General features: G+C 69.9%; 62 protein-coding genes (2 of these 62 only partly in view). 31 read left to right on the forward strand and 31 right to left on the reverse strand.

Features of this window, described 5'->3' with window-relative positions; translation table 11 throughout:
- Positions 1–347: the final stretch of a nicotinate phosphoribosyltransferase gene (gene pncB, locus T8T21_RS11685; protein WP_322337489.1), read on the forward strand. It extends 943 nt beyond the left edge of the window; 347 of the gene's 1,290 nt are visible here — the last part of the coding sequence; the start codon falls outside the window, past its left edge; it ends in the stop codon at positions 345–347.
- Between the two features lie 8 nt (positions 348–355).
- The gene (locus T8T21_RS11690; protein ID WP_085895107.1) at positions 356–595 is read left to right on the forward strand and encodes an Lrp/AsnC ligand binding domain-containing protein; all 240 of its coding nucleotides are present in this window, start codon (positions 356–358) and stop codon (positions 593–595) included.
- A gap of 72 nt (positions 596–667) precedes the next feature.
- Here the strand turns inward: T8T21_RS11690 and arfB are convergent, their stop codons facing one another.
- The 4 genes from arfB to T8T21_RS11710 form a co-directional block, all read right to left on the reverse strand.
- The gene (arfB, locus tag T8T21_RS11695) at positions 668–1,078 is read right to left on the reverse strand and encodes an alternative ribosome rescue aminoacyl-tRNA hydrolase ArfB (RefSeq protein ID WP_322335718.1); all 411 of its coding nucleotides are present in this window, start codon (positions 1,076–1,078) and stop codon (positions 668–670) included.
- A gap of 333 nt (positions 1,079–1,411) precedes the next feature.
- Positions 1,412–2,260, reverse strand: coding sequence for an esterase-like activity of phytase family protein (locus tag T8T21_RS11700; RefSeq protein ID WP_322335719.1), 849 nt, complete (start codon positions 2,258–2,260; stop codon positions 1,412–1,414).
- A gap of 4 nt (positions 2,261–2,264) precedes the next feature.
- Positions 2,265–3,182 carry a penicillin-insensitive murein endopeptidase gene (gene mepA, locus T8T21_RS11705; RefSeq protein WP_322335720.1) on the reverse strand — a complete coding sequence of 306 codons (918 nt, stop codon included), beginning with the start codon at positions 3,180–3,182 and terminating at the stop codon, positions 2,265–2,267.
- The gene (locus tag T8T21_RS11710; RefSeq protein WP_322335721.1) at positions 3,179–4,540 is read right to left on the reverse strand and encodes an MFS transporter; all 1,362 of its coding nucleotides are present in this window, start codon (positions 4,538–4,540) and stop codon (positions 3,179–3,181) included. Before T8T21_RS11710 ends, mepA begins: the two co-directional genes overlap by 4 nt.
- Positions 4,541–4,856: 316 nt before the next feature.
- Between T8T21_RS11710 and T8T21_RS11715 the strand changes: the two genes are divergently transcribed.
- Positions 4,857–4,988 (forward strand): hypothetical protein, encoded by a 132-nt coding sequence (locus T8T21_RS11715; RefSeq protein WP_021692379.1) that lies wholly within the window; start codon positions 4,857–4,859, stop codon positions 4,986–4,988.
- A gap of 46 nt (positions 4,989–5,034) precedes the next feature.
- Here the strand turns inward: T8T21_RS11715 and T8T21_RS11720 are convergent, their stop codons facing one another.
- Positions 5,035–5,607: an acyl-CoA thioesterase gene (locus tag T8T21_RS11720; RefSeq protein ID WP_183470124.1), complete on the reverse strand. Its 573-nt coding sequence runs from the start codon at positions 5,605–5,607 to the stop codon at positions 5,035–5,037.
- Positions 5,608–5,771: 164 nt separating this feature from the next.
- On the opposite strand from T8T21_RS11720, the gene T8T21_RS11725 reads away from it, so the two are divergent.
- On the forward strand, positions 5,772–6,059 hold the full coding sequence (locus tag T8T21_RS11725) for a YggT family protein (protein WP_322335722.1): 288 nt from the start codon (positions 5,772–5,774) through the stop codon (positions 6,057–6,059).
- A 101-nt stretch (positions 6,060–6,160) separates the two neighbouring features.
- Positions 6,161–8,209: a DNA helicase RecQ gene (recQ, locus tag T8T21_RS11730; protein ID WP_322335723.1), complete on the forward strand. Its 2,049-nt coding sequence runs from the start codon at positions 6,161–6,163 to the stop codon at positions 8,207–8,209.
- On the opposite strand, the gene T8T21_RS11735 is transcribed toward recQ, so the two are convergent.
- A complete protein-coding gene (locus T8T21_RS11735) occupies positions 8,176–8,628 on the reverse strand; it encodes a VOC family protein (protein ID WP_322335724.1) in 453 nt (150 codons plus the stop codon). The genes recQ and T8T21_RS11735 overlap by 34 nt on opposite strands.
- Before the next feature lie 107 nt (positions 8,629–8,735).
- Here T8T21_RS11735 and T8T21_RS11740 point away from each other — a divergent pair, with 107 nt between their 5' ends.
- Both T8T21_RS11740 and T8T21_RS11745 read left to right on the forward strand, forming a co-directional pair.
- On the forward strand, positions 8,736–9,308 hold the full coding sequence (locus T8T21_RS11740) for a putative glycolipid-binding domain-containing protein (RefSeq protein ID WP_322335725.1): 573 nt from the start codon (positions 8,736–8,738) through the stop codon (positions 9,306–9,308).
- 103 nt (positions 9,309–9,411) lie between these two features.
- Positions 9,412–9,870: a c-type cytochrome gene (locus T8T21_RS11745; protein ID WP_322335726.1), complete on the forward strand. Its 459-nt coding sequence runs from the start codon at positions 9,412–9,414 to the stop codon at positions 9,868–9,870.
- A gap of 4 nt (positions 9,871–9,874) precedes the next feature.
- On the opposite strand, the gene idi is transcribed toward T8T21_RS11745, so the two are convergent.
- The 4 genes from idi to T8T21_RS11765 form a co-directional block, all read right to left on the reverse strand.
- Complete coding sequence (gene idi, locus T8T21_RS11750; protein ID WP_322335727.1) at positions 9,875–10,399, reverse strand: isopentenyl-diphosphate Delta-isomerase; 525 nt, start codon at positions 10,397–10,399, stop codon at positions 9,875–9,877.
- 13 nt (positions 10,400–10,412) lie between these two features.
- Entirely contained in the window at positions 10,413–10,733 is a 321-nt protein-coding gene (locus T8T21_RS11755) for a hypothetical protein (RefSeq protein ID WP_322335728.1), read from the reverse strand.
- Between the two features lie 65 nt (positions 10,734–10,798).
- Positions 10,799–13,369, reverse strand: a complete 2,571-nt coding sequence (locus tag T8T21_RS11760) for an HWE histidine kinase domain-containing protein (RefSeq protein WP_322335729.1) — start codon at positions 13,367–13,369, stop codon at positions 10,799–10,801.
- A complete protein-coding gene (locus T8T21_RS11765; RefSeq protein ID WP_322335730.1) occupies positions 13,370–13,942 on the reverse strand; it encodes a biliverdin-producing heme oxygenase in 573 nt (190 codons plus the stop codon).
- A 162-nt stretch (positions 13,943–14,104) separates the two neighbouring features.
- Here T8T21_RS11765 and T8T21_RS11770 point away from each other — a divergent pair, with 162 nt between their 5' ends.
- The 7 genes from T8T21_RS11770 to T8T21_RS11800 are packed head-to-tail and all read left to right on the forward strand — an operon-like array spanning position 14,105 to position 22,967.
- Entirely contained in the window at positions 14,105–14,761 is a 657-nt protein-coding gene (locus T8T21_RS11770) for an ABC transporter ATP-binding protein (RefSeq protein ID WP_322335731.1), read from the forward strand.
- On the forward strand, positions 14,758–17,139 hold the full coding sequence (locus T8T21_RS11775; RefSeq protein WP_322335732.1) for an ABC transporter permease: 2,382 nt from the start codon (positions 14,758–14,760) through the stop codon (positions 17,137–17,139). Before T8T21_RS11770 ends, T8T21_RS11775 begins: the two co-directional genes overlap by 4 nt.
- On the forward strand, positions 17,129–18,163 hold the full coding sequence (locus T8T21_RS11780; protein ID WP_322335733.1) for a lipocalin-like domain-containing protein: 1,035 nt from the start codon (positions 17,129–17,131) through the stop codon (positions 18,161–18,163). Before T8T21_RS11775 ends, T8T21_RS11780 begins: the two co-directional genes overlap by 11 nt.
- Complete coding sequence (locus T8T21_RS11785) at positions 18,156–18,710, forward strand: pyridoxamine 5'-phosphate oxidase family protein (protein ID WP_322335734.1); 555 nt, start codon at positions 18,156–18,158, stop codon at positions 18,708–18,710. Before T8T21_RS11780 ends, T8T21_RS11785 begins: the two co-directional genes overlap by 8 nt.
- Before the next feature lie 42 nt (positions 18,711–18,752).
- Positions 18,753–20,906 (forward strand): selenide, water dikinase SelD, encoded by a 2,154-nt coding sequence (gene selD, locus T8T21_RS11790; RefSeq protein WP_322335735.1) that lies wholly within the window; start codon positions 18,753–18,755, stop codon positions 20,904–20,906.
- Between the two features lie 48 nt (positions 20,907–20,954).
- Positions 20,955–21,827, forward strand: a complete 873-nt coding sequence (gene trhO / locus T8T21_RS11795; protein WP_322335736.1) for an oxygen-dependent tRNA uridine(34) hydroxylase TrhO — start codon at positions 20,955–20,957, stop codon at positions 21,825–21,827.
- A gap of 42 nt (positions 21,828–21,869) precedes the next feature.
- Positions 21,870–22,967, forward strand: a complete 1,098-nt coding sequence (locus T8T21_RS11800) for an AbrB family transcriptional regulator (RefSeq protein WP_322335737.1) — start codon at positions 21,870–21,872, stop codon at positions 22,965–22,967.
- Here T8T21_RS11800 and T8T21_RS11805 read toward each other — a convergent pair.
- Complete coding sequence (locus tag T8T21_RS11805) at positions 22,931–23,578, reverse strand: carbonic anhydrase (RefSeq protein WP_183470093.1); 648 nt, start codon at positions 23,576–23,578, stop codon at positions 22,931–22,933. The two genes, T8T21_RS11800 and T8T21_RS11805, sit on opposite strands and share 37 nt — an antisense overlap.
- A 114-nt stretch (positions 23,579–23,692) precedes the next feature.
- On the opposite strand from T8T21_RS11805, the gene T8T21_RS11810 reads away from it, so the two are divergent.
- From T8T21_RS11810 to T8T21_RS11820, 3 genes are all read left to right on the forward strand, one after another.
- On the forward strand, positions 23,693–24,079 hold the full coding sequence (locus tag T8T21_RS11810; protein ID WP_183470091.1) for a hypothetical protein: 387 nt from the start codon (positions 23,693–23,695) through the stop codon (positions 24,077–24,079).
- 70 nt (positions 24,080–24,149) lie between these two features.
- Entirely contained in the window at positions 24,150–25,544 is a 1,395-nt protein-coding gene (locus T8T21_RS11815; RefSeq protein ID WP_322335738.1) for a leucyl aminopeptidase family protein, read from the forward strand.
- Positions 25,541–26,365 carry a C40 family peptidase gene (locus T8T21_RS11820; protein WP_322335739.1) on the forward strand — a complete coding sequence of 275 codons (825 nt, stop codon included), beginning with the start codon at positions 25,541–25,543 and terminating at the stop codon, positions 26,363–26,365. The genes T8T21_RS11815 and T8T21_RS11820 overlap by 4 nt, the downstream gene beginning before the upstream one ends.
- Before the next feature lie 4 nt (positions 26,366–26,369).
- Here T8T21_RS11820 and T8T21_RS11825 read toward each other — a convergent pair whose 3' ends face one another.
- Both T8T21_RS11825 and T8T21_RS11830 read right to left on the reverse strand, forming a co-directional pair.
- The gene (locus tag T8T21_RS11825) at positions 26,370–26,711 is read right to left on the reverse strand and encodes a DUF2794 domain-containing protein (RefSeq protein WP_183470085.1); all 342 of its coding nucleotides are present in this window, start codon (positions 26,709–26,711) and stop codon (positions 26,370–26,372) included.
- A 266-nt stretch (positions 26,712–26,977) separates the two neighbouring features.
- A complete protein-coding gene (locus T8T21_RS11830; protein ID WP_322335740.1) occupies positions 26,978–27,259 on the reverse strand; it encodes an I78 family peptidase inhibitor in 282 nt (93 codons plus the stop codon).
- Between the two features lie 128 nt (positions 27,260–27,387).
- Between T8T21_RS11830 and T8T21_RS11835 the strand changes: the two genes are divergently transcribed.
- Positions 27,388–28,518: an S-(hydroxymethyl)glutathione dehydrogenase/class III alcohol dehydrogenase gene (locus tag T8T21_RS11835; protein ID WP_322335741.1), complete on the forward strand. Its 1,131-nt coding sequence runs from the start codon at positions 27,388–27,390 to the stop codon at positions 28,516–28,518.
- A gap of 42 nt (positions 28,519–28,560) precedes the next feature.
- Here T8T21_RS11835 and T8T21_RS11840 read toward each other — a convergent pair whose 3' ends face one another.
- The gene (locus T8T21_RS11840) at positions 28,561–28,917 is read right to left on the reverse strand and encodes a DUF1428 domain-containing protein (protein ID WP_322335742.1); all 357 of its coding nucleotides are present in this window, start codon (positions 28,915–28,917) and stop codon (positions 28,561–28,563) included.
- Between the two features lie 171 nt (positions 28,918–29,088).
- Here T8T21_RS11840 and T8T21_RS11845 point away from each other — a divergent pair, with 171 nt between their 5' ends.
- Positions 29,089–29,820, forward strand: coding sequence for an NYN domain-containing protein (locus T8T21_RS11845; protein WP_322335743.1), 732 nt, complete (start codon positions 29,089–29,091; stop codon positions 29,818–29,820).
- Here T8T21_RS11845 and T8T21_RS11850 read toward each other — a convergent pair.
- Positions 29,817–30,434, reverse strand: coding sequence for a TetR/AcrR family transcriptional regulator (locus T8T21_RS11850; RefSeq protein ID WP_322335744.1), 618 nt, complete (start codon positions 30,432–30,434; stop codon positions 29,817–29,819). The two genes, T8T21_RS11845 and T8T21_RS11850, sit on opposite strands and share 4 nt — an antisense overlap.
- A gap of 118 nt (positions 30,435–30,552) precedes the next feature.
- Here T8T21_RS11850 and mbfA point away from each other — a divergent pair, with 118 nt between their 5' ends.
- From mbfA to T8T21_RS11880, 6 genes are read left to right on the forward strand one after another with little or no spacing between them, the layout of a single operon-like run.
- The gene (mbfA, locus tag T8T21_RS11855; protein WP_322335745.1) at positions 30,553–31,530 is read left to right on the forward strand and encodes an iron exporter MbfA; all 978 of its coding nucleotides are present in this window, start codon (positions 30,553–30,555) and stop codon (positions 31,528–31,530) included.
- Positions 31,531–31,589: 59 nt separating this feature from the next.
- On the forward strand, positions 31,590–32,297 hold the full coding sequence (locus T8T21_RS11860; RefSeq protein ID WP_322335746.1) for a nitroreductase family protein: 708 nt from the start codon (positions 31,590–31,592) through the stop codon (positions 32,295–32,297).
- Complete coding sequence (gene fghA / locus T8T21_RS11865) at positions 32,294–33,124, forward strand: S-formylglutathione hydrolase (protein ID WP_183470068.1); 831 nt, start codon at positions 32,294–32,296, stop codon at positions 33,122–33,124. Before T8T21_RS11860 ends, fghA begins: the two co-directional genes overlap by 4 nt.
- Positions 33,121–33,576 (forward strand): YaiI/YqxD family protein, encoded by a 456-nt coding sequence (locus T8T21_RS11870; protein ID WP_322335747.1) that lies wholly within the window; start codon positions 33,121–33,123, stop codon positions 33,574–33,576. The genes fghA and T8T21_RS11870 overlap by 4 nt, the downstream gene beginning before the upstream one ends.
- Positions 33,573–34,193 carry an HAD family hydrolase gene (locus T8T21_RS11875; protein ID WP_322335748.1) on the forward strand — a complete coding sequence of 207 codons (621 nt, stop codon included), beginning with the start codon at positions 33,573–33,575 and terminating at the stop codon, positions 34,191–34,193. The genes T8T21_RS11870 and T8T21_RS11875 overlap by 4 nt, the downstream gene beginning before the upstream one ends.
- Positions 34,190–35,098, forward strand: coding sequence for an ornithine cyclodeaminase family protein (locus tag T8T21_RS11880; RefSeq protein ID WP_322335749.1), 909 nt, complete (start codon positions 34,190–34,192; stop codon positions 35,096–35,098). The genes T8T21_RS11875 and T8T21_RS11880 overlap by 4 nt, the downstream gene beginning before the upstream one ends.
- On the opposite strand, the gene T8T21_RS11885 is transcribed toward T8T21_RS11880, so the two are convergent.
- The 12 genes from T8T21_RS11885 to folK form a co-directional block, all read right to left on the reverse strand.
- A complete protein-coding gene (locus T8T21_RS11885; RefSeq protein WP_322335750.1) occupies positions 35,095–35,433 on the reverse strand; it encodes a DUF1491 family protein in 339 nt (112 codons plus the stop codon). The two genes, T8T21_RS11880 and T8T21_RS11885, sit on opposite strands and share 4 nt — an antisense overlap.
- Entirely contained in the window at positions 35,426–36,457 is a 1,032-nt protein-coding gene (gene era / locus T8T21_RS11890) for a GTPase Era (RefSeq protein ID WP_322335751.1), read from the reverse strand. Before era ends, T8T21_RS11885 begins: the two co-directional genes overlap by 8 nt.
- Positions 36,454–37,134: a ribonuclease III gene (gene rnc, locus T8T21_RS11895; RefSeq protein ID WP_322335752.1), complete on the reverse strand. Its 681-nt coding sequence runs from the start codon at positions 37,132–37,134 to the stop codon at positions 36,454–36,456. The genes era and rnc overlap by 4 nt, the downstream gene beginning before the upstream one ends.
- Entirely contained in the window at positions 37,131–37,982 is an 852-nt protein-coding gene (gene lepB / locus T8T21_RS11900; RefSeq protein ID WP_322335753.1) for a signal peptidase I, read from the reverse strand. Before lepB ends, rnc begins: the two co-directional genes overlap by 4 nt.
- Positions 37,983–38,199: 217 nt before the next feature.
- Entirely contained in the window at positions 38,200–38,607 is a 408-nt protein-coding gene (gene acpS / locus T8T21_RS11905) for a holo-ACP synthase (protein ID WP_322335754.1), read from the reverse strand.
- A 106-nt stretch (positions 38,608–38,713) separates the two neighbouring features.
- On the reverse strand, positions 38,714–39,154 hold the full coding sequence (locus T8T21_RS11910) for a PA2169 family four-helix-bundle protein (RefSeq protein ID WP_183470052.1): 441 nt from the start codon (positions 39,152–39,154) through the stop codon (positions 38,714–38,716).
- A 166-nt stretch (positions 39,155–39,320) separates the two neighbouring features.
- Complete coding sequence (locus T8T21_RS11915) at positions 39,321–39,989, reverse strand: hypothetical protein (RefSeq protein WP_322335755.1); 669 nt, start codon at positions 39,987–39,989, stop codon at positions 39,321–39,323.
- Positions 39,990–40,225: 236 nt separating this feature from the next.
- Positions 40,226–40,975, reverse strand: a complete 750-nt coding sequence (locus T8T21_RS11920) for a pyridoxine 5'-phosphate synthase (RefSeq protein WP_322335756.1) — start codon at positions 40,973–40,975, stop codon at positions 40,226–40,228.
- A gap of 22 nt (positions 40,976–40,997) precedes the next feature.
- Entirely contained in the window at positions 40,998–41,654 is a 657-nt protein-coding gene (locus T8T21_RS11925; protein WP_183470047.1) for a DUF2062 domain-containing protein, read from the reverse strand.
- 11 nt (positions 41,655–41,665) lie between these two features.
- Positions 41,666–43,822 carry a RelA/SpoT family protein gene (locus T8T21_RS11930; RefSeq protein ID WP_183470045.1) on the reverse strand — a complete coding sequence of 719 codons (2,157 nt, stop codon included), beginning with the start codon at positions 43,820–43,822 and terminating at the stop codon, positions 41,666–41,668.
- Between the two features lie 38 nt (positions 43,823–43,860).
- Positions 43,861–44,214, reverse strand: coding sequence for a DNA-directed RNA polymerase subunit omega (gene rpoZ / locus T8T21_RS11935; protein ID WP_183470043.1), 354 nt, complete (start codon positions 44,212–44,214; stop codon positions 43,861–43,863).
- Between the two features lie 126 nt (positions 44,215–44,340).
- Complete coding sequence (gene folK / locus T8T21_RS11940) at positions 44,341–44,928, reverse strand: 2-amino-4-hydroxy-6-hydroxymethyldihydropteridine diphosphokinase (protein WP_322335757.1); 588 nt, start codon at positions 44,926–44,928, stop codon at positions 44,341–44,343.
- A 101-nt stretch (positions 44,929–45,029) separates the two neighbouring features.
- Between folK and T8T21_RS11945 the strand changes: the two genes are divergently transcribed.
- Positions 45,030–45,578 carry a LabA-like NYN domain-containing protein gene (locus tag T8T21_RS11945; RefSeq protein WP_322335758.1) on the forward strand — a complete coding sequence of 183 codons (549 nt, stop codon included), beginning with the start codon at positions 45,030–45,032 and terminating at the stop codon, positions 45,576–45,578.
- A gap of 64 nt (positions 45,579–45,642) precedes the next feature.
- Positions 45,643–46,602, forward strand: coding sequence for a 4-hydroxy-3-methylbut-2-enyl diphosphate reductase (gene ispH / locus T8T21_RS11950; protein WP_322335759.1), 960 nt, complete (start codon positions 45,643–45,645; stop codon positions 46,600–46,602).
- Positions 46,603–46,882: 280 nt separating this feature from the next.
- Here ispH and T8T21_RS11955 read toward each other — a convergent pair whose 3' ends face one another.
- Positions 46,883–47,707 carry a manganese catalase family protein gene (locus T8T21_RS11955; RefSeq protein WP_183470035.1) on the reverse strand — a complete coding sequence of 275 codons (825 nt, stop codon included), beginning with the start codon at positions 47,705–47,707 and terminating at the stop codon, positions 46,883–46,885.
- 137 nt (positions 47,708–47,844) lie between these two features.
- Between T8T21_RS11955 and rnhA the strand changes: the two genes are divergently transcribed.
- The 3 genes from rnhA to T8T21_RS11970 all read left to right on the forward strand — a co-directional run bounded on the left by rnhA (position 47,845) and on the right by T8T21_RS11970 (position 49,874).
- The gene (gene rnhA / locus T8T21_RS11960) at positions 47,845–48,312 is read left to right on the forward strand and encodes a ribonuclease HI (protein WP_183470033.1); all 468 of its coding nucleotides are present in this window, start codon (positions 47,845–47,847) and stop codon (positions 48,310–48,312) included.
- A gap of 4 nt (positions 48,313–48,316) precedes the next feature.
- The gene (gene recO / locus T8T21_RS11965) at positions 48,317–49,045 is read left to right on the forward strand and encodes a DNA repair protein RecO (protein ID WP_322335760.1); all 729 of its coding nucleotides are present in this window, start codon (positions 48,317–48,319) and stop codon (positions 49,043–49,045) included.
- Between the two features lie 64 nt (positions 49,046–49,109).
- Positions 49,110–49,874, forward strand: coding sequence for a sulfite exporter TauE/SafE family protein (locus T8T21_RS11970; RefSeq protein ID WP_183470029.1), 765 nt, complete (start codon positions 49,110–49,112; stop codon positions 49,872–49,874).
- Positions 49,875–49,894: 20 nt separating this feature from the next.
- On the opposite strand, the gene truB is transcribed toward T8T21_RS11970, so the two are convergent.
- Genes truB through rbfA form a run of 3 tightly spaced genes read right to left on the reverse strand, consistent with a single transcriptional unit; the run spans position 49,895 to position 52,036 of the window.
- On the reverse strand, positions 49,895–50,800 hold the full coding sequence (gene truB, locus T8T21_RS11975; protein WP_322335761.1) for a tRNA pseudouridine(55) synthase TruB: 906 nt from the start codon (positions 50,798–50,800) through the stop codon (positions 49,895–49,897).
- A 34-nt stretch (positions 50,801–50,834) separates the two neighbouring features.
- Complete coding sequence (locus T8T21_RS11980; protein ID WP_407660135.1) at positions 50,835–51,593, reverse strand: phosphodiester glycosidase family protein; 759 nt, start codon at positions 51,591–51,593, stop codon at positions 50,835–50,837.
- 2 nt (positions 51,594–51,595) lie between these two features.
- A complete protein-coding gene (rbfA, locus tag T8T21_RS11985; protein ID WP_183470023.1) occupies positions 51,596–52,036 on the reverse strand; it encodes a 30S ribosome-binding factor RbfA in 441 nt (146 codons plus the stop codon).
- A gap of 84 nt (positions 52,037–52,120) precedes the next feature.
- Here rbfA and dapB point away from each other — a divergent pair, with 84 nt between their 5' ends.
- A protein-coding gene (gene dapB / locus T8T21_RS11990) for a 4-hydroxy-tetrahydrodipicolinate reductase (RefSeq protein WP_183470021.1) crosses the window boundary here: on the forward strand, positions 52,121–52,933 show its 5' portion. It continues 6 nt past the right edge of the window; 813 of the gene's 819 nt are visible here — the first part of the coding sequence; it begins with the start codon at positions 52,121–52,123; its stop codon lies off the right edge, out of view.

Here is a 52,933-nt window from a genome sequence, read left to right on the forward strand (position 1 = left end):
CGGCGATCCGCTGGTGGCAGGACCGCGGCGAGGATCCGCGCGAGAAGCTGGTGATCTTCTCCGACGGGCTCGACGCCGAGAAGATCCTCGAACTGCATGCCCGCTTCTCGGACCGGGTGAAGGTGAGCTTCGGCTGGGGCACGATGCTGACCAACGACTTCAAGGGGCTGGCCGGCGACGCGCTGGCGCCCTTCAGCCTCGTCTGCAAGGCGGTGGCGGCCGAAGGGCGGCCCACCGTGAAGCTCTCCGACAATCCCGAGAAGGCGATGGGCCCGGCGGACGAGATCGCCCGCTACAAGCGCGTCTTCGACGTCGGCCCGCAATCCCCCATTCCCGTCACCGTCTGAGGTCCGCCATGTCGCTCCCGCTTTTCGTCCAGATCCGCTGCAAGCCCGGCACCACCTACAAGGTGGCCGACGCCATCGCGCTCAAGGAGATCCATTCCGAGCTGTATTCGACCTCGGGTGCCTTCGACCTGCTGGTGAAGATCTACGTCCCCGAGGGCGAGGATATCGGCATGTATCTCAACGAGCACCTGATGGGCATCGAGGGGATCGAGCGGACGCTGACGACGCAGACGTTCAGGGTGTTTTGAGGGTCTGCCGAAAACCGGGAGCGCCAGCCTGAGCCCAGTGCATCGCCCCGGCGCCCATGGGAAGATCCGAAGCTAGGGGTCGCGCCGCAGCGCCTTCACCTCACCGCGCTGCTTCTTCGCCTCCAGCCGCCGCCTGACGCTTCCCTTGGTCGGCTTGGTCGGAATCCGGCGCTTCGGCACCTCGGTCGCCTTGGCGATCAGCTCGGCCAGGCGCTCGCGGGCGATCTCGCGGTTGCGGGGCTGGTGGCGGGTGTCCTGAACGAAGATCACCACCGCGCCGTCATTGGTCCAGCGCCGCCCCGCCAGCCGCTTGAGCCGCCGCTTGACCGGGTCGGGCAGGTTGGGCGAGCGCTCCGCCTCGAAGCGCAGCTCCACCGCCGTGCTCACCTTGTTGACGTTCTGGCCGCCGGGGCCGGACGCGCGGGTGAACTGCTCGGTCAGCTCCCAATCCTCGATGGTGATGCGGTCGTCGATCCTCAGCATGCCTGTCTCCAAAGCTCTCGCCTCCGAGATAGCCCGCCCTGCGCGGACATACAAAAAGGGCCGTCCCCGGCGAATGGGGGACGACCCTTCGAAGATCAGGAGGTGGGTCGGTTAGACCGTGATCCACCTGGGGGGTGAGCGGACGAGGGCTGCCTCAGCCGCGCGCCTCCCAAGCTGTCCCGACACATTTCTCCAATACCCTTCTCGACACTGGATCACCTCCTTTCAGTTGGTTTCGCCTGATCCAAAGCTGGCACGGGACGGCCGATCGTCAAACAGAAATTTATGTGACATTACGCGGCGGAAGGCGAAGTGTGGCCGAACGCGGACAGCTCATTCGTCGAGCGCGTACTCGACGATCTCGGTGCGTTGGAAAAAGCGGAAATTGTCATCGGAGATCATGGTGAGCCGAATCCGGCCCAGATCGTCGCGCCAGACAGAGATCCCCTCGAGGTTGTCGTGCACCCCCAGACCGGTCTCGAGAAGCACCTCCTCGCTGGTGCCGTCGGGTGCGAAACGCCGCACCCGGCTGCGAAAGCCGACGCCCGCGAAATCGCGCTCCAGCAGGTAGAGCTTGCCGTCGGGGCCGAAATCCGCGCCGGTGACGAGATAGGCGCCGCGCCGTGGCAGGCTGAACGGCACGCTCCATTCGCCGTCCTTCCAGCGATAGACCGGGAAGGGCCGGTCGAGTCGACCGGAGCGTTCGGGGATGGTGTAGAGCGCGCCCGCCTCGTCGATCGCCAGCGCCTCGAGCGCGCTGTTGAACTGCATGTCGCGGAAGGCCTGCGGCCGGGGCAGCAGCTCGGGCCCGTCCTGGCCGGTTTCCGAGCGCACCCGCGCCCGCGCCTCGAAGGAGATCCAGCGCCGCCCGTCCGGGCCGATCGCCAGCCCCTCGCTGTCGGCGAGGCTGCCAGTCATGATCCCCTCGCTTCCCGAGCGCAGCGGGTCGTCATGCAGGATCTCGATGCCGGTGATGCGGCCTTCGGCGTCGCGTTCGAAGCGGCCGTCGAAGATCCGTGCGCGATCGCTCAGCGCGACGAAGCCGGTGCCGTCGGTCTCGATCGCCGAGAAGCCGCCGGAATGGTGTTCGGTGGTCGGCCAGACATGGCTGCCGATGTAGTCGGCGCGCTGCTGGTCGGGGGCCCCGCCGGTGAGCAGGGCCGCGAGTACGAGTGCTTTCATCGGATCAGTCGCTCGCCAGCACGGCCGCGCATTGGGCGGGCAGGTCGGCCATGGTGATCTCGCGCTTGGGCTTGGGCTCGGGGGCGTCGGGATCGGCCGGCGGCGCGGGCTTGGGGTTCAGGATGTTGGCCTGCCACTCGCGCGCCTCGGCGCAGCCGTCGCCCGGCGGCGGCGGATCCTGCGGCTCGCAGGACGGGTCACCCGGCAGGCAGTTCAGCCGGACGTGGAAATGGGTGTTGTGGCCGTACCAGGGCCGGACCTTGGAGAGCCAGGCGCGGTCGCCGGTTTCGGCGTCGCACATCGCCACCTTGGCGCCCGGGAAGATGAAGATCCGCGCGGTGCGCGGGTCCGAGGCCGCGGCCTTGACCAGCGCCATGTGCTGCGGCGTCCAGTTGGCGTTGGTATAGGCGCCGCCGCGGGCCTGCATGTCGGTCGAGGAGATCGCCTCGCGCTCGGCCACCGACAGGTTCAGGCGGTCGGTCCGGCGCAGCCAGATGTCGGCATCGATACCGGTCTGGTGGCTGGCATGGCCGGTCAGCATCGGGCCGCCGCGCGGCTGGCTCATGTCGCCGACATAGATGCCGTTCCAGCCCGGCAGGGCGGCCGCCTTGCGCGACAGATCCTGAATGAAGTCGATGGTCTCGGGCTGGGCCCAGTTGCGGTTGCGCGACAGCCGCATCGCCTGCCAGGTCGGCCCGGTTTCGGGCAACTGCGCGGCCCCCGCCTGGCACCCCTTGGAGTAGAAGCCGATCGATTCGGAGCGCTGCGACGAGGCCGTCGAGACATGGCCGAAAAGCTGCTTGGCGACGCGCGTGTCGCTGGTGTTGTGGGTCGATACGACCGCGCGCGGGGCGGGGGCCTCGCGCTCGCAAGCCGCGAGGAGGCCGATCCCCATCAGGGCGGCGAAGAGGGGGCGGATCATTCTGCTCGGTCTCCGTTCTTGTTGACCCACCCTAGCAGAAACAGCCCCAGAGCAAACAGCACGATCACCGGCACGAGCCCGGCGCGCACCGATCCGCTCATCCATGTGGCGAGCGTGATTGACATCGGTGCGAGAAAGGCCGTGGCCCGGCCCGACAGCGCGAACAGGCCGAAGGCTTCGGTCGCCCGCGCCGGGTCGGCATGGCGCACCATCAGGCTGCGCGAGGCCGAGTAGAGCGCCCCGCCAGCGCCGCCGATCAGCGCCCCGCAGAGGTAGAACAGCAGGTCTGGCAGGGTCGAGCCTGCGGGCAGGGCCATGCCGAACAGGCTGTCGCGGGTCATCGAGACGACCAGCAGGCAGACCGCGATCAGGATCCAGATCGCGGCTCGGATCACCGGCTTGGGACCGAGCCGCGCATCCGCCAACCCTCCGGCAAAGGTGAGGATCGCCGCCGAGACCGCGCCGATGATGCCGAAGACGCCGATCTGGATCACCGACCAGCCCAGCACCAGCGTCGCGTAGAGCCCGCCGAAGGCATAGACCGCCGCCAGCGCGTCGCGGTAGAGCATCGACGCGCCGAGAAACGCCGCCAGGCTGGGCCTGTGGATCACGTCGCGCAGCGTCTCGCGCAGCCGTGCCGCCACCGCGCGCAGGCCGACCGGATCGCGCGTCTTGGGACCTGCGTCGCGCACCCAGGCGAAGAAGGGGATGATGAACACCGCGTACCACAGCGCGATCACCGGCCCGACGGCGCGAGTGCCCTCGCGCGCCTCCGCGTCGAGGCCGAAGGCGGGCGGCTTGCCCAGGAGCGTCACCCCCGCCTCGTTCTCGGCGAGAAACAGCAGCATCACGATCAGCGACACCACCCCGCCCCAATAGCCCAGCGCCGCGCCGGAGCCCGAGATCCGGCCGATCATTGGCCCGGTGGCCAGCGAGGGCAGCAGCGCGTTGTTGACGTTGGTGGCCGATTCGGCGGCGACGAAGCCCGCGAAGAACAGCACCAGCGCCGGGATCAGCATCGACCCGTCCGGGGTCAGCACCCACAGCCCCGCCGCGCAGAGCACGGTGATCACCGAAAAGCCGGCGATCCAGGGCATCCGCCGCCCCGAGGCATCGGCCAGCGCGCCCAGCACCGGTGCGGTAAAGGCGATGACCAGCCCGGCGACGGTCTGGCCCATGCCCCACAGGGATTGCGCCGCCGCGTCGGCCTCGGACGCGCCCATTCCCTCGCGGGCAAAGCGTGCGGTGGCGATGGCGGCGAAATAGGGGCCGAAGATGAAGGTCAGGCCCAGGGTGGCGTAGGGCTGCTGGGCCAGATCGAAGATCATCCAGCCCCAGATCCGCTTCTTCGTCGCCATGCCGGTCCCCTCGCACCTGTCGCGGCGGATCTGACAGGGCGGCGGGGGCCGGGGCAAGCGCGGCAGGCCATCGGCGGCGCATCGGTGGCCGAGCGCGGCCCGAACGCCGCGTCGCGAGGCAGGGCGGCGCGCATGAGCGCGCTTGCGGGGCGCCGGGCGCGGGCGTAGATTCGACTTGCGCGCGACACGGTCCCAAAGGGGCCCGCGCGCCCTGCCAGGATCACCGCCCTGACCGTTTCGTCAGGCAACCTTGATTTGCATCGGGACGATCCGTCCGGCCTGTCGCCGGACGGTCCTTTCAGCCTGTGAGATCGTGATGGGAAAAGGCGACAACAAACGCGGCAACCGCGAAGCGAAGAAGCCCAAGCAGGAAAAGCCGAAGGTGCTGGCCACGGCGAATTCCGGCGCGGCCAAGCCGCTTTCGCTCGGAGAGAAGAAGGGCCGCTGAGCGGTCCGACCCAGCGGGTGGGCGCCCGGCGCCCGCCCGCTGCCGTTCAGGCGGCGAGAGTGTCGGTCGCGGGGCTGGCATCCGCCATCGGGGGCCAAGGCCGCTCGGCCTCGGCGCGCACCCAGTCGGCGATCCAGTCGGGCATCGGCGGCGAGGCCGGGTCCTGGCCCAGCACCTCCATCAGCCGCGCCGGGTTGACCACGCCACCGCGCTTGCGGTCGGTGATTGCCAGCCGCACCAGCGCGTGGCTGGTGCATTCGCCATCGCCGCGGAACATCCCCTGCTCGGTATAGACATAGCGGTCGTCCCAGCAGATCGCGCGCGACCGCATGGTCAGCCTCGCGAAGCCCTGCACCCGGCGACGGTAGCGCACCGAAACGCCGGCCACGGCCATGCCCCAGCCCTGCTTTCTCAGCGCGCCGATCACGCCGATCCGCTTGGACAGCGGCATCCGGCCCAGATCGAACAGCGTCAGCGTCCGGCCGTTGTTCAGCTCGTTCCAGAAGTCGAGATCCCACGGCATCACGACGTGGCGGCTTTCATGCGTGCCGGTGATGGGCAGCGGGGCGTCGCCCCTGTGGCGCCAGAACTGCCAGAACATGCGGACGAAGGGATACATCGAAAACTCCGTGGCGAGGATCGCGGCGCAGGCTGCGCGAGGGTGACGCGAAGGTCAACGGGTGACGCGGGGACCGATCGTCGCGTCGGGGCCCTTCGGGATTGCTCTCGCGGGCTTCGCTCCTTACCTGTCTTGGCGACCCCAGAAGCCCCGGACGGACCGCCATGACCTCGCTCTTCCAGATCCTGATGTTGATCCTCGACATCGCGACCTTCTTCATCTTCGCGCATTTCATCATGAGCTGGCTGATCAGCTTCCAGGTTCTGAACCCGCGCCAGCCCTTCGTGGCCCAGGTCTGGGACGGTCTGACCCGCCTGCTGGAGCCGCTCTACGCCCCGGTGCGCCGCATCCTGCCGCAGATGGGCGGGCTCGACCTCGCGCCGCTGGTCGTGCTGGTCGGTATCTATGCCATCGAGATCGTGCTGCGGAACAACGTCGCCGCCTTCTACTGATCGTGCCGCCCGGCGCGGCGCCTGCCGCGCCATGAGCCAGAAGTAACCGAAGGGCCGGGCCGGATGGGGCCCGGCCGCCGTCCCAACGAGGCACGATCCAGATGAGCCCGGTGAGCCACCTGCGCGACGTTTTCGGCTTCGACGCCTTCCGCCCCGGGCAGGAGGAGATCGTCGCGGCGGTGGCGGCCGGGCACGACGTGCTCGCGATCATGCCCACCGGCGGCGGCAAGTCGCTGTGCTACCAGCTGCCGGCGCTGATGCGCGATGGCGTGACGGTGGTGATCTCGCCGCTGATTGCGTTGATGCGCGACCAGGTGCGCGGTCTGCGGGAGGCCGGTGTCGAGGCGGGCGCGCTCACCTCCGGCAACACGCCGGAAGAGACCGATGCCGTGCTCGAGAGCCTGCGCGAGGGACGGCTCAAGCTTCTCTACATCGCGCCCGAGCGTCTGGCCTCCGGCGCCACGGTCCCGCTTCTGCAACGCGCGGGCGCCTCGCTCATCGCGGTCGACGAGGCGCATTGCGTTAGCCAGTGGGGCCACGACTTCCGCCCGGACTACCTCCGTATCGGCGATCTGAAGCGGCAGCTCGGCGTGCCGCTTGCCGCCTTCACCGCCACCGCCGATGCCGAAACCCGTGAGGAGATCACCCGCAAGCTGTTCGACGGCCGCCAGCCCGAGACCTTCCTGCGCGGCTTCGACCGGCCCAACATCCACCTCGCCTTCGCGGTCAAGGACGGGCCGCGCCGCCAGATCCTCGACTTCGCCGACCGTCGGCGCGGGCAGTCGGGCATCGTCTATTGCGGCACCCGCGCCAAGACCGAGGCGCTGGCCGCCGCGCTGCGCGAGGCGGGGCATTCGGCGCTGCACTATCACGGCGGCATGGAGGCCGGGGACCGGCGCGACGCCGAGACCCGGTTCCAGCGCGAGGACGGTCTCATCGTCGCGGCCACCGTCGCCTTCGGCATGGGCATCGACAAGCCCGACATTCGCTGGGTCGCCCATGCCGACCTGCCGAAATCCATCGAGGCCTATTACCAGGAGATCGGCCGCGCCGGCCGGGACGGCGCGCCCGCCGAGACCCTGACGCTCTATGGGCCCGACGACATCCGCTACCGGCGCCAGCAGATCGACGAGGGGCTCGCCCCGCCCGAGCGTCGGGCCGCCGATCACGGCCGTCTCAACGCGCTCCTCGGCCTCGCCGAGGCGCTGGAATGCCGCCGCAAGGTGCTGCTCGCCTATTTCGGCGAGGCGCCGGGCGAGCCCTGCGGCCATTGCGACCTGTGCGACAAGCCGCCCGAGACCTTCGACGCCACGCAGCCGGTGCGCATGGCCCTCTCCGCGGCGCTGCGCACCGGCGAAAGCTTCGGCGCCGGGCACCTGATCGACATCGTCATGGGCAACGCCACCGACAAGGTGAAGCAGCGCGGCCACGAGGACCTGCCGACCTTCGGTGTCGGCAAGGGCCATTCCAAGGCGCAGTGGCAGGCGATCTTCCGGCAGATCATGGGCCGCGACCTGATGCGCCCCGATCCGGAACGCCACGGCGCGCTCCGGATGACCGAAGCCGCGCGGCCAATCCTGCGCGGCGAGGAGAGCATCACGCTGAGGAAGGACACGATCAAGTCCGCCCGCTCCGGCCCCAAGGTGCGCGAGATGGTGTCGGAGGAGGACGCGCCGCTGCTGTCGGCGCTCAAGGCCAAGCGGCGCGCGCTGGCCGAGGCGGCGAGCCTGCCCGCCTATATCATCTTCACCGACCGCACGCTGATCGAGATGGCCGAGAAGAAGCCCGGCACGCTCGACGAAATGGCGCGGATCGGCGGCGTGGGCGCCAAGAAGCTCGAAAGCTACGGGCGCGAATTCCTCGCCGTCATCACCGGTGCGGTCGAGGAAATCCACCCGGCCCGGCGCAAGCTTGCCACGCGCGGCGCGGGCTCGCTCTACGACCGGCTGATGGCGACACAGGCGGAGCTGCTGCGCGGGCCGGAGGGCCATGACAAGCCGATGAGCTGCTCGGCCAAGGAACTGGCGCGCGTGGCCGCCGCCCGGCCGCGCGACATGGCCGACATGGAGCGGCTGCTCGGTCCACGCCATGCCGAGCGGTTCGGCGCGGCCTTTCTTCAGGTCTTCGAGGAAAGCTCCGAGGAATCATAGGCCACCAACTCGACCGTGTTGCCCTCGGGATCGGTGGTGAACACGCCGCGCCAGCCGATCCAGCCGAAATGCTGGACCCGGTAGGGCTGACCGATCCGCTCGTACCACGCCACCACCTTGTCCTGCTCGGCGTAGTCCATCGACAGCGCGAGATGATGCAGCGAGGAGCGTGCGCCGGTCTCGGGCGTACCTGCGGGCGCGGGCACCGCGACGCCGCCCGCGTCATGGGCAAACAGCGCGATCACGGCGGTATGGCCGGCATGGCCCTCGGCGACCTTGAGAAAGATGATCGGGTCATCATCCGCGCCGGAGAGTCGTTCCAGCCCGATCACCTCCTCGTAGAAGCGGGCCATGCGTGCCGGATCGGCGCAGCGGATGGCGATTTCTCCGATCGCGCGGGGGCGGAAGGGCGGGGTCATGACCGGGAGGCTAGGCAGGCCGGGCCCGCCCGGCAAGTGCCTAGAATCGTGGACAGGATGGCCGAGGCCGTGCCAGCATCGGGCGAACGCCGCAGGAGGTTTCCGTGATGACCGGCACCACCGTCGCCAGCGTGATCTGGCACAGGCTCGACCGCGACGGCACCGATCGCTGCCGTCTCGCCCGGCTCGACGAGGGCTGGCTGATCATGGGTCACGCGCGCTGGGACGAGGCGGGCGAGGAGGTCGCGCTCGACTACGCGCTGCGCTGCGATTCCGACTGGCGGTGCCTCGGCGCCGACGTGACCGGGCTGCGCGGTCAGGCGCCGGTGGCCTACCGGATATCGCGTGAGGGCGCGGGCTTCGCGCTCGAGGGGCAGGCGCCGGTGCAGGGCGAGGATCTCGACCTCGGCTTCACCCCGGCCTGGATGGTGGTGCCGCTGAACCGGCTCACCCTGCCGGACGCGCGGCCCCGCATCCTCGAGACGGCGCGGTTGCGCGCCAGCGATGGCGGTCGGCTGGAGCCACTGGGGCACAGCTTCGCGCGGCTGCGCGGCGGGCTCGACCACGCGATCCCGGCTCTGGGCCGCGACGCGCGGCTGTCCTTGCACGAATGCGGCTTCGTGACCGCCGACCCGGGTCTGTGGCAGGGGGCGGTGACGACGGAGGGGCGTGCGGAGTGACGACACGATCCCGTGTCGCGCCGGGGATTGGAAGCCCCGGCCGGAGCCTGTATCTGCTAGACTGACTGGGGCAACGGTCACTTACGGGTTCAAGGAGATCTCGATGGATTTGCTGTCTAGAGGCGCGGCGCTGGCCTTGGCCGGGCTGGGGCTCGGTGCGGCACCGGTCGCGGCGCAGGATATCGCCAATGGCGAGTTGCAGTTCGGCCGGCAATGCGTGGCCTGTCACGTGGTGCGCGACGAGGACGGCCGCGTGCTCGCCGGGCGCAATGCCCGGACCGGCCCCAACCTGCACGGCCTTGAAGGCCGGAAACTGGGTTCGGTGGAGGGATTCCGTTACGGCGACGCGATCACCGCACTGGGCGAGCGCGGCGTCGAATGGAACGAAGAGCGCTTCGTGGCCTATGTCATGGATCCGACTGCCTGGCTGCGGGCCGAACTCGACGACCGGCGGGCGCGCGGCAAGATGGCCTACCGGGTGCGCGATCCCAAGGATGCCGCCGATATCTATGCCTATCTGAAGGGCCTCGCCCCGGCCGAGTCGGCCGAAGCACAGCAATAGGGCGTCAGCCCAGTAGGCCCGGCTGCCGCATGTAGACCCCAAGCCAGGGGGTGTAGCGGCCGGGTCGCGCCGCCAGATCGGCACGCAGCGCCTCGGGCGCGATCCAGGCGGTGTCCTGCACTTCGGCCGGATCGGGGCGCGGCTCGGGACGGGCTGTGGGGCGGCTGACAAAGACCTCGACAAGCTCGTGCTCGATCAGGCCAGCCCCGACATCGGCGCGGTATTCGATCTGGCCCGCCGGTTGCAACGGAAGGTCGTGCAATCCCAGCTCCTCGCCCAGCCGCCGACGCGCGCATTCCTCGGGCGCCTCGCCCCAGAGCGGGTGGGTGCAGCAGCTGTTGGTCCACAGCCCGGGGGTGTGGTACTTGGCCGCCGCGCGCTGCTGCAGCAGCGTCTCGCCCTGCCAGATCACGAAGACGCTGACCGCCGGGTGGCGCAGACCGCGCCGATGCACCTCAAGCTTGTCGACCGGGACCAGCCGGTCGTCGACCCATGCCGGGATCTCGAAGGCGTCGGGGTTCTCCGGCATCGGCGCGTCCGGTTCAGATCGCCGTGGCAGGGGCAGCCGCCGGGGCGGGGCGGGTCTGCACCACCATCCGCCCGCCGAGCGCGTCGCAGCTCACGGTGACGATCTCGCCCTCGTCGTTGAAGCGGACGATGCGGATCTCGGAGGTCTCGGCCAGCACGGCGGGCTCCTGGCCGATCCGCGCTGCCGTCTCCTCGATCCGCGACAGGCATTGCGGGAAGGCCATCGGCACCTCCTGGTCGACCGGCGTGGGCGCAAGCGAGGCGGCCTCGCAACCTGCCAGCGTCGCCGCCCCGATGAGCGCCAGTGCCGCCTTGCGCGCCGTGAATCCCGCCATGCCGTCTCTCCTTTGCCGATTGCCGGCGCAGACTGCCGCGCCGCGCAGGCGGCGTCCAGTGCCGATCATGCCGCGGACTCCGCCAGAAGCTTCGAAAATCCCTGCCGCATGCTGCGCTTGGTGAAGGGCTTCTTGATGGTGGGGGCCGGGGGATAGGCGGCGGCGATGTCCTCGGTCGCGCCGTAACCGGTGGCGAGCAGGAAGGGCACGCCCCGCGCGCGCAGCACCTCCGCCACCGGCACCGAGGTCTCGTGGCCAAGATTGACGTCGAGCAGCGCGATGTCGAACTGCTGCGCCTCGATCAGGCGCAGCGCCGCGCCGACGCCGCTGGCGGTCTCGACCGCCTCGCAGCCCAGCTCGGTCAGGATGTCGGAGGCGTCCATCGCGATGATCATGTTGTCCTCGACGATCAGCGCCCGGCCCGAAAGGCGCGGCGTGTCGGCTGCGCCACCGGCCAGATCCTCGGCCTCCTGCTCCTTGCCGCGCGGCGCCGCGTCCGAGACGAAGCGCGCCGGGATCCGGAACCGCGCCTCGACCCCGGTCAGCGCGAAGCGCAGCTCGGCCTCGCCGCCCAGCTCGAAGGGCACCGAGCGTTCGATCACCGTGGTGCCGAAGCCGCGACCGCTGCCCTGGGAGGCGCGGAGCGGCGCGCCGCCGCGTTCGCGCCACTCGATCCCGAGCGTCCCGTCGGCCTCGCGCCGCAGCCGCACCTCGACCCGGCCATGCCCGTCGCGCAGCGCCCCGTATTTCGCGGCGTTGGTGACCAGCTCGTGCACCACCAGCGCCAGCGTCGAAAAGGCCTCGGTCGACAGCGCCACGTCGGCGCCTTCGATCCGCAGCCGGGTCGCGCGGTCGGCGACGAAGGCGTCGATCTCGGTCTCGATCAGCGCGCGCAGCGAGGCGCCGTCCTTCTGGGCGGTGGTGAGCTGGTCATGCGCCCGCGCCAGCGCGTCGATCCGGCCGTCGAGCACGCGGCCGTATTCGGCCACCGAATTCGCCTCGGCGCGGCTTTGCGACACCAGGCTGCGGACCAGGTTGAGGATGTTGCGCACCCGGTGGTTCAGCTCGGCGATAAGCAGTTCCTGACGCTCCTGCGCGCGCTTGCGCTCGGCGATCGAGTCGTCGGCGATCTTGAGCACCACTTCGAGCAGGGTGATGCGCAGGATCTCGGCGGCGGCGATCTCGCTGTCGGTCCAGGGCGCGCTTTGCTGGCGCACGGTCTCGGTCCAGGCCTCGAAGCTCTTGCGCGGCGTGAGCCGCAGCCCGTTGGGTCCGGGCTGCGCCGGCTTGGCCGGATCACCCGCCCAGGTCACGTCCTGGATCTGCTCGCGGCGGAACAGCACGATGTAGTCGCGCAGGCCCCGCCCGATCGGCAGCGCGAGCATGCCGGCGGCGCGCTCGGCAAAGGCCGCTGCGGGCGGGTATTCGTCGACCAGACGGTCGTTGGAATGCACCTGCCGGGCCTGCCTGCGGGCGAGGTGGCGCTGCAGACCGGTGAATTCCTCCTCGGTGGGGGTGGCGCCCACCGCATGGAAACGGTCGTTGATCCAGATCGCCATCCCGTCGAAGGGGATCACCTCGCCGATCTCCTGCGCGATGGTGCCGAAATTGTCGGCGATCGCCGCGCCGTCGGTCATCCGCGACAGCAGGGTGCCGTGCAGCACCCGCGCCCGCGCCACGCTGGCCCGCTCGGCGGCGTTCTCGACGGCGGCGATCTCGTAGGAGAGCAGCTGGGTGAACAGCTCCACCGCCGAACGCTTCTCGTAATCCACCGCATGCGGCGCGCCGTGATGGCAGGCGATCAGCCCCCACAGCTCGCCATCGCGCAGGATCGACACAGACATCGAGGCCGCGACGTTCATGTTGCGCAGATATTCGAGATGGATCGGGGAGACGGCCCGGGTGACCGACATCGACAGGTCGAGCGGCTGGCCCGCCCCGGTCAGCGCCGGCTCGATCGGCTGCGGCTCCGCATCGACGTCGCGGATCAGCCGGATCGGGTTGCGGACATAGAGCGCGCGCGCCTGCGAGGGGATGTCACTGGCCGGAAAGCGCAGCCCGAGGAACGGGGTCAGGCCCGGCGCTGCCGCCTCGGCAATCACCCGGCCGCTGTCGTCGCGCTGGAACTGGTAGATCATCACCCGGTCGAAGCCGGTCATGGCCCGCACGGCGCGCGCCGCCTCGCGCGCCATGACGTCGATCTCGGGGCGGCGGCGGACCCGCGCGATCAGCGGCTGGACCAGCGCCATCTCGTCGCGCGCCGCTGACTGCTCCTTGGGTTCGAACTCGAAAACGTAGAGGTCCTGCGACATATGCACGGAGACGTCGAAGGCACGGCCGTCGCCCATGAGGTCGAGCCCGTAGATCCGCGCCGCACCGCTGCCATGGCCCAGCATCTGAACCCTGCCGCGCAGGTCATGCACCACCTGTCCCGGGAACAGCTCGCCCAGTTGCGTGCCCACCGGCGCGGTCTCCAGCCCCAGCATGGCGCCGGTATTGGCCGAGGCGTGCTGCACCGCCCAATCCGTGGAAACGGCGAGCAGGCAACCATAGGGTTGCACATGGCCGAGGAACTGGATCGGCTCACGGTCGCAATTGCTGAGATCCACCGAATGTGGAGCGGGGGAAGCGGTCATTCAGGTGGTCCATTCGGGGCTGAGGCAGGGCGGCTTGCACGCAGCATGACCCGCGGTCACGAAGAGGTCAAACAGCGCGCCTGCCTCGGCGATGATGGCATCGGGCCCGGTGCCCGACCCGCCAAGTGCTTCGGCGCCGTCGCAAAAACGCCGCCACTGCCCGGTGAGCGGCGGCAGCGTCAGATAGCGCCCGGCGTCTTGCAGCACGGGGTCCGTCGCCGCCGCCCAGCGCCGGCGCAGCAGCTGACTGCCCAGCCGCGAGCCAAGCAGCACGTAATCCTGCGCTTCGGGCTGCGTCAGCTGAAGCGGCGGCAGCGGGGGCGGGACCACGGCGCCCAGCGTGGCGAGATCGGCGTCGATCGCCTCGATCATCCGGGTCAGCAGCGCGGGCTCGATGAGCCCGCCCGGTGCCGGGCGTATCGCCGCAAAGGCGGTGCGATGCGCGGAGAGAAACCCCATCAGCCCCGGCCGGGTGGTGAGATCGAAGCGGGAGAAGAGCGTGTCGAGCCGGGCGTGGCGCGCTGCCAGGTCCCGCTTCAGGCGGGTCCGCAACGTCGAGTCGGTGGTGGTCAAGGCGTTCGGTCCCCGGATCGTGAATGCCCGGTTTCGCGGGCATAGTGGTTTCAACGCGGCCGCGGCAGTCGGGTTCCCGCGTTTTCAAGATTTTCTTTTACCCGTTTTCGGCGGCGCAAGACGGCTGTTTCCGGGGCTCCGGATCGGCTTAGCTTGGCGCTCATGCTCCTGCGCCTGCGCGACATTCACAAGAGCTTTGCCGGGGCCGAGGGGCCGGTGCCGGTGCTGCGCGGCGTCGATCTCGATCTGGCGGCGGGCGAGAGCCTCGCGCTCACTGGCGAGAGCGGCTCTGGCAAGTCGACGCTGCTGCATCTGGTGGGCGGGCTGGACCGGCCCGATCGCGGCCGGATCGAGGTCGCCGGGACGGAGGTGACCGCCCTCGACGACAGCGGCCGCGCGGCGCTCCGGCGCGGTACGGTCGGCGTCGTGTTCCAGCAGTTCAACCTGATCCCCTCGCTCACCGTGGGCGACAACATCGCCTTTCAGGCCCGCATCGCGGGGCGGCACGAGCCCGCCCGCGCCACGGCGCTGGCCGAGCGGCTTGGCCTCGCGCCGCACTTGGCCAAGTATCCCGAACAGCTCTCGGGCGGGCAGCAGCAGCGCTGCGCCATCGCCCGAACGCTGGCGGCGCGTCCGGCGATGGTGCTGGCGGACGAGCCGACCGGCAATCTCGACGAGGCGACCGCCGAGGAGGTGCTCGGCGCCATGCTGGAACTGGTGGCAGAAACCGGTGCGGCGCTGCTGCTGGTCACCCATTCGCAGCACCACGCAGCGCGGATGGGACGGCGGCTGCACCTCCATGCCGGGCGGATCGCGTGACCGGGGCGGTGTTCCACGCGTTGCTGTCGCATTGGCGGCGCGCGCCGCTGCAGCTCTTCACGCTGATCGCCGGCTTGGCGCTGGCCACCGGGCTGTGGTCCGGGGTGCAGGCGATCAACGCCGAGGCCCGCGCCAGCTACGACGCCGCCGCCGCGACGTTGGGCGAGGGGCGCTTCGCCCGGATCGAGGCGTCGACGGGCGGGGAGGTGACGCAAGCGCAATACGTCGCGCTGCGCCGTGAAGGCTGGCTGGTCAGCCCGGTGGTGCAGGGCCGGCTGGGCGGGGTCCGGCTGGTGGGGATCGAGCCGCTGACCGCCCCCGGCGGCATCGGCCCGGCGGCCGAGGAGGCCGACATCTCCGCCTTTCTCGGCGGGGCGGGGCAGATCTTCGGCCGGGCCGAGGTGCTGGCGGCGTTGCCCGAAACCGGCGCCGAGCCGGTGCCCGCGCCCGACGTCGCGCCGGGCACCGCGCTCACCGACATCTCGCTGGCGCTGCGGCTCCTGAAGCGCGACGGCATCGACGCGCTGCTGGTGGCGCCGGAACAGCCGATCGGGCGCCCCGAGCTGGCCGAGATCGCGCCGGATCTCGTTTTGCGCCCGCCGCAGCCCGGCTCCGAGGTCGGCCGGCTGACCGACAGCTTCCACCTCAACCTCACCGCCTTCGGCCTCCTGTGCTTCGCGGTCGGCATCTTCATCGTCCACGGCGCGGTGGGCCTCGCCTTCGAGCAGCGTCGTCCGGTGATCCGCACGCTGCGGGCGCTGGGCGTGCCGCTGCGCCGTCTCGTGGCGCTGATGCTGCTGGAGCTTCTGGCTTTCGCGCTGGTCGCGGGGGTGATCGGCGTCGGGCTGGGCTGGCTGCTGGCGGCGCGACTGTTGCCGGACGTGGCGGCGACATTGCGCGGGCTCTACGGCGCGGATGTGGCGGGCGGGCTGGCACTGCGCCCCGCCTGGTGGCTGTCGGGGCTGGGCATCGCCGTGCTGGGCACCGGATTGGCCGCGGGGGCGGCGCTATGGCGCATCGCCACCATGCCGCTCCTGGCGGCCGGCGGGCGACGGGCCTGGGCCATGGCCGAGGCGCGGATGGCGCGCGGGCAGGGCGCGGCGGCGCTGGCGCTCCTGCTTCTGGCAGCCGGGCTGGCAGTCTGGGGAGAGGGGCTGGCCGCGGGCTTTGCGCTCCTGGGGGCTGGGCTGATCGGTGCGGCGCTGGCGCTGCCACTGCTGCTCGGCGCGGCGCTGGGACTCGCCGCGCGGCTGGCGCACGGGCCTCTGATGCAGTGGTTCTGGGCCGATACGCGCCAGCAGCTTCCCGGCCTGTCCCTGGCGCTGATGGCGCTGATGCTGGCCATGGCCGCCAATATCGGCGTCTCGACCATGGTCGGCTCCTTCCGCGCGACATTCGCCGAGTTCCTCGACCAGCGCCTCGCGCCAGAGCTTTATGTCGAGACCGCCGAAGACGTGCAGGCCCGTGCGGTCGAGGCGCTGCTCGCGCCACGCATCCGCGCCGTGCTGCCGCTGGCCTCGGTCGAGATCGAGGTCGAAGGTATTCCGGCCGAGCTGAACCTTGCCCGGCCCGATCCGACCTATCCGGAAAATTGGCGTCTGCTGCGCGCGGCCGAGCGGCCATGGGAAAGGCTCGCCGCCGGGGAGGGCGTGCTGGTCAGCGAACAGCTCGCGCGCCGCGCCGGCCTGTCCTTGGGCGACCCGGTCCGGCTCGGCCCCGAGACGGCGCTGCCGGTGCTGGGCATTCATGGCGATTACGGCAACCCGCTCGGACAGGTGATCGTCACCGAGGCGCTGTTCGCGCGGTTGCACCCCGAGATCGTGCCGCGCCGCTTCGGCCTGCGGCTCGATCCTGCGGAGGTGCCCGAGATCCGTGCCGCGTTGACCGGGATGGGCCTGCCCGAGGGGGCGATCACTGATCAGGCGGCGGTCAAGCGCTTCTCGATGCAGGTCTTCGAGCGCACCTTCGCGGTGACGGCGGCGCTCAACGTGCTGACGCTCGCCGTGGCGGGCTTCGCGATGCTGATGTCGCTGCTCACGCTCGCGGCGCTCCGGCTGCCGCAGCTCGCCCCGGTCTGGGCGTTGGGGCTGACCCGGCGGCGGCTGGCGGCGCTGGAGATGGGGCGCGCGGTGCTGCTGGCGGCGCTGACGGCGGTGGTGGCGCTCCCCGTGGGGCTGGCTCTGGCTTGGGTGCTGCTGGCGGTGGTCAATGTCGCGGCCTTCGGCTGGCGGCTGCCGATGACCGCCTTCCCATGGGATTACGCGCGGCTGGGGCTTTTCGCGCTGCTCGCCGCCGGGCTCGCCGCGCTCTGGCCGGCGATCCGGCTCGCCCGCACCCCGCCCGCCGCGCTGCTGGGGGTCTTCGCGCATGAACGCTAGGTGGCTCCTCCTGCTGGCGCTTCCGGCCACGGCGCAGGCACAGGGCTTCGCCGGTCTCGGCGGGACCGCCGGGGAGTTCGCCCTGCCCGAACCCGATAGGGTGCTGTCCTTTCCCGCCGATCACGGCGCCCATCCCGCCTACCGGATCGAATGGTGGTACCTCACCGCGAACCTGACCGATCCCGACGGCATGCCCTACGGGCTGCAGTGGACGCTGTTCCGCTCGGCGCTGGCGCCGCGCGAAGGGGATGGCTGGGAGAGCCCGCAGCTCTGGCTCGGCCACGCCGCCGTCACCACCGCCGACACCCACCTCTTTACCGAGCGGCTGGCGCGCGGCGGCATCGGCCAGGCCGGGGTGACGGATACGCCCTTCGAGGCTTGGATCGACGACTGGCGGATGGCGGGCAAGCGCTTCGAGGCGCTGAGCCTCGCCGCTTCCGGCCCGGACTTCGCCTATGACATGCGGCTTGAGGCGCGCGGCCCGCTCGTGCTGCACGGCGATGAGGGCTACTCCGTCAAATCTGCCGAGGGGCAGGCGAGTTACTACTACTCTCAGCCCTTCTTCGACATTGCCGGCACGCTGACCTTGCCCGAAGGGGCGGTCGAGCTGACCGGTTCCGCCTGGTTCGACCACGAATGGTCGTCGCAGCCGCTGTCGGAACGGCAGACCGGCTGGGACTGGTTTTCGCTCTCCTTCGAGGGCGGCGCCAAGCTGATGGGCTTCCGGCTTCGCGAAGGCGAAGATGAAGGCTACACTTACGCGAGCTGGATCGCGCCGGACGGGCGGCTGACGCCCTATGTCGGCTCTTTTGCGGCCGAACCGCTGGAAACGACGCGGCTCGGCGCGGCCGAGCTGCCGGTGCGCTGGGCGGTGCGGCTGCCGGAGGAGGGCGTCGAGATCGAAGTCGAGGCGCTGAACGCGGCAGCCTGGAACGCGCTGACCCCACCCTATTGGGAGGGGCCGGTCGTGGTGACGGGGAGCCATCAGGGGCAGGGTTATCTGGAGATGACGGGATATGAGTGACATCACGACGCTGGCGGGGCTGCTGGAGCTGGTGCGGACACGGATCGAGGCGGGGCTGCATGACCGCGACGCGGCCGCGCGGCTGCCGGTGCTGGCGACCCGGGACGCCGAAGGCTGGCCCTCGGCCCGCTCGATGGTGCTGCGCGGTTTCGATCCCGGGGAATGGACGCTCGATATCCATTCCGACGCGGACGCGGCCAAGGTGCTGCAACTCACTGACGCGCCGCGCGCCGCAATCCAGTTCTGGGACGCCGAGGTCGCGCTGCAGGTCAGGATGCGGGCCCATGTCGTGCGGCTGCCGCATGAGGAGGAGAAGGCGCTGTGGGAGGAGGTCCCCGACGATGCCCGCGCCCGCTACGGGGCGGTGCCGCCGCCCGGCACGCCGATCGCCGCCCACGACGCCTGGCATCCCAACCCGCGCCCGGCCCGCTTCGCGGTGCTGCGCGCCCGCGTGCTGCGTGTCGAGGCGCTGCATCTGGGCGAAACCCACCGCCGCGCCCGTTTCGAGCGCGAGGAGGGCTGGCAGGGCAGCTGGCTGGTGCCGTGAGCCGTCTGGCGCAAGGCCGGGCAGGGCGATAGATCCCCACCCATGACGCCCCTCATTCCCCTGACCCGCGACCTCGTGCTGATCGGCGGCGGTCACGCCCATGCGCTGCTGCTGCGGCGCTGGGGCATGAATCCGCTGCCCGGCGTGCGGCTGACGCTGATCGATCCCGGCCCGCTCACCGCCTATTCGGGGATGCTGCCGGGCTTCGTGGCGGGCCATTACGACGCCGCCACGCCGCAGATCGACCTCGTGCGGTTGGCGCGCTTTGCCGGGGCGCGGCTGATCCTCGGGCGGGCCAGCCACCTCGACCCCGTGGCCGGAGAGGTGACGGTGGGTGACCGGCGCATCGGCTTCGACGCCGCCTCGCTCGATATCGGCGTCACCAGCGAGATGCCCGGTCTGCCGGGCTTTGCCGAACATGGCGTCCCGGCCAAGCCGCTGGGCCGTCTGGCGCGCGACTGGGCGGCGTTTCGCGCAGGCGAAGGCCCGGCCCGGGTCGCGGTGATCGGTGGCGGCGTCGCGGGGGCCGAGCTGGTGATGGCCGCGGCCCACGGGCTGCGGCACCGCGAGGCGCGCGTCACGCTGATCGAGAAGGACCGGGTGCTGGGTGCGGTGTCCGACAGCGCCCGCGCCCTCGTACTGGAGCGCATGGAACGGCTCGGCATCGAGGTGATCGAGGGCGCGGGCGTGGCGCGGGTGGCGGCGGATTACGTGACGCTCGATGACGGGCGCGAGGTGGTTTCCGACTTCACCATCGGCGCGGCGGGGGCGCGGCCGCAGGGCTGGCTCGCGCAGAGTGGCCTCGTGCTGACCGAGGGCTTCGTCGAGATCGGCCCGACCCTGCAGAGCAGCGCGCCGCAGGTCTTTGCCACCGGCGACTGCGCCCATATGGAATTCGATCCGCGCCCCAAGGCCGGGGTCTACGCCGTGCGGCAGGCGCCGGTGCTGTTCGACAATCTGCGCGCCGCGCTCTCGGGCGGGCGGATGCGGGACTATCGGCCGCAGAAGGACTATCTCAAGCTGATCTCGCTGGGCGGCAAGTCGGCGATGGCCGAGAAATGGGGCCGCGCCGTGGCCCACCCGGCGCTCTGGCTCTGGAAGGACCGGATCGACCGCCGCTTCATGGAGAAGCTGTCGGACCTGCCCGAGATGGGGAATGCCAGGCTGCCCGACCCGGTCGCCGAAGGCGTGCGCGAGGCGCTGGGCGACAAGCCGATGTGCGGCGGCTGCGGCGCCAAGGTCGGGCGCGGCGCGCTGCGCGAGGCGCTGGCCGGGTTGCCCGCGCAATCGCGCGCGGACGTGGTGGCGCTGCCCGGCGACGATGCCGGGCTGATCGTGACGGGCGGCGCGCGGCAGGTGATCTCGACCGACCATCTCCGCGCCATGGTCGAGGACCCCGACCTGATGACCCGGATCGCCGCGATCCACGCGCTGGGCGACATCTGGGCCATGGCGGCGCGCCCGCAGGCCGCGACGGTGAGCCTGATCCTGCCGCGCATGAGCGCCGAGATGCAGCGCCGAACCATGGCCGAGATCATGCGCGCCGCGCGCGAGGTGCTGGACGCGGCCGGCGCGCATCTGCTGGGCGGGCACAGCTCGCTGGGCTCCGAGCTGACCGTGGGCTTCACCGTCACCGGGCTTTGCGAGCGCGATCCGGTGACGCTGGGCGGGGCGCGTCCCGGCGCGGCGCTGATCCTGACCAAGCCGATTGGCTCGGGCACGATCATGGCCGCGGAGATGGCGCGCAGCGCCCCCGGCCCGGTGGTGGCCCGCGCCTGGGAGGCGATGGTGCAGCCGCAGGGGCGGGCGTCGGAGATCCTTGCCGGCGCGCAGGCGATGACCGACGTGACCGGCTTCGGCCTCGCGGGCCACCTGTCGGGGATCTGCGAGGCCTCGGGCTGCGGCGCCGAGTTGCGCGTCGCGGAGGTGCCGCTGATGGAGGGCGCGCTGGAACTGGCCGAGGCGGGGACCCGCTCGACTCTGTTTGCCGACAACATGGCCGGGGCGGGCGCGGTGGTGATCGGGGCGGGCGGCGCCCGCACCGACCTGATGTTCGACCCGCAGACCGCGGGCGGGCTGCTCGCCGCCGTCGATGCCACGGATGCGGAGCGGCTTCTGGCCGAGCTGTACGCGGCGGGCTACCCGGCGGCGCTGGTCGGGCAGATGGTCGAGGAGCCGGGGCTCAGGCTGGTGTGACCGGCGCGGCCTTGCGCCGCGCCGCGCGCGGGCCTAAGCCCTCGCGCCATGTTCACAGTCGCCGCCCTCTATCACTTCGCCGCCCTGCCGGACGCGCCCGCGCGCCGCGAGGCGCTGCTCGAATTCTGCGCCGCGCGCGGCATCATCGGCACGCTGATCCTCGCGCAGGAGGGAATCAACGGCACCGTCGCCGCGCCCGAGCGCGAGGCGATCCTCGATCTGATCGCGCATCTGCACGGCTGGCCGGGATTCGAAGGGCTCGACTGGAAGGAGAGCGCCGCCGAGGCGGCCCCCTTCCGCCGCCTCAAGGTCCGGCTCAAGCGCGAGATCGTCACCATGGGCCAGCCCGGCGTCGATCCCCGGGGCCATGTCGGCACCCATGTCGCGCCGGCCGAGTGGAACGCGCTGATCTCGGCTCCCGACGTCGTCACCATCGACACCCGCAACGGCTACGAGGTGGCGGTGGGCAGCTTCGAGGGCGCGGTCGATCCGGGCACCACGAGCTTTCGCGAGTTTCCCGACTGGTGGGCGGCCAATGCCGACAAGCTGGCGGGCAAGCGCATCGCTATGTTCTGCACCGGGGGCATCCGTTGCGAGAAGTCGACCTCGTTCCTCAAGGCGCAAGGCATCGACGAGGTCTATCACCTCAAGGGCGGCGTGCTGAAATATCTCGAAGAGGTCCCGCAGGAGCAGAGCCTGTGGCGCGGCGAATGCTTCGTCTTCGACGAGCGCGTGGCGGTGGGCCACGGGCTGGAGCCCGGCTCGCACGTGCTGTGCCGGGCCTGCCGGATGCCGGTCTCGCCCGAGGCGATGGGCGATCCGGCCTATGTCGAGGGCATTTCCTGCCCCGGCTGCATCGAGGCGCGCAGCGACGAGGACCGCGCCCGCTATGCCGAGCGGCAAAGGCAGATGGGCGGCTGACCCCCCTACACCTTTGCGTGCGCCGGGGCTAAGCAGACGAATATGGATGATGTCGTCATGTATCTGCGCGGCCTCGTGCCCGGGCGCCGCGCCGTCTTCGCTCTGACCATCGGCGCCCTGTCGGGCTGGCTCGCCGCGCTGTCGGGGATGCCGCTGCCCTGGATGCTGGGGCCGATGATCGGCAACACGCTGGCGGCGGTGCTGGCGCTGCCGGTTCGCGGGCCCGACCGGCTGCGCCCTCTGGTAATCCCGGTGATCGGCGTGATGCTCGGCTCGGCGCTGCGGCCCGAGATGTTCGACACGGCCGGACGCTACGCCGCGAGCCTCGCCCTGCTGCCGCCCTTTCTGGTGGTGACGGCGCTGGTCTCCTATGCCGTCTATCGCCGGGTCGGGCGCTACGACCCGGTCACCGCCTTCTTCTCGGCGATGCCGGGCGGGCTCAACGACATGCTGATCCTCGGCGGCGCGGCGGGCGGCAACGAAAAGCGCATCGCGCTGGCCCATGCCGCGCGGGTGCTGCTCGTCATCCTGTTCGTCGTGCTGTTCTACGGCACCGCGCTCGACGTCGATTCCGGCGAGGTGGCGCGCGGCGCGCCGGCCGCGGCGCTGAGCCTCCTCGACTGGGCGCTGCTGGGGGCCGCGGCCGTGGCCGGGGTGCCGCTGGGCAAATGGCTGCGGCTGCCGGCTCCGCAGGTCACCGGCCCGATGATCCTGAGCGGGGTGCTGCATCTGGTGGGGTTGGTCTCGGTCGCCCCGCCCGGCGCGCTGATCGTGGTGGCGCAGGTGGTGATCGGCACGGTGATCGGCTGCCGTTTCATCGGGGTGAGCGCGGCGCAGATCGGCCGCGACCTGTCGCTCGGCGCGCTGTCATCGGTGGCGATGATCGCCGTCGCGGTGATCTCTGCCGCGGCGCTGACGGCGATCACCGGGCTGCCGCTGTCGCTCAGCTTCCTGGGTTATTCGCCGGGCGGGCTGACCGAGATGAGCCTGCTGGCACTGGCGATGGGGCAGGACGTCGCCTATGTCTCGGTCCTGCATCTGGTGCGGATCATGCTGGTGATCTTCGCCGCGCAGCCCGTGTTCCGGGCCACGCGGCGCGGCGCTCAAAGCGGCACGAAGCCGCCGCGCTCGGGGTCGTAGCACTCGAGCCCGCCGGCGCCGATATCGGTCCACAGGCCGTGCAGCGACAGCCGACCCTCCTCGACCGCCTCCTTCACATAGGGGAAGGTCAGCAAGTTCTCGAGCGAGATCAGCACGCCCTGCTTTTCGAGCGCCGCGACCCGCTCCTCGTCGGTGCCTTCGGGCAGCCGCGCATAGCCCGGCCGCAGCAGGTCCATCCAGCGGCCGACGAAGCTGGTCTTCTCCTCGAGCGCGGGGGCGTGGCCTTCGCACATGTCGTAGCAGCCCTTCACGCCGCCGCAGCTCGAATGGCCGATCACGATCAGATGCGGCACCTTGAGCGCGGTCACCGCGTATTCGATCGCCGCCGAGGTGCCGTGCTGGTTGCCGTCGGGCGCGTAGGGCGGCACCAGGTTGGCGATGTTGCGGTGCAGGAAGAATTCGCCCGGATCGGCGCCGAAGATCGAGGTGACATGCACACGGCTGTCGCAGCAGGAGATCACCATGGCGCGGGGGTGCTGGCCCTCGCTGGCGAGCTTCTGGTACCAGCTGCGGTTCTCGGCGTAACGCGTGGCCTTCCAGCCGTGATAGCGGTTCACGAGATAGTCGGGCAGGGGGCTTGCGAGGGTCATCGGGTTCTCCATGCGTCGTCTTCGAGGCAGATAGGCGGAAACGCACGTGAATTCGAGAATTATCTCGTCGCGGCCGCAACGCTTTCCAAACCCATTGCGGCCTAGGCTCCGCTCATGAGCTGTTCCGACACACGCCCGATCCCGCACGCGCTCGCCCCGCTGATGCCGCTGCCCGAACCGCCGCCGGAGGCGGTGCTGCGGGTGCGGCTGCTCTCCGCGCTGGGGGCGGTGCGACGACGCCCGGCCCCGGCCGAGGAGCTGGCGGCGCGGCTGGTCCGGCTGGAGGGCAACCTCGCCGCCTGCGCCTTTGCCCGGCTGCGGGCCGACGCGCGCGGGCTGCGGCGGCTGGCGACGCGGCTCGGCCTGTCGGAGATGGCGCATGTCGCCGCCAGCGTCGAGGATTGCGCGGCGCGCGGTGACGCTGCCGCGCTCGGCGCCACCGTGGCGCGGCTCGGGCGCTGCGGCGCGGGGGCGCAGGCGGCGCTCGGGCGCGCTGGCTGACGCGCGATCCGGCTTGCGGTCGCGGTGGCGGGGGGCCAGTCTCCCGGCGATCGAACTGAGGAGCCGTGCCATGCCGATGCAGGATTTCGCCACCGACCGGGAGAACGCGCTGCCGCTGCGGCTGGTGACGCCCGAGGATCTCGACGCGACGCTTTCCGGGCTGCCGGAGGGCGCGCGCCGTTGGGCCGAGGCGCAGGGCTTCAAGGCCGGCGCCGGCGCGGTGCTGGCGCTGCCCGACGCGGCGGGCGGGCTGTGGGGCGCGCTGGTGGGCCTTGGCGACGACCGGGCCCGGGCCCGCGGCCGCTTCGTCGCCGCGAGTGCCGCCTCCAAGCTGCCCGAGGGGGTCTATGCGCTCGACCCCGCCACGGCCCCCGATCTCGCCCGCGAGACGGCGCTGGGCTGGCTGCTGGAGAGCTATCGTTTCGACCGCTATGCCAAGCAGTCCGCGCCGAAGGCCCGGCTCGTCGCGCCCGACGGGATCGATGCCGAGCGCCTGCGCGCCATCGCGGCGGGCGAGGCGCTGACCCGTGACCTGATCAACACCCCCGCCGCCGACATGGGCCCGGCCGAGCTGCAGGCCGCCGCCGAGGCGCTGGCGGGCGAATTCGGCGCCACCATTGAGACCACCCCGGCCGAGGAGCTGATCGCGCGCGACCTGCCGCTGATCCACGCCGTAGGCCGCGCCGCCACGCCGCACCGGGCGCCCCGGCTGATCGACATGCGCTGGGGCGAGGCAGGCCCGACGCTGACGCTGGTCGGCAAGGGCGTGTGCTTCGATACAGGCGGGCTCAACCTCAAGCCGGGCGCCTCGATGGGGCTGATGAAGAAGGACATGGGCGGCGCCGCCACCGTGCTCGGGCTGGCGCGGATGATCATGGCGCTGGGGCTGGAGATCCGGCTGCGCGTGCTGATCCCGGCGGTAGAAAACTCGGTCTCCGCCGACGCCTTCCGCCCCGGCGACATCCTCGCTTCCCGCAAGGGGCTGTCGGTCGAGGTCAACAACACCGATGCCGAAGGGCGGCTGGTGCTGGCGGATGCACTAGCGCTCGGGGCCGAGGAAGAGCCCGACCTGATGATCTCCATGGCAACGCTCACCGGGGCGGCGCGGGTCGCGGTCGGACCCGATCTCGCGCCGTTCTACACCGATGCGGATGATGACGCGGCGGCCATCGCCCGCGCCGCCGCGCGGGTGGCCGACCCGGTCTGGCGGATGCCGTTCCACGCCCCCTATGAGAGCATGATCGAGCCGGGCATCGCCGATCTCGACAACGCGCCCTCGGGCGGCATGGCGGGCTCGATCACCGCCGCGCTGTTCCTGCGCCGCTTTGCCGAACCCGTCCGCTACGCGCATTTCGACATCTATGGCTGGAATCCCAAGCCCGCCCCGGCCCGGCCCAAGGGCGGCGTCGGCATGGGCGCGCGGGCGCTGTTCGAGGCGATGCCCGAACTGCTGGGGCTGGGATGAGCGGTCCGGACCGCCGCCTGACCCCGGCCAATGGCCGCGTCGCCGCGCTGGAACTGGCCGGGCGGGTGTCGGCCGAACGCTACGTGCCGGGCGAGGGCGCGCGGGTGGCGCGCCCGGTTCTCGACCTGCTGGCCGCGCCCGGGGGGGCACGCGACCGGCAGCTCCTGATGGGCGAGGCCGTCGAGGTGTTCGAGCGGCGCGCGGGCCATGCCTTCATCCGCGCCGCGCGCGACGGCTATTGCGGCTATGTCGACGCGGCCGCGCTGGACGCGCCGCGCGCGGCGACCCATCTCGTCGCCACGCCCGCGACGCATCTCTATGCCGAGGAAAGCATCAAGTCGCCCGACCTCGCGCATCTGAGCTTCGGCAGCCGGATCACCGTGCTGCATGAGCGGCGCGAGCTGTTCGAGACGCCAGAGGGCTTCATCCCCAAGAAGCATCTGCGCGAGATCGACCGACCCTTTTCCGACCCGGTGACGGTCGCGCAGATGTTCTTCGGCACGCCCTATCTCTGGGGCGGCAATTCGCGGCTCGGGATCGACTGCTCGGGGCTGGTGCAGGCGGCGCTGCTGGCTTGCGGCCTGCCCTGCCCGGGCGACAGCGACCTGCAGCAGGCGCTGGGCCGCGATGTCGAGGGCGAGCCGCCGCAGCGCGGCGACCTGTGGTTCTGGAAGGGGCACGTGGCGCTGATGGTGGATGCCGAGACGATCATCCACGCCAACGGCCATGCCATGGCCGTGACCTACGAGGATGCGCGCAAGGCCGCGCTCAGGATCGAGGCGCAGGGCGGCGGGCCGGTGACCCATCGCCGCAGGCTCTGAGCCTTCAGTCGATCACCCGGAAGCGGCGCGCGTCGAAGACCTTGAGCACCTGCGCCAGCTCGTCGCCCCGGCGCAGCACCTGCCCGTCGGGGCCGAGCACCGCGAACTGCCCCTGCCGATGGCGCAGGCGGGGGCGTTTCTCGATGCGGTAGAGCGGGGTTTCGGCGGTGCGGCGGAACACCGAGAAGACCGCCATGTCGCGCAGCGAGGAGATCGCGTAGTCGCGCCACTCTCCGGCGGCGACCATGCGGCCATAAACCGACAGGATCGGCCCCAGCTCGGTCCGGTGAAAGGCCACCTGCTCAGGCAGGCGGCCGGGAAACGGCGTCGGCGGCTGCAGCGTCATGCTTTCAGAGTTACGCGCGCGCCGGCGCTTTTCAAGCCTCGCGGGCATCACGTGGCGCGGCGCCACGCGAATGCCGCGAAATCACCCCCGCCGTGGCCACGGTGCACCGCATGCGCGCCGCGCTTGCCCGGCACAAAGGGTTCAGCGGCAGGCGATCGCCTCAAGGCGGTGATAACAGCCCCCACCTGATCCGCGGCGGGGCGGCGCCTGCTCGCAAACTCGATACGGCCCGGGCGCGGTTGATCCGCGTCCGGGCCGCTCTCGTTTCAGCCGCAATAGACCCGCGCGATCCGCTCCAGCGCGTCGATCTCGAAATTGATCCGGTCGGGGCGGAAATCCATGGTCACCGCGTCGCCGGGACGGATGATCCGCACCGGGCCGAGGATCAGCTCGCGCTCCAGCGCGGTGACGGGCGCGCCGACCAGATGCTGACGCGCATCGGCGCCGCATGTCCCGGGATCTGCCGGGGCAGGGGTCGGAGCGGGCACGGGGGCCTGCGCCAATGGCGCGCAGGCGGCGAGCAGGAGGGGCAGGATCAGGTATCGCATGGGCCGAGCCTGACCCGCTGCGCGCCGTTGCACAAGGGGCTGCGCCATTGATCTTGCCCACGCTTTCCGCGACGCTTCGCGCCAAAGGCGCGCCGCCTCTCGGCGCGTCCCATCACGGAGGTCATCCCATGCGCACACGTGCCGCCGTCGCCCTCGAGGCGGGCAAGCCGCTCGAGATCATGGACGTCAATCTCGAAGGCCCGAAGGCCGGCGAGGTCATGGTCGAGATCAAGGCCACCGGCATCTGCCACACCGACGAATTCACCCTCTCGGGCGCCGATCCCGAGGGCCTGTTTCCCGCGATCCTCGGCCATGAGGGCGCGGGCGTGGTGGTCGAGGTGGGCGAAGGCGTGACTTCGCTCAAGAAGGGCGATCACGTCATCCCGCTCTACACGCCCGAATGCCGCCAGTGCCCGTCCTGCCTGAGCCAGAAGACCAACCTGTGCACCTCGATCCGGGGCACTCAGGGCCAAGGCCTCATGCCCGACGGCACCTCGCGCTTCTCGATGACCGACGGCACGCCGATCCTGCACTACATGGGCTGCTCGACCTTCGCCAACCACACGGTGCTGCCCGAGATCGCGCTCGCCAAGGTGCGCGAGGACGCGCCCTTCGACAAGATCTGCTACATCGGCTGCGGCGTCACCACCGGCGTCGGCGCGGTGATCAACACGGCGCAGGTCGAGGTGGGCTCCACGGCGGTGGTGTTCGGCCTGGGCGGCATCGGCCTCAACGTGATCCAGGGGCTGAGGCTGGCGGGCGCCGACATGATCATCGGCGTCGACATCAACAACGACCGCAAGGCCTGGGGCGAGCGGTTCGGCATGACCCATTTCGTCAATCCCAAGGAGATCGACGGCGACATCGTCGCGCATCTGGTCAACATGACCAAGCGGCGCGGCGACCTGATCGGCGGGGCCGACTACACCTTCGACTGCACCGGCAACGTCACGGTGATGCGCCAGGCGCTCGAGTCGGCGCATCGCGGCTGGGGCGTCTCGGTGGTGATCGGCGTGGCGCCTGCCGGGGCCGAGATCTCGACCCGTCCGTTCCAGCTGGTCACGGGCCGCACCTGGAAGGGCACCGCCTTCGGCGGCGCGCGCGGCCGCACCGACGTGCCGAAGATCGTCGACTGGTACATGGAAGGGAAGATCGAGATCGACCCGATGATCACCCATCAGCTCAAGCTCGACGAGATCAACAAGGGCTTCGACCTGATGCATGCGGGCGAAAGCATCCGCTCGGTCGTGGTCTACTGAGCCAGCATTGGTGGCCGGTTCGGGCCGGCCACCAATGAATTCTCAGCTCTCGAACACCGGCTCGAAGCCCCCATAGATCATCCGCTTGCCGTCGAAGGGCATCTTGTCGGGGGTCATCGCCTCCCATCGCGGATCGTTTTCCATGCTGGCCATGCAGGCGTCCCGCTTGCTCTTGTCGGGCCATTCGATCCACGAGAAGACCACTGTCTCCTCCGGCTTCTTCTGCACTGCCATCGGGAACGAGGTGACCTCGCCATCCGGCACGTCGCTGCCCCAGCATTCGCGCATCGACAGCGCGCCGAATTCCTTGAACAGCATCCAGCTTTCGCGCGAAAAGGCGATGTAGTCGTCCTTGCGGTCGCTCGGAACCGCGGCGACAAATCCGTCGATGAAACTCATGATCCATTCCTCCTTGCCGATCCGCCAAGGACCGTGCGGAAAGGCTACGCCCGCCTGCCCGAGTCCCGCAAACAAAATGTTCATGTTTCGTTCGGATCTCGCCGATCGCTTCGACTTGACGATGGGCCACAGGAGGGCGATGGCCGATACAATCACCGAAGGAGGCCCGACATGCCCGAGACCCGTCCGCTCTACGCCGTGCTGATCGACGCCGACAACATCCCGGCGCGCTTCGCCAAGCCGATCCTCAAGGAGATCACCAGTTTCGGCGAGCCGGCACTGCGCCGGGTCTATGGCGACTGGTCGGCCGAGCGGCTGCGCGGCTGGGCCGACAACGTCCGCGCGCTGGGCCTGGTCGCGCATCAGGAAACCGCCAACACCAAGGGCAAGAACGCCTCCGATATCGGTCTCGTGATCGATGCGATGGACATCCTACACACCGGCCGCTTCGACGGCTTCGTGCTGGTGTCGTCGGATTCGGACTTCACCGCGCTCGCCAACCGGATCCGCGAGCAGGGGCTCGACGTGATCGGCATTGGTGAGGCCAAGGCACCGGAATCGCTGCGCAACGTCTGCAACCGCTTCGTGCTGATCGAGAACATCATGGACGAGCCGGTCGCCGCCAAGGCCGACGCCGCGCCGGGCGAGGCGCCGGCCGCGCCGACGGGGAAGAAGTCGCCGCTCGAAGCGGTGCCGCTGATCCTGCGCGCCATGGACAAGATCGAGCAGGATGACGACGAGTGGTATCCGCTCGGGCCGATCGGCCAGTACATCACCGCCGACAACCCCGATTTCGACGTGCGCAGCTATGGCAAGCGCAAGCTGTCGGAGCTGGTGCTGGAGCTCAAGCGCTTCGAGACCCGCAAGCAGGGCAACCAGCTGCAGGTGCGGCGCAAGGACTAACCGCCGTAGCGGGCGAGGAAGGTGTCGACCGCGCCCTGGGCCACGCGGTCGCGCTCCGCCTGCGAGAAGTCGTCCGAGACGCAGAAGATCGCCCGGGCGAAGAGATCGGCCCGGCACAGCTCGTAGAACTGATCGGCGGCGAGCGCGAGATCGTCGATGCGCAGCTCGCCGCGTCCGATCGCCTGCTCGAAATAGCCGATCAGGTAACGCCGGCCCATTTGCGGCCCGGTTTCGTAGAAGGCGCGGCCGATATCGGGAAAGCGCGCGCTCTCGGCGACGAAGATTCGGAAGATTCGCAGCCCGAACTCCGAGGTGTAGAAGCCGATGATCCGCTCGGCCGTCTCGCACAGCACCTCGCGCACCGGCCGGGTCGTGTCGATCGCGGAGAGCGCGGTGCCGGCCTGGGCGCTGCATTCGACGCGCATCACCTCGAGAAACAGCAGCCGCTTGTCGGGAAAGTAGCTGTAGAGCGTCGCCTTGGACACGCCCGCAACCCGAGCGATGTCGTCGACGCTGGCGCCCTCGAAGCCCGCGCCCATGAACACCTCTCGGGCGCCGTCGAGCACCTGGTCGTACTTGCGGCCCTTGCGGATGCGGGGTTCGTGGGCGGTCATCGGTCCTCCTGAGGCTGTCGGAGACAATAGCCCGCCAGACGGGTCCCGGCCAGCGTCGCCGGACTTGTCAGCGGCGCGACGTCCCGTAGATTGGAATCGTTCTAAAAGGAGCCATCCGATGATTCCCGGATTCACCGCCCGCCGCCGCTTCGACGATCTCAGCGAGCGGGAGATCCTGGCCTTGGCAATCTCCTCGGAGGAGGACGACGCGCGGATCTACCGGCTCTACGCGGACCGGCTGCGCGGCGACTTCCCGGCCTCGGCGGCGGTGTTCGAGGGCATGGCGGAGGAGGAGGACGGGCATCGCCGACAGCTGATCGAGCTGCACCGCGCCCGCTTCGGCGAGACGATTCCATTGCTGCGCCGCGAGCATGTGGCGGGGTTTCATACCCGCCGCCCGGTCTGGCTCACCGAGAATCTCGGCCTCGACGCGATCCGCGGACAGGCCGCCGAGATGGAGCGCGAGGCGGGCACCTTCTATGCCCGTGCCGCTGCCCGCGCCTCGGACGCGGCGACGCGGCGGCTCTTGGGCGATCTCGCCGCCGCCGAGGCCGAGCATCGCAGCACCGCGCGGGCGCTCGAGGAGGAGCACCTGACCGGGCCGGCGCGGGTCGAGGAGGATCACGCGGCGCGGCGCCAATTCGTGCTGACCTATGTGCAGCCGGGGCTGGCGGGGTTGATGGACGGCTCGGTCTCGACGCTGGCGCCGATCTTCGCCACCGCCTTCGCCACGCAGGACACGCACACCACTTTCCTCGTGGGGCTCGCGGCCAGCGTCGGCGCGGGCATCTCGATGGGATTCACCGAGGCGGCCTCCGATGACGGGCAACTCTCGGGGCGCGGCTCGCCGGTGAAGCGCGGGCTGGCCACCGGGATCATGACCACGGTGGGCGGGCTCGGCCACGCGTTGCCCTACCTGATCCCGCATTTCTGGACCGCCACGATCACCGCCATCGTCGTCGTCTTCATCGAGCTCTGGGCAATCGCCTGGATCCAGAGCCGCTACATGGACACGCCCTTCTTCCGGGCCGCCTTTCAGGTGGTGCTGGGCGGCGCGCTGGTCTTTGCCGCGGGGGTGCTGATCGGCGGCGGCTGAGCCGGGTTGCGCCGGGCGATGGCTTTGGAGAGACTGCCCCTTCGCAGGGGGAGGGCAGGATGAGCATCGAGACGACAGGGTACCGCGCCACGCCGCTGCCGCAGCGACCGGAGATGACCGACGAGGCCATCCTCGCGGCTGCGCGTGCGCATTTCGACGCCATGGCGACGCGCCACACCATCCGCGAGTTCAGCGACCGCCCCGTGCCGCGCGCGGTGATCGAGGCGGCGATCGCGACCGCCGGGCGCGCGCCTTCGGGCGCGAACCAGCAACCCTGGCATTTTGTCGCGATCTCGGATCCGGGCCTCAAGGCGCAGATCCGTGCCGCCGCCGAGGAGGAGGAGCGCGCCTTCTACGAGGGCGGCGCGCCGGATGAATGGATCGCTGCGCTCGAACCGATCGGTACCGGCGCCTCCAAGCCGCATCTCGACGTCGCGCCCTGGCTGATCGTGGTCTTCGCCCAGCGCTGGGGCACCAGGGCGGATGGCACGCGCTACAAGCATTACTACGTGCCCGAGAGCGTGGGCCTCGCCACCGGTTTCCTGATCGGTGCGCTGCACCTTTCAGGGCTCTCGGCGCTCACCCATACGCCGAGCCCGATGAAATTCCTCACCGACCTGTGCGACCGCCCGGCCTCCGAGAAGCCGGTGATGATCCTCGCGGTGGGCCACCCGGCCGAGGGCGCTACCGTTCCGGCGGCAGCCATGATCAAGAAACCGCTCGAAGAGATCCTCACCGTGATCTCGGCGGATACGGAGACGACATGAAGACGATCAGCGAGAACACCTGCTTTGGCGGCGTGCAGGGGGTCTACAGCCACCAGAGCGAGGCCACCGGCACCGAGATGACCTTCGGGCTGTTCCTGCCCATCGAGGCGCAGGAGGGGCCGGTGCCGGTGCTGTGGTTCCTGTCGGGCCTTACCTGCACCCATGAGAACGCGATGACGAAGTCCGGCGCGCAGCGCTGGGCCGCCGAGCAGGGCATCGCGCTGGTGTTCCCCGACACCTCGCCGCGCGGCACCGGCGTGGCCGATGACGAGGGCTTCGACATGGGGCAGGGGGCGGGGTTCTACCTGAACGCCACCCAGGACCCCTGGGCGCGGCACTACCAGATGTGGGACTACGTCGCCGAGGAGCTGCCCGCGCTGCTCGAGGGACAGTTTGCCATCGACGAGGGGCGGCAGGCGATCACCGGCCATTCGATGGGCGGTCACGGCGCGCTGACCATGGCGATGCGGCTGCCGGGGCGCTATCGCTCGGTCTCGGCCTTCGCGCCGATCTGCCACCCGACCCAGAGCGAATGGGGCCGTCGCCAGTTCACCGCCTATCTCGGCGAGGACGAGGCCGCCTGGGCGCGCCACGACGCGACGCTGCTGATGACCAAGACCGGCTTCGACGGGCCGCTTCTGGTGGACACCGGCACCGCCGACCAGTTCGGCGACAAGCTCGGCACCGAGCATTTCGCCCGCGCCATGGCCGAGCGGCGCCAGCCCGGCACGCTGCGGCTCCAGCGCGGCTACGACCACAGCTACTATTTCGTGTCTTCCTTCATCGAGGACCATGTCGACTTCCACGCCGCGGCGCTCTGGTCATGATCTATGTCGACGCCGATGCCTGCCCGGTGAAAGCCGAGTGCGAAACGGTGGGCACGCGCCACAAGGTGAAGGTGGCCATCGTCTCGAATGGCGGGCTCCGCCCGTCGCAGAACCCCTATGTCGAGACGGTGATCGTCCCCGAGGGGCCGGACGTGGCCGACATGTGGATCGCCGACCGCGCCAGGACGGGTGACGTGGTGATCACCAACGACATCCCGCTCGCCGCGAAATGCGTCGAGGCGGGGGCGCAGGTGCTCAAGCACAATGGCGAGCCGCTGACCGCGGCCAATATCGGCAACGTGCTGGCCACCCGCGACCTGATGGCCGATCTGCGCGCCGCCGATCCGTTCCGGCAGGGCGGTGGCAAGGGCTTCACCAAGGCGGACCGCTCGCGGTTTCTCGACGCGCTGGAGCGGGCCCTGCGCAAGGCGGCGCGGGAGGCGGGTGCATGAACATCGAGGCGGTGGTCTTCGACATCGGCAACGTGCTGATCGAGTGGAACCCCGAGCGGGTCTACGACGCGGCGATCGGGGAAGCGCGGCGGGCCGAGCTGTTCGCCACGGTCGACCTGCACGGCATGAACGAGCGCGTCGATCTGGGAGAGAACTTCCACGGGCAGGTCGCTGCCTTGGCCGAGGCGCATCCCGATTGGGCCGCCGAGATCATGCTCTGGCACGACCGCTGGATCGAGATGGCGAGCCCGGAGATCCCGCGTTCGGGCCGGCTGCTGCGGGCCCTGAAGGCGCGCGGCGTGCCGGTCTTCGCGCTGTCGAATTTCGGGGTCGAGACCTTCGAGATCGCCCGCGCGCACTACCCCGTCTTCGCCGAGTTCGACGCGCTGTTCGTGTCGGGGCATCTGCGCATGGCCAAGCCCGATGCGCCGATCTACCACGCACTGGAGCGCGAGACCGGCGTGGCGCCGGGGCGGTTGCTGTTCACCGATGACCGCGCCGACAACATCGCCGCCGCCCAAGCGCGCGGCTGGCAGGTGCACCACTTCACCGGACCCGAGGGGCTGGCCGGACGGCTGGTGGCCGAGGGTCTGCTCAGCGAGGCAGAGGCCGCATGACCGAGATCGTCCCCTTCGAGGCCGAAGCGAAGCTCGACTGGATCGCCATGGCCCGCGCGATCGAGGCCGGGCACGACCTGCCGCCGGCGCAGGTCACCGACACATTCCTCTACCGTGGCGAGGACACGCTCCTGAACCGCTCGGCGTGGATCGAGGGGCTGGGCATCGCGGTGAAGGTCGCGACGATCATTCCGGGCAACCAGGGCCCGAGCATCAACGGCGCGGTGAACCTGCTGTCGGACAAGGACGGCACGCTGGAGGCCGTAGTGGACTTCCACCTCGTCACCAAGTGGAAGACCGCCGCCGACAGCCTGCTAGGCGCGATGAAACTGGCCCGGCCCGACAGTCGCGAGATCCTGATCGTCGGCGCGGGCAACGTCGCTGGCTCGCTGCGCGAGGCCTATGGCGCGGCCTTTCCCGAGGCGCGCTTCACCGTCTGGAACCGCTCGCGCGAGGGGGCGGAGCGGCTCAAGGCGCAGCACCCGGATATCGAGATCGCCGAGGATCTGGAGCGGGCCGTGGGCCGGGCTGACATCGTTACCTGCGCGACCATGGCGAAAGCGCCAGTGGTGCGGGGCGACTGGCTGCGCCCCGGCACGCATCTCGACCTGATCGGGGCCTTCACCCCGCATATGCGCGAGGCCGACGACCGGGCGTTGCAGCGGGCGCGGATCTTCGTCGATGCGCGCGCCACCACGCTTGACCATATCGGCGAGCTGAAGATCCCGCTCGAGGCAGGTGCGATCGCGCGCGAGGATGTGGTGGCCGAGTTCTCGGAGCCGAAGCTGTTCCGGCGCGGGAGCGAGGACGAGATCACGTTGTTCAAGAACGGCGGTGGCGCGCATCTCGACCTGATGGTGGCGCGGCATATCCTCGATCGCTGGCGCGCGGCCGACCGGAGTTAATCGGCCAGCCCCGGCTCGTCGAGAAGCGTCCGGCCCTGCCGGTCCTCGACCTCGATCACCCACAGATCGGGGTCGAAGCGCCGCTGCCGCTCGACGCTGGCATCGACCTCGGCCTCGTCGCCCTCGGCCAGCGTGATCCAGGCCCGCGCCCCGGTCATCAGGTCGAGGCTGCGCTGAAACAGCCGCCCCTGACCGTCGAGCGTGTTGGATTTGACCAGCACCGCGCCTGCCGTCTCGTCGCCTTTGGCGGTGACGAAGGCGGGGATGTCGTGCAGCCGGAGCCGCGCGAGATAGGCCGAGACCCAGATGCCGGTGGCGAGCCGCGGCTCAGCCATTCCCGTCGCGGAAATCGAGCCCCATCTCGGAGTAGCGCTCCTTTTCCTCGAGCCAGTTCGGGCGCACCTTCACCTGCAGGAACAGGTGCACCTTGCGGCCGAGGAACTCCGACAGCTCCTCGCGCGCGGCCTTGGAGACCGACTTGATGGTCTCGCCGCCCTTGCCCAGTACGATGCCCTTGTGGCCCTCGCGGGCGACGTAGATCATCTGGTCGACGCGGGCCGAGCCGTCGTCGCGCTCTTGCCAGCTCTCGGTTTCGACCGTCAGCTCGTAGGGCAGCTCTTGGTGCAGCCGGAGGGTGAGCTTCTCGCGCGTCATCTCGGCGGCGATCATCCGCAGCGGCAGATCGGCGAGCTGGTCCTCGGGGTAGAGCCACGGGCTTTCGGGCATCTGACTTCCCAGCCACGCCTTGAGGTCGGCGGCGCCATGGCCGCGTTCGGCCGAGATCATGAAGGTCTTCACGAAGGGATGCGCGTCGTTGCAGTCCTGCGCGAGCTTGAGCAGGACCTCGGACTTCACCTTGTCGATCTTGTTGATCGCGAGTGCGACGGGCTTGCGACCGAGCCGTTCGGGCAGGGCCTCGAGGATCGCCTTCACGCCGTCGGTGATGCCGCGATGGGCCTCGATCAGCAGCACGACCATGTCGGCATCGGCCACCCCGCTCCAGGCGGCGGCGACCATCGCGCGGTCGAGCCGGCGGCGCGGCCGGAACAGGCCCGGCGTGTCGACGAAGACGATCTGGGCGCGATCCTCCATCGCGACACCGCGGATGCGGGCGCGGGTGGTCTGCACCTTGTGGGTGACGATCGACACCTTGGCGCCGACCATGCGGTTCAACAGCGTCGATTTCCCGGCATTGGGCTCGCCGATCAGCGCGACATAGCCGGCGCGGGTCGGACCGGCCTCGCCCTCCTGGTCGCCGCCGATCGGCGCGCCCGGCAGGCCATCCTCGTGCAGCGCCTCGGGGCCCCGAGCGGCGTCCGGGGTCTCGTCGCCTTCCGGCGTCTGATCTTGGTCGCTCATTCGCTCACCCGTTTCAAAAGCGCGGCTGCCGCCGCCTGTTCCGCCTGTCGTTTCGACCCGGCGGTGGCGTTCTCGCTGGCGCCGGAAGCCAGCCTGACCTCGATGGTAAAGACCGGCGCATGGTCCGGTCCCTCGCGGCCGGTCTCGGCATAGGCGGGCGGCGGTTCGCCGCGCGCCTGCGCCCATTCCTGCAGCGCCGTCTTGGGATCGCGCGCGTCTTCCTCGACCCGGTTGATCCGTTCGCCCCAGAGCCTGCGCACCACGTCGCGCGCCGCCTCGAAGCCGGCATCGAGATAGACGGCGGCGATCACCGCCTCCATCGCGTCGGCCAAGAGCGCCTCCTTGCGGCGTCCGCCCGACTTCATCTCAGAGCGCCCGAGCCGCAGCACCGTGCCGATCTCGATCTCGCGGGCCACCTCGGCGCAGGTCTCGCGGCGGACCAGCGCGTTGAAGCGCGGCGCGATCTGGCCCTCGGTGGCGCTCCGGTCGGCCTCGAGCAGCGCCTCGGCCATCACCAGCCCCAGAACCCGGTCGCCGAGGAATTCCAGCCGCTGGTTGTCGTCACGCATCGGCCCGGAAATCGAGCCATGGGTGACGGCGCGCGACAGCAGCTCGGGACGCGAGAATTCGTGCCCCAGCCGGGTCGCGAAGGCGCGCAGTTCGGCCGAAAGCTTCACTCGACCGCCTTGAAGAAGCGGTCCGAGCGCCAGGTCCAGAAGGCCAGCATCGAGCGCCCGGCCGAGGAGAACATGATCCGGTCGGCCCGGCCGACGAGGTCCTCGAAGGGCACGAAGCCCACGCCGCGCGCGTTCTGCGGCACCCGGCTGTCGGTCGAGTTGTCGCGGTTGTCGCCCATGAAGAACAGATGCCCCTCGGGAACGGTGTAAACGCCGGTATTGTCCGACGACTGGGTGGTAATGTCGAGGACGTCATGGCTGCGCCCGTTGGGCAGCGTCTCGGTATAGCGGGTCTTCTCGCAGGTGGCCCCCATGCCGACCGCGCCGTTGCGGCAGCGCGGCAGCAAGCCCTGCGGCCCCTGCCGTTCCATCACCTCGGTGAAGGTGCCGGCGGGTTCGAGGCCCACCGCCTCGTCATTGATGAAGAGCCGCCCGTCGCGGACCTGGATCCGGTCGCCGGGCAGGCCGATGGCGCGCTTGATGAAATCCTCTCCGGTGACGGGGTGGCGGAACACCACCACGTCGCCGCGCTCGGGGTATTCGCCCCAGAGCCGGTCGTTGTCGCCCTTGGCCCAGCCGCAGACATCCTCGGCCGAGATGTCGACGCCCAGCGAGGCCAGCCGCACCGAGGGGCAGGAGGCGTAGGAGTAGCCGTAGGCCATCTTGTTGACGAAGAGGAAGTCGCCGATCAGCAGCGTGTCCTTCATCGAGCCCGAGGGGATCCAGAACGGCTGGAAGAACAGGGTACGGAAGATGCCCGCGATCAGCAGCGCCCAGAACACCGTCTTGATGGTTTCCCAGACGCTGTGGACGAAGCCCTGCTTCTCGGTGTCGGATCTGCTGGCCATGCGGATTGGTCCCTTGGGTTTCGGGGCTACATGCGGGGGGCGGGGGGATTAGTCAAGGAAACCGCCAGACGCGCCATCTATCGCGCGCGAAACCGCAAGGCCAGCCCCGGCGCAGCGGGGCGCTCAGGCCAGAGCCGTCTCGGTCGACATGGCATCGAGAAAGGGCAGGGCCCGCAGCAGGCGGGGGCATCGATGCGCCAGCGGCGCACCGCGCGCATCAGTGCCCGGCGAGAGGCCGGGCTTCGATCACCACGAAGGCCTGCGCCCAGGGGTGGTCGTCGGTGAGCGTCACGTGGATGATTGCCTCGTGTCCGGGCGGGGTCATCGCGTCGAGCCGCTCGCGCGCCCAGCCCGTCACCTCCATTACCGGCTGGCCGGTGCGCAGGTTCGACACCGCCATGTCCTTCCATGCGATGCCCATCCTGAGGCCGGTGCCCAGCGCCTTGGAGCAGGCCTCCTTGGCGGCCCAGCGCTTGGCATAGGTGCCGGCCACGTCGCGGCGGCGCTCGGCCTTGGCCTGCTCCACATCCGTGAAGACGCGGTTGCGGAAGCGGTCGCCATGGCGCTCGAGGACGCCGGCGATGCGGTCGATATTCGCGAGGTCGGTGCCGATGCCAAGGATCATGCGACCTTGCCTAGCCGATGCCACGGGGCCGGGCAATCCGCGGCCCTCGCGCAAAAGAGCGCCGCCCTCGGGGAGGGCGGCGCATCAGGAACCAAAGGATCGGCGATCAGGCCGCGTGGCGGGTCTTCTCGCTCTTCGCCTCGGTGATCGCCTTCTCCACGTCGGCGCGCTGGCTGGCCAGGAACGACCATTCCGGCTTGCCCGAAGTGGCGGCGATGGCGTCGTCATAGAGCTTCAACAGCTGCTCTTCGCCGTTGATGATCTCGTCATAGACCGCCTCGTCATTGCCGGTCAGCGAATCCTTGAGCGACAGCCAACCGCGATGTGCGGCGGCGGCGGTCGAGCCGCTCTCGCTCACCTCGACGCCCTCGGCCGCGAGCTGGCGGTGGATCACCGTATGGAACTGCTCGCGCTCGGCGATGCGGCGGTCGAAGAAGCCGACGAAGCCGCGCTCGTCCTTCACCTCCTCGCGCGAATGCTTGTAGCCGTCGCGGCTGTCGATGACGCGGGTGTGCAGCTTCTTGATGGTGTCGAGATGATCAGCCATGTCGTGTCTCCGTTACTTGTGGGTGCCCCCTCGGGGGCCGCTTGGAGTGACAACGCGTGGCGCCTCGGAACGATCCTGATTCGAGGCGAATTTCGGGCGGATTCGCCATGAAAAAAGGCGCCCGGAGAACCGGGCGCCTTCCTCGAGTTCACGAGAGACGGACGGATCAGTTCTCCGTTTCGTCCTCGGCCTCCTCCTCGAGTTCGTCTTCGGCCTCGTCGGCCTCGTCCTCGGCTTCGTCGATCTCGTCCTCGGTCTCGTCGATCTCGTCTTCGGCCGCGTCAGCCGCGCGGTCGGCAGCCTCGCTGGTGTCGTCGACCGCATCCTCCGCGTCGTCGAGGGCGTCTTCCGCAATGGCGCCGGTCGTGCCGATATCGCCGAAGCGGTCGAGGCCGTTCTCGGCCGCGGTCTCCTGATCGATTTCGCATGCGCTGTCGTCGGTGCCCTTGACCTGCTGGGCGATCACATTGGCGTCGACATCACAGACATTGGCGGCCACGCCGACCGGCACCTGGATGGTGTTGCCGTCGACCGAGAGGTTGACCAGCCCGTCCTGTTTGCCGTTTCCATTGCCATTGCTCGAGTCGGTATTGATGCCGTTGGCAGCAGCGGTTTCCTGATCGATCTCGCAGGCACTGTCATCGGAGCCCACGAACTGGCGGGCCAGCGCATTGACGTCGAGGTCACAGACATTGGCGGCGACGCTGACAGGCACCTGCACGGTGTTGTCGTCGACCGACACGTTGACCAGCCCCTCCTGGCCTTGGGCGAAGGCGCCCGAGGCGGCAATGGAGAGCGCGGCGGTGGCGGCGAAGGTCTTGGATTTCATGAACATGGTCGTTCCTTTCCTCCAGGGTTCTGACCGGCCGGGGCGATAGGGGGGTGAATGGCCCCGGCGGTCTCGGAGGGCAGAACGGCGGCGACGGCCCCATGTTCCTGCCACTTTCGCGGGCAGTGATGCGACCCGCCAGAAGGCGGCAGGAAGCTGCCGGATGGTCGGCAAGGTTTTGCAGAACAGGGGTTTTTAGCCCCGCGGAGCTGCAATCGTGATCGCGCGGGGCGGGAACCGTTTCAGCGCATCACCCGTCGCGCCGCCTCCATCCGGCGCCGCATCTCCGCGATCGCCGGGGACAGCCCACGGAAGATCGCCTCGCCGATCAGGAAATGGCCGATGTTCAGCTCGCGCATTTCCGGCAGCCCGGCGATCGGCCCGACCGTGTCATAGGTCAGGCCATGCCCGGCATGCACCTCGAGGCCGAGATCATGCGCATGGGTCGCCATCTCGGTGATCCGCGCCAGCTCGGCGTCGCGGGCGGCCAGATCGCCCGCCGCATGCGCCTCGCAATAGGCGCCGGTATGCAGTTCCACCACCTGTGCCCCGATCCGGGCCGCGGCGTCGATCTGGGCGCGGTCGGCGGCGATGAAGATCGACACACGGCAGCCCGCTTCGCGCAGCGGCGCGATGAAATGCGCCAGACGGTTCTCGTCCTTCGCGACCTCGAGCCCGCCCTCGGTAGTGCGCTCCTCGCGCCGCTCGGGGACGATGCAGACGGCATGCGGGCGGTGGCGCAGCGCGATCGCCTGCATCTCATCGGTCGCGGCCATCTCGAAGTTGAGCGGCAGCTTCAGCGCCGCCATCAGCGCCTCGATATCGGCGTCGGAGATGTGGCGGCGATCTTCGCGCAGATGCGCGGTGATGCCGTCGGCACCGGCCTCCTCGGCGAGCTTGGCAGCCCGGACGGGGGAGGGGGTGTCGCCGCCGCGCGCGTTGCGCACCGTCGCCACGTGGTCGATGTTCACGCCGAGCCTGAGTTCCATCATCATCGTCTCCTTTGGACGCAGACTAGTCGGGTCCGGGCCCGTCGTCAGCCGGGACGGATGGAATTTTTCCCAATGTCTGCAGCTTGGCCCGGAGCTTCTTGCGGCGGCGGTTCTGGTAGGCCGCGATCACCGGCACGAACAGCCAGTAGCAGGCAAAGGCCGAGATCAGCCCGGGCAGGATGCCGCCCACGAGATAGGGCAGGAAGACGTCGTGGTAGAACAGCGTCAGTCCGCGCCAATCGGCGCGGTCCGGCCCGAACAGCGCTCCGAAATTGTGCCACAGATCCTCGCCCGCAGCGGCGAACTTGCCCACCAGCGAGGTCTCGATGTCGCGATGCGGCGGCCGGCCCATGATGAAATGGCCGGTCTGCAGCGCCACCACCCCGATCGGCACATAGGTCAGCGGGTTGCCGAAGAAGGTGCCCAGCAGCGAGGCGAGGATGTTGCCCCGCCCGATCTTGGCGAAGATCACGGCGATGATGAAATGCAGCCCGTAGAACGGCGTCCAGCTCGCCAGCACGCCGGCAAAGATGCCGCGGCCGATCTTCTCGGGGGTGTCGGGCAGCCGCTGCAGCCGGTGGCGGACATAGCCGAAAGCGCGGCGCCAGCCGCCGCGCGGATAGAGCGTCTCGGCCACCGCGCGGCCCACCGACCGCCTGTCGCGCCGCTTGAAGACCACCGCGCCCCCGATCAGCCCCCGGCCGGCGCCGGGGCGTGCGGTGCAGGAAGGGCGCGCGACGGATCGCGGTGCCGTTCGATCGAGGAGACATGGCTCTCGGCCTCGAGCGCGGTCATCACCCGGTGCAGGTGCTCCGCGTCGCGCAGGTCGACATCGACCAGAATGCGGTAGAAGTCGGCCTTGCGGTCGAGGAAGGTCATGTCCGAGATGTTGGCCGACTGCTCGCCGATCAGCGTGCAGATCCGGCCCAGGACGCCTGCGTCGTTGGTCACCGTCAGGTCGAGGGTCACCGTATTGACCGGGGCGTGCGTCCCGTCCTGCCAGCGCAGGTCGAGCCAGCGCTCGGGCTGCTCTTCGTAATGCTCGAGCGCGGGGCAGTCGATCGCGTGGATCACCACGCCCTGACCGCGGAAGGTGATGCCGACGATCCGCTCGCCCGGCACGGGTTGGCAGCAGGGCGCGCGGCGGAAGCTCTGCCCGGCGGCGAGGCCGGCCACGGCGCGCTCCTGCGCCACCTCCTGCGTGTCGCCGCGCGCGGCGAGCTCGGGATAGAGCGCCTGCACGACCTCGCGGGTGGTGAGGTCGGCCGAGCCGAGCCGGGCCAGCAGTTCGGTCGCGCTTTCCAGTCCCAAGGTCTTGGCGGCGGTGCGCAGCGCCTTGTCGGTGGCGCGGCGGCCGACATTCTCGAAGGCGACGCGCACCAGCTCGGTTCCGAGCTTGACGAAGCGTTCGCGGTCCTCTTCGCGCAAGCTCCGGCGGATCGCGGCCTTGGCCCGACCGGTCACCGCGATCTCGATCCAGCTCGCCTGCGGGCGCTGCCCGTCGGCAGTGATGATCTCGACCGATTGGCCGTTCTTGAGCCGGGTCCAGAGCGGCACCCGGAGCCCGTCCACCTTGGCGCCGACGCAGGCGGAGCCGATCCGGGTGTGAATCGCGAAGGCGAAGTCGATCGGCGTAGCGCCGCGGGGCAGCTTGATGACCTCGCCCTTGGGCGTGAAGCAGAACACCTGGTCCTGGTACATCTCGAGCTTCACGGCCTCGAGAAAATCCTCGTCGTCATGGCCGGTCTCGAGCCGTTCGGTCAGCTGCGCGATCCAACGGGCCGGATCGACCGCGAAGCGGTTCTCGACCCGCAGGCCGTCGCGGTAGGACCAGTGCGCGGCGACGCCGGTCTCGGCGACCTCGTGCATCTCGCGGGTGCGGATCTGCACCTCCACCCGCTTGCCGTCCCGGCCCGACACGGTGGTGTGGATCGAGCGATAGCCGTTGGATTTCGGCTGGCTGATGTAATCCTTGAACCGGCCCGGCACGGCGCGCCAGCGCTGGTGGATCACGCCGAGCACGCGGTAGGCGTCGGCCTCGTTGTCGGTGATGACGCGGAAGCCGTAGATGTCCGACAGCCGCGAGAAGCCCTGATCCTTCTCCTGCATCTTGCGCCAGATCGAGTAGGGCTTCTTGGCGCGGCCGAAGAGGTCGGCCTTGATGCCGGCACGGTCGAGCTCGGCGCGCATGTCGGCCGTGATCCGCTCGACGACGTCGCCGGCCTCCTTCTGGAGCATGATGAAGCGGCGGATGATCGAGTTGCGTGCCTCAGGGTTGAGCACTTGGAACGACAGGTCCTCGAGCTCCTCACGCATCCACTGCATGCCCATCCGGCCTGCCAACGGCGCGTAGATCTCCATGGTCTCGCGCGCCTTCTGGGCCTGCTTCTCGGGCCGCATCGAGCGGATCGTGCGCATGTTGTGGAGCCGGTCGGCGAGCTTCACCAGCGTCACCCGCAGGTCGCGCGAGGTCGCCATGAACAGCTTGCGGAAGTTCTCGGCCTGCTTGGTGCGGGTCGAGGAGAGCTGCAGGTTGGTGAGCTTGGTGACGCCGTCGACCAGTTCGGCGATCTCGCGGCCGAAGCGCTTCGCGACATCCGAGAAGGAGGCGCGGGTGTCCTCGATCGTGTCGTGCAGCAGCGCGGTGACGATCGTGGCGTCGTCCATCTGCTGCTTGGCGAGAATCACCGCCACCGCGACGGGATGCATGAAGTAGGGCTCGCCCGACTTGCGGAACTGCCCCTCATGCATCTCCTGCCCGAAGGCATAGGCGTCACGGATCAGCGTGTCGCGGGTGGCCGGGTTGTAGCTGCGGACCAGAGCGATCAGCTCGTCTGCGGAAGTCATCTGGCGCGTCCTGTCCCCCGGCCTCGATCGGGCTGCGGTCAGCCCTCCTTTTGCACCTGCATCAGCTCACGCAGCAGGCGCTCCTCGCTCATGTCGTCCTGGGCCGGCTTGTCGGCCTCCTGGCTCATAAGGAGCGACATCGAATCGGCCTCGGGCTCGTCGACCTCGATCTGGGTCTGGTGCGCCTCGATCATCCGCTCGCGCAGGTCGTCGGCCTGCTGGGTCTCGTCGGCGATCTCGCGCAGCGCCACGACCGGGTTCTTGTCGTTGTCGCGCGCGACGGTGAGCGGCGCGCCCGAGGCGATCTCGCGGGCGCGATGCGCGGCGAGCATCACCAGCTCGAAGCGGTTCGGAACCTTGTCAACGCAATCTTCGACTGTCACGCGGGCCATTCGGACGTCTCCCGTCTGGGGGTGGGCAAAGCTGGGCGGCACGCACGGCAGCGCGGCACGGCCTCGAAAGGGCACGCATACAGCGCCCGTCGCCGGAACACAAGGCGGGCAGGGCGGGAAGCGGCTTCAGCCGAGCGGGGCCAGCCCCTCGACCGCCGCGGGCGGCAGCGCGTCACGCATCGAGGTCACGGAAAGCCCGGTCACCGGGTGGCGCCAATCGGGCGCGACCTCGGCCAGCGGCAGCAACACGAAGCCGCGATCCTGCAGCCGCGGATGCGGCAGGATCAGCTCCTGCGGCGTCTCGCGCGCCTGCTCCGCGGGGGCGAGGTCGCGCCAGCGCGCCCAGCCCGCGAGGTCGGGTCGTACCGCCTCGTCCAGCGCCAGCAGATCGAGATCGAGGCTGCGCGGTCCCCAGCGATCCTGCCGGACCCGGCCGAAGCGCGCCTCGATCGCGTGCAGCTGGGCGAGCAGCTCGGCGGCATCGAGATCGGTGTCGAGCGCCATCGCGGCGTTGACGAAATCCGGGCCGATCCCGGCCGGGAAGGCCGGGCTGCGCCACAGCCGGCTGCACCGGGCGGCGCGCCCAAGCCGCGCGATCTCGGCCATGGCGGCGCGCAGCCCGGCGGCGGGTGCGCCCTGCGGCCCTTCGGCATTGGCGCCCAACGCGATCAATGCCAGCCCCGCGCCCCTGTCGATAACGGTATCTTGCGCCATGCCCTTGATTTTTCCAATGAATGGGGGGCAGCTGAGGCGTCGCCAGCTCCGCGGGGGCCGCCCGAGCGAACCGGCGATACTGTAACGAGGGATCCTTTTCAATGTTCTATCGCGACGAACGGCTCGCCCTGTTCATCGACGGCGCCAACCTGCACGCCACCGGCAAGGCGCTTGGCTTCGACATCGACTACAAGCTGCTGCGGCAGGAATTCATGAACCGGGGCCGGCTGATCCGCGCCTGCTACTACACCGCGCTTCTCGACGGGGACGAATATTCGCCGATCCGGCCTCTGGTCGACTGGCTCCAGTACAACGGCTTTACCATGCGCACCAAGCCAGCGCGGGAGTTCACCGACGCGCAGGGGCGGCGCAAGGTCAAGGGCAACCTCGACGTGGAGCTGACGGTCGACGCGCTGGAGCTGGCGGATCGGATCGATCACGTCGTGCTGTTTTCCGGCGACGGCGACCTGCGGGCGCTGGTCGAGGCGCTGCAGCGGCGCGGCGTGCGGGTTTCGGTGGTCTCCTCGATCCGCGCCAGCCCGCCGATGATCGCCGACGAGCTGCGCCGCCAAGCCGACGACTTCATCGAGCTCGACGATCTGCGGGACGCGATCGGCCGAACCCCGCGCGCGACGGGGCGCGAGGACTAGGCCCCCGTCTGGACCTCGGCGCCGCGAAGGCTTAGCTGTAGGGCCGCTGTCTTGGAGGCCCCCGATGACCGACACCGCCCTGCCGCCGCTGACGATCCATCTTGCCGCGCCGCGCGGATTCTGCGCCGGCGTCGATCGCGCCATCAAGATCGTCGAGATGGCGCTCGGGAAGTGGGGCGCGCCGGTCTATGTGCGCCACGAGATCGTCCACAACCGCTATGTCGTCGACGATCTGCGTGCCAAGGGGGCGGTGTTCGTCGAGGAGCTCGATGAGGCGCCCGACGACCGTCCGGTGATCTTTTCGGCGCATGGCGTCGCCAAGGCTGTTCCGGCCGAAGCTGCGCGGCGCGAGATGATCGCGGTGGACGCGACCTGCCCGTTGGTCACCAAGGTTCACAACGAGGCCGCGCGTCATTCGGCCGAAGGGCTGCAGATGATCATGATCGGGCATGCCGGGCATCCCGAGACGATTGGCACGATGGGCCAGCTCCCCGAGGGCGAGGTGCTGCTGGTCGAGACTGAGGCCGATGTCGCCACCGTCGCGGTGCGCGATCCCGAGCGGCTGGCCTATGTCACCCAGACCACCCTGTCGGTCGACGACACGGCGGGCATCGTCGCGGCGCTGAAGGTGCGGTTTCCCGCGATCAAGGGGCCGGGCAAGGAGGATATCTGCTACGCCACCACCAACCGGCAGGAAGCGGTCAAGGCGATGGCGCCCGATTGCGACGCGCTGCTGGTGGTAGGTGCGCCCAACTCATCGAATTCCAAGCGGCTGGTCGAGGTCGCCGCCAAGGCGGGCTGCGGCTATGCGCAGCTGGTGCAGCGCGCGGGCGATATCGACTGGCGCGCGCTGGAGGGCATCCGCTCGCTCGGACTGACGGCGGGGGCGAGCGCGCCCGAGGTGCTGGTTCAGGAGGTGATCGACGCCTTCCGTTCCCGCCACGACGTCACAGTGAAACTGGTCGAAACCGCGCAGGAGAACGTCGAGTTCAAGGTGCCACGCATCCTGCGCGAGCCCGCGTGATCCCGCGCCCAGTGCTGGCCCTCGGGCTGGTCGGGGTTTTGCCCTTCGCTTGAGGCGTGCTGATGACGGGGGTCCCCGGCCTCGCGTTGGACTAGTGCCTGCGGCTGCTGCCCACTTGGCTCACCGTGATCTGCCTGGTGCTACCGGTGGTCTGGACGCGCTTCCCTTTCACTACTCCCCAAATACGCATGGCCCCGCGCCAGCCAAGGCGCGCGCCCTCAGGGCCTCTCGCGCGGCGGGGTGATGGGACGGGCGGGCCCCGAAGACCCGCCCGGCTGATTCACTGCTGCTCGGTCTGGGTGCCGCTCTTCGGTTTCGCCTTGCCGAGATCGGGCTTCTGGCCCAGCGGCTCGGGCTTGTCCCTGGCCGAGAAGGTGCCGCGCCCGTCGAGCGAGGGGCCGGAGGTCCAGCGGCCCTGCGGGGTCGGCTCGTCGAGCGAGGTGTTGAGGAAGTAGTAGCTGTGCTCCGTCGCCTCGTGCTCCTGGGGGGTGGAGTTCGGGATCGGCAGCTGCGCCTGCATGCCGCCCAGCTCCTCGATCACCGCGAGCCACTGCTGCTGGTGCATCGTGTCGCGCGCGATCAGGAAGGAGAGCATGTCCTTCATGCCCGCATCGTCGGTCATGTTGTAGAGCCGCGAGGCGAGCACCCGTCCGCCGGCTTCGGCAGTGGCGTTGGCGAGCATGTCGGCGCCGAGATTGCCGGTGGCGTAGACATGGCTCATGTCGAAGGGCACGCCGTTCGAGTTCACCGGCATCGCCGAAAGCCCCGAGGACAGGATATGGCGCGGGTTCATGCCGCCGAGGATCGCGTGCACGATCGGGTCCTTCGCCGCCTCGTCCTGCACTTCCACGGGCGCCCCTTCGAGGTTGAGCGCCACGGCGTGGCCGAGGAACTCGATATGGCTCAGCTCCTCGGTGGCGGTCATCATCAGCATGTCGCGGTATTTGCTGTCGCCGCGCGCGCCCATCGCCTGGAAGAAGTACTGCATCGCGACGCGGATCTCGCCCTCGACGCCGCCGATCGCCTGCTGAAGATACTTCGCGAAAGCCGGGGAGGGCTTGTCGACGCGGACCTGGTATTGAAGCTTGGAGGAATGGTGGAACATGGGAATGGCTCCGGGTTCGGTTAAGTCACCCAAGCGAAACGGCGCGACCGGCGGAGAGAGTTCCCGCCCGTACGTTGCCGGACGGCGGAGCTTCGCCTAAAGGGAACGCCCCGACCCCTCTCATTTCCGGAGCTTCCATGGCCAAGATCTTCGCCTTCACCGATGGCGCCTGCTCGGGCAATCCCGGTCCCGGCGGCTGGGGTGCGCTGCTCCAGGCCAAGGAGGGCGAGGCCGTCACCAAGGAGCGCACGCTCAAGGGCGGCGAGGCGATGACCACCAACAACCGCATGGAGCTGATGGCCGCGATCTCGGCGCTCGAGGCGCTGGCCAAGCCCACCCGGCTTACCGTCGTGACCGACAGCGCCTATGTGAAGGGGGGCATCACCGAATGGATGGCGGGATGGAAGCGGAAGGGCTGGCGGACCTCGGCCGGCAAGCCGGTCAAGAACGAGGATCTGTGGCGCCGGCTCGACGAGGCGGCGGCACGGCACGACGTGACCTGGCAGTGGGTCAAGGGACATGCCGGCCATCCCGAGAACGAGCGCGCCGACGAGCTGGCCCGCGAGGGCATGGCGCCGTTCAAGCCGGGCCGCGCCCGGGCCTGAACCGATGATCTCCTGGCGCGAGGAGGGGGCGCTGCTGCGCGTCCGCCGCCATGGCGAGGGGTCGGCCATCATCGAGGTGCTGACCCGTGGCCATGGGCTGCATGCCGGGGTGGTGCGGGGCGGCGGCTCGCGGCGCATCGCGCCGCTCCTGCAGCCCGGCGCGCAGCTCGACCTGACCTGGACCGCGCGGCTGGGCGAGCATCTGGGCAACTTCACCTTCGAGCCGGTGCGCTCGCGCGCCGACCGGGTGATGGCCGATCGCCTGGCGCTGGCCGGTCTCAACGCGGTGGCGGCGCTGCTGGTCTCGGTGCTGCCCGAGCGCGATCCGCACCCGCCGCTCTATGATCGCACCGTGGCGCTTCTCGACCTGTTGGGCGAGACCGAGATCTGGCCGCTGGCCTATCTGCGTTGGGAGCTGTCGCTCCTGGAGGAGATGGGATTCGCGCTCGACCTCTCGCGCTGTGCGGTGACCGGCGCGACCGAGGGGCTGGATCTCGTCAGCCCCAAATCCGGCCGCGCGGTCAGCCGGGCGGGGGCGGGAGCATGGGCGTCCAAGCTCCTGCCGCTGCCGCCGGTGCTGCGCGGCGAGGGCGATGCGGCGGCGGCGGACGTCATCGCCGCGCTCGCCACCACCGGCTGGTTCATCGAGCACAGGCTGCTGCCCGGTTCGGGCGACCGGCCGTTGCCGCCGGCGCGGGCGCGGCTGATCGAGGCGATCGAGCGGACCGGCTGAGGCCCCTTGCCCATGCCACGCTTTCCCGACACCACTGCGACGACCGCAGATCCGTGAGAGCCGCATGTATCCCTTTGCCGAGCTGATGCCCCCGCAGCTGCTGCTGCTATCCGTCCTCGTGGGCTTCGGCGCCGGCATCGTGAAAGGCATGGTCGGCTTCGCCATGCCGATGATCATGATTTCGGCGATGTCGCTGTTCCTGCCGCCCGAGCTCGCGCTGGCCGCGCTGATCGCGCCGACGCTGGTGACCAACGGCATGCAGGCGTTGCGGCAGGGCGGGCGCGCGGCGGTCTCCACGGTCAAGCGCTTCCGGGTCTACCTGATCGTCGGCGGCGTGATGCTCGCGATCAGCGCGCAGCTGGTGCGGGTGCTCTCGGCCGAGGCGCTGTTTTTGCTGATCGGCGCGCCGGTCTCGGCCTTCGCGGTGCTGCAGCTGTCGGGCTGGAAGCCGAAGATCCCGGAGAAGACCAACGGAATCGAGGCGCTGATCGGCGGCTTTTCGGGCTTCGTCGGCGGGGTGTCGGGGGTCTGGGGGCCGCCGACGGTGGCCTATCTCACCGCGATCGACACGCCCAAGGGCGATTCGATCAGGGTGCAGGGCGTGATCTATGGGCTTGGCGCGCTGGCGCTGTCGGGCGCGCATCTCCAGTCCGGGGTGCTCAACGCCGCGACGCTGCCGTTCTCGCTGTTCATGATCGTCCCCGCCGTGGCGGGGATGATGCTGGGCGGTCTGGTGCATGACCGGATCGACCAGCAGGTGTTTCGCCGCGTGACGCTGGCGGTGCTGCTAGTCGCCGGGCTTAACCTCGTGCGGCGCGCGATCTTCTGAGACCCGCGCCGCGCGCTGTCTCAGAGCACGAAGACGCGGGAGGGGTGCAGTTCCGGCCCCATGACCCGGCCCACCGCCACGGCGCGGCCCTCATGCGCGGCCCAGGCCTCTTCGCCGTAATCGAGGCCCGAGGCGACCACCGGCGCCGGGTTGCCGTTCCGGAGCCGCGCGGCCGATTCGGCCGAGCAGATGACGCGGGGCAGGTCGGCGAGGCCGTCCTCCACGGGCCGCAGGAAGCGGTCGAGCGTCTCGGATTTCGCCTCGGCCTCGATCTGCTCCAGCGTCACGCCTTCGGCAGCGGTGAAGGGCCCCGACCAGACCCGGCGCAGCTCGCGCACATGGCCCAGGCAGCCGAGCTTCTCACCCAGGTCGCGCGCGATGGCGCGCACGTAGCCGCCCTTGCCGCAGACCATCTCGAGCTTGGCGTGATCCGCGTCGGGCCGCTCCAGCAGGATCAGGCTCTCGACCCAGAGCGGGCGGGCGGCCAGTTCGACCTCCTCGCCGGCGCGGGCCTTGGCATAGGCGCGCTGGCCGTCGACCTTCACCGCCGAAAAGGCAGGCGGCACCTGCTCGATGTCGCCGACGAAGCCGTGCAGCGCCTCCTTGATTTCGGCGTCGGAGGGGCGGGCGTCGGAGCGGGCCGTCACCTCGCCCTCGGCGTCGTCGGTGTTCGTCGCCGCGCCGAAGGTCACGGTGAACTCGTAGGCCTTGAGCGCGTCGGTGACGAAGGGCACGGTCTTGGTCGCCTCGCCCAGCGCCACGGCGAGCACGCCTGTGGCTTCGGGATCGAGCGTGCCGGCATGACCCGCCTTCTTGGCATCGAAGGCCCATTTCACCTTGTTGACCACGGCCGTGGAGGTGAGCCCCGCGGGCTTGTCCACCACCAGCCAGCCCGAGACGTCGCGGCCCTTGCGCTTGCGTGCCATGTCGGCCCCCCTTCGGTTATGCGAGGCGCGCGGCCTAGCCGTCGGGGCGCGCGCCGTCAACGGGGGCCAGCACGCCGACGATCGGCCCCATGGCAAAGCCGAAATCCGAACGTCCCAGCCCGGGCGCGTGCAGACGGCTGACATTGCCGTCGAAATAGAGCGCCTGCGGCAGCTCCAGCGCGTCGCGGAAGAACGAGCCGAATTCGTGGAAGGTGACCGGCTGGTTGGCGATGACGAAGACCGCGCGGTCGCCTGCCTCGGTCGTGCCGACGCCGTTGCGGATGTTGCGCGAGGTGCTGTCGGGCAGGAAACGCGGATGCAGCTCGCCGTTGATCACCAGCATCGGCCCCGACTGCGTGGCGTAGAGGCATTCGGGCGCCTCGGCCTCGTAGCGCAGGGTCTCGATCACCCGGGCGCTGTCGTCGTCGATGCAGAACACCCCGTTGGGCAGCATCCCGAAATTGCCCGGACCCGGATTGGTGACGAGGCGCATCACCTCTTCGCCATTCTCGAGATACTGGCCGACCGGGCGGCGGTCGGGGTGATACATGCCGGCGTTCATCGCGAAAACGAGGCGCTGGTCGCCAGCCTCGCGGTCGATCGCTTGGAAGCTGCCATAGAGGCCGCCATTCTCATCCGTCAGGAACAGCCGCAGGTCGTCGGCCGCCGGATCGGCCTCGCAGACCGTGTAGGACAGGCCCGCATGCTCGACATCCTCGCAGGCCGCCGCACCCGCCGGCAGCGCCAGCGCGCAGCCTGCCGCGAGGCCGAGACCGGCCAGCGCCAGCTGCAGCCTCACGCGTCGTCCTCGTCGCCGTCCCCGCTCTCGCGGCGGGCTTCGACGGCGGCCACGTCGCGGCGCACCCTCTCGTCCGAGAGCAGGCGGCGGGTTTCGTCCATGCGGTCGAAGCTGCGGTCGATCTCGAACTTCAGGTCCGGCGCGTGCTTGAGCTTCATGCTGCGCGCCAGCTGGTGACGGATCTCGGGCTTGGCCCGCCTCAGCGCGTCGAGCACACCCTGCTCGTCGCCGCCGCCCAAGGGCAGCACGAAGCAGGTGGCGCGCTTGAGGTCGGGGGTCACGCGCACCTCGCCGACGGTGATCGACACCGCCGCGAGATCGGGCTCGTGCAGGTCGCCACGGGTCAGCAGCTCGGACAGGCTGCGGCGGATCAGCTCGCCCACGCGCAGCTGGCGCTGCGAGGGGCCACGGGGTTCGGAGGCACGGGATTTGCTCATGCGCCCCATCTAGTCGCGGTACCCGGTCTTGCCAAGCGGGCGCGGCCCGCGCCAGACAGGGACAACGCAGGAAAGGACGGACCTATGACCGAGACGGCACCGGGAATCGTGATCATGGGAGCGGCGGGCCGGATGGGCCGGATGCTCGTGCACGCGGTCTGCGACAGCGGGCAGGCGCGGCTCGCCGGCGCCGTGGTGCGTTCGGGCCACGAATGGGTCGGCCGCGATGTCGGCCACGCCATGGGCGGCCCGGCAATGGGGGTGATCGCCACCGACGATCCGCTCGAGGCGATGGCCCGGGCGCAGGGCGTGATCGATTTCACCACGCCCGAGACCACGCTCGAGATCGCGCATCTGGCCGCGCAGGCCCGGGCGGTGCACGTGATCGGCACCACCGGCTTCACCGAGACCCAGATCGAGAAGCTGGTCCCGGCGGCGCGGCACTGCACGCAGATCCGGGCCGGCAACATGAGCCTCGGGGTGAACCTGCTGACCGGGCTGACCAAGATGGTCGCGGCGGCGCTGGACGAGGGCTGGGATGTCGAGGTGGTCGAGGCCCATCACAACCGCAAGGCCGATGCGCCCTCCGGCACGGCGCTGATGCTGGGCGAGGCCGCGGCCGAGGGGCGCGGCGTGCGGCTGTCCGAGGTGGCCGATCGCGGCCGCGACGGCATCACCGGCGCGCGAACCGAGGGTCATATCGGCTTCTCGGCGATTCGCGGCGGCGACATCGTCGGCGAGCACGACGTGATCTTTGCAGGGCAGGGCGAACGCATCGTGCTGCGCCACATGGCGACCGACCGGATGATCTTCGCGCGCGGCGCGCTCAGGGCGGCGCTGTGGGGGCAGGGGCGGCCGCCGGGACAGCACGACATGATCGACGTGCTTGGGCTCGCC

The organism is Limimaricola variabilis (assembly GCF_034371605.1).
GTDB classification, from domain to species: Bacteria; Pseudomonadota; Alphaproteobacteria; order Rhodobacterales; family Rhodobacteraceae; genus Limimaricola; species Limimaricola variabilis.

Bases quoted from the DNA above. Each gene is read 5' to 3' on its own strand.
- T8T21_RS11690 (WP_085895107.1), top strand. From the start codon at position 356: ATGTCGCTCCCGCTTTTCGTCCAGATCCGCTGCAAGCCCGGCACCACC.
- arfB (WP_322335718.1), bottom strand. From the start codon at position 1,078: ATGCTGAGGATCGACGACCGCATCACCATCGAGGATTGGGAGCTGACC.
- T8T21_RS11700 (WP_322335719.1), bottom strand. From the start codon at position 2,260: ATGAAAGCACTCGTACTCGCGGCCCTGCTCACCGGCGGGGCCCCCGAC.
- mepA (WP_322335720.1), bottom strand. From the start codon at position 3,182: ATGATCCGCCCCCTCTTCGCCGCCCTGATGGGGATCGGCCTCCTCGCG.
- T8T21_RS11710 (WP_322335721.1), bottom strand. From the start codon at position 4,540: ATGGCGACGAAGAAGCGGATCTGGGGCTGGATGATCTTCGATCTGGCC.
- T8T21_RS11715 (WP_021692379.1), top strand. From the start codon at position 4,857: ATGGGAAAAGGCGACAACAAACGCGGCAACCGCGAAGCGAAGAAGCCC.
- T8T21_RS11720 (WP_183470124.1), bottom strand. From the start codon at position 5,607: ATGTATCCCTTCGTCCGCATGTTCTGGCAGTTCTGGCGCCACAGGGGC.
- T8T21_RS11725 (WP_322335722.1), top strand. From the start codon at position 5,772: ATGACCTCGCTCTTCCAGATCCTGATGTTGATCCTCGACATCGCGACC.
- recQ (WP_322335723.1), top strand. From the start codon at position 6,161: ATGAGCCCGGTGAGCCACCTGCGCGACGTTTTCGGCTTCGACGCCTTC.
- T8T21_RS11735 (WP_322335724.1), bottom strand. From the start codon at position 8,628: ATGACCCCGCCCTTCCGCCCCCGCGCGATCGGAGAAATCGCCATCCGC.
- T8T21_RS11740 (WP_322335725.1), top strand. From the start codon at position 8,736: ATGACCGGCACCACCGTCGCCAGCGTGATCTGGCACAGGCTCGACCGC.
- T8T21_RS11745 (WP_322335726.1), top strand. From the start codon at position 9,412: ATGGATTTGCTGTCTAGAGGCGCGGCGCTGGCCTTGGCCGGGCTGGGG.
- idi (WP_322335727.1), bottom strand. From the start codon at position 10,399: ATGCCGGAGAACCCCGACGCCTTCGAGATCCCGGCATGGGTCGACGAC.
- T8T21_RS11755 (WP_322335728.1), bottom strand. From the start codon at position 10,733: ATGGCGGGATTCACGGCGCGCAAGGCGGCACTGGCGCTCATCGGGGCG.
- T8T21_RS11760 (WP_322335729.1), bottom strand. From the start codon at position 13,369: ATGACCGCTTCCCCCGCTCCACATTCGGTGGATCTCAGCAATTGCGAC.
- T8T21_RS11770 (WP_322335731.1), top strand. From the start codon at position 14,105: ATGCTCCTGCGCCTGCGCGACATTCACAAGAGCTTTGCCGGGGCCGAG.
- T8T21_RS11780 (WP_322335733.1), top strand. From the start codon at position 17,129: ATGAACGCTAGGTGGCTCCTCCTGCTGGCGCTTCCGGCCACGGCGCAG.
- T8T21_RS11785 (WP_322335734.1), top strand. From the start codon at position 18,156: ATGAGTGACATCACGACGCTGGCGGGGCTGCTGGAGCTGGTGCGGACA.
- selD (WP_322335735.1), top strand. From the start codon at position 18,753: ATGACGCCCCTCATTCCCCTGACCCGCGACCTCGTGCTGATCGGCGGC.
- trhO (WP_322335736.1), top strand. From the start codon at position 20,955: ATGTTCACAGTCGCCGCCCTCTATCACTTCGCCGCCCTGCCGGACGCG.
- T8T21_RS11800 (WP_322335737.1), top strand. From the start codon at position 21,870: ATGGATGATGTCGTCATGTATCTGCGCGGCCTCGTGCCCGGGCGCCGC.
- T8T21_RS11805 (WP_183470093.1), bottom strand. From the start codon at position 23,578: ATGACCCTCGCAAGCCCCCTGCCCGACTATCTCGTGAACCGCTATCAC.
- T8T21_RS11810 (WP_183470091.1), top strand. From the start codon at position 23,693: ATGAGCTGTTCCGACACACGCCCGATCCCGCACGCGCTCGCCCCGCTG.
- T8T21_RS11815 (WP_322335738.1), top strand. From the start codon at position 24,150: ATGCCGATGCAGGATTTCGCCACCGACCGGGAGAACGCGCTGCCGCTG.
- T8T21_RS11820 (WP_322335739.1), top strand. From the start codon at position 25,541: ATGAGCGGTCCGGACCGCCGCCTGACCCCGGCCAATGGCCGCGTCGCC.
- T8T21_RS11825 (WP_183470085.1), bottom strand. From the start codon at position 26,711: ATGACGCTGCAGCCGCCGACGCCGTTTCCCGGCCGCCTGCCTGAGCAG.
- T8T21_RS11830 (WP_322335740.1), bottom strand. From the start codon at position 27,259: ATGCGATACCTGATCCTGCCCCTCCTGCTCGCCGCCTGCGCGCCATTG.
- T8T21_RS11835 (WP_322335741.1), top strand. From the start codon at position 27,388: ATGCGCACACGTGCCGCCGTCGCCCTCGAGGCGGGCAAGCCGCTCGAG.
- T8T21_RS11840 (WP_322335742.1), bottom strand. From the start codon at position 28,917: ATGAGTTTCATCGACGGATTTGTCGCCGCGGTTCCGAGCGACCGCAAG.
- T8T21_RS11845 (WP_322335743.1), top strand. From the start codon at position 29,089: ATGCCCGAGACCCGTCCGCTCTACGCCGTGCTGATCGACGCCGACAAC.
- T8T21_RS11850 (WP_322335744.1), bottom strand. From the start codon at position 30,434: ATGACCGCCCACGAACCCCGCATCCGCAAGGGCCGCAAGTACGACCAG.
- mbfA (WP_322335745.1), top strand. From the start codon at position 30,553: ATGATTCCCGGATTCACCGCCCGCCGCCGCTTCGACGATCTCAGCGAG.
- T8T21_RS11860 (WP_322335746.1), top strand. From the start codon at position 31,590: ATGAGCATCGAGACGACAGGGTACCGCGCCACGCCGCTGCCGCAGCGA.
- fghA (WP_183470068.1), top strand. From the start codon at position 32,294: ATGAAGACGATCAGCGAGAACACCTGCTTTGGCGGCGTGCAGGGGGTC.
- T8T21_RS11870 (WP_322335747.1), top strand. From the start codon at position 33,121: ATGATCTATGTCGACGCCGATGCCTGCCCGGTGAAAGCCGAGTGCGAA.
- T8T21_RS11875 (WP_322335748.1), top strand. From the start codon at position 33,573: ATGAACATCGAGGCGGTGGTCTTCGACATCGGCAACGTGCTGATCGAG.
- T8T21_RS11880 (WP_322335749.1), top strand. From the start codon at position 34,190: ATGACCGAGATCGTCCCCTTCGAGGCCGAAGCGAAGCTCGACTGGATC.
- T8T21_RS11885 (WP_322335750.1), bottom strand. From the start codon at position 35,433: ATGGCTGAGCCGCGGCTCGCCACCGGCATCTGGGTCTCGGCCTATCTC.
- era (WP_322335751.1), bottom strand. From the start codon at position 36,457: ATGAGCGACCAAGATCAGACGCCGGAAGGCGACGAGACCCCGGACGCC.
- lepB (WP_322335753.1), bottom strand. From the start codon at position 37,982: ATGGCCAGCAGATCCGACACCGAGAAGCAGGGCTTCGTCCACAGCGTC.
- acpS (WP_322335754.1), bottom strand. From the start codon at position 38,607: ATGATCCTTGGCATCGGCACCGACCTCGCGAATATCGACCGCATCGCC.
- T8T21_RS11910 (WP_183470052.1), bottom strand. From the start codon at position 39,154: ATGGCTGATCATCTCGACACCATCAAGAAGCTGCACACCCGCGTCATC.
- T8T21_RS11915 (WP_322335755.1), bottom strand. From the start codon at position 39,989: ATGTTCATGAAATCCAAGACCTTCGCCGCCACCGCCGCGCTCTCCATT.
- T8T21_RS11920 (WP_322335756.1), bottom strand. From the start codon at position 40,975: ATGATGGAACTCAGGCTCGGCGTGAACATCGACCACGTGGCGACGGTG.
- T8T21_RS11930 (WP_183470045.1), bottom strand. From the start codon at position 43,822: ATGACTTCCGCAGACGAGCTGATCGCTCTGGTCCGCAGCTACAACCCG.
- rpoZ (WP_183470043.1), bottom strand. From the start codon at position 44,214: ATGGCCCGCGTGACAGTCGAAGATTGCGTTGACAAGGTTCCGAACCGC.
- folK (WP_322335757.1), bottom strand. From the start codon at position 44,928: ATGGCGCAAGATACCGTTATCGACAGGGGCGCGGGGCTGGCATTGATC.
- T8T21_RS11945 (WP_322335758.1), top strand. From the start codon at position 45,030: ATGTTCTATCGCGACGAACGGCTCGCCCTGTTCATCGACGGCGCCAAC.
- ispH (WP_322335759.1), top strand. From the start codon at position 45,643: ATGACCGACACCGCCCTGCCGCCGCTGACGATCCATCTTGCCGCGCCG.
- T8T21_RS11955 (WP_183470035.1), bottom strand. From the start codon at position 47,707: ATGTTCCACCATTCCTCCAAGCTTCAATACCAGGTCCGCGTCGACAAG.
- rnhA (WP_183470033.1), top strand. From the start codon at position 47,845: ATGGCCAAGATCTTCGCCTTCACCGATGGCGCCTGCTCGGGCAATCCC.
- recO (WP_322335760.1), top strand. From the start codon at position 48,317: ATGATCTCCTGGCGCGAGGAGGGGGCGCTGCTGCGCGTCCGCCGCCAT.
- T8T21_RS11970 (WP_183470029.1), top strand. From the start codon at position 49,110: ATGTATCCCTTTGCCGAGCTGATGCCCCCGCAGCTGCTGCTGCTATCC.
- truB (WP_322335761.1), bottom strand. From the start codon at position 50,800: ATGGCACGCAAGCGCAAGGGCCGCGACGTCTCGGGCTGGCTGGTGGTG.
- rbfA (WP_183470023.1), bottom strand. From the start codon at position 52,036: ATGAGCAAATCCCGTGCCTCCGAACCCCGTGGCCCCTCGCAGCGCCAG.